This window comes from Pseudomonas sp. LB3P31, assembly GCF_054897945.1.
In genome coordinates this window covers 3,148,958-3,205,831 of record NZ_CM142710.1, presented here as the reverse complement: position 1 = coordinate 3,205,831, position 56,874 = coordinate 3,148,958, and the positions used below count along the sequence as shown (strand labels likewise).

The following is a 56,874-nucleotide window of genomic DNA, read 5'->3' as shown; positions in this document are numbered from 1 at the left end:
CACCAGCAGGGAGCTGAACAGCTGTTCGCGTTCGCTCAGCCGCGCAACTTCGCCCTGGGCACGCATCAGCGCCATCAGGGTCTGGGCGGCTTCTGGCCATTGTGGCAGGGATGAGTCCGGTAGTTTCTTATCGACCATCGACACAAATCTCAAGGAGAGTGCCGCGAGTTCGACAGCGGCTGCAACGAAGACCGCCAGGGTGGCGAAGTGCTGTTGAGATAGGGGATTTGAAACTAAGTTCCCGGGTGTCCGGGAGAGGGGCGGTACTCCCGCCGGGCGGTAAGCACATGGTCGCAGAGCACCCCGGGTGAGGTGCTCTGCGCAGGATCAGGCGTTGGCGGGACGCAAGGAGTAGGTTTTAAGCTGATCGGCGAAGTCGCGCAGGGAGTGAATCCCGCTGGCTTCGGCTTCGTGGATCCAGTCCTTGATGGCCGCCAGCATATCGTGACCATTGGAGCTGGTCTTGACCCAGATCTGCTGCAACGCCAGGCGCTTCTCGTAGATCACCTTCAGTGCCTGACTGTGTTCGAGCATGGTCTGGATGCGCATATGGTGCTTTTCATCCAGCAAGCTGGTTTCCCGCGACAGCAAGCGCTTGGCGCGGTGGAACTGGTGGCGGACCGAATGATCGACCTTCTCCAGCTCTTGCTTGACCAGCGGCGCGATCACCAATTTGCGGTACTGGGCCATGATCTGGAAGCGATTGTTGAGGATCGCCATGGCGGTATCCATGTCCAGATTGCCTTTGCCTTCAACCCGATGGGCGATCGGCGCGACCCGCTGAACCTTGGCCAGGCGCAGGAAGCTGAACACTTGAATCCACGCCCAGCCCAGGTCGAATTCCCACTTCTTCACTGACAGTTTTGCCGAGTTTGGGTAGGTGTGATGGTTGTTGTGCAACTCTTCGCCGCCAATCAGGATGCCCCATGGCACCAGGTTGGTGGCCGCGTCACGGCATTCGAAGTTGCGATAGCCGATGGCATGGCCCAGGCCATTGACCACGCCCGCAGCCCACACTGGGATCCACATCATCTGGATGGCCCAGATGGTGATGCCGATGGTGCCGAACAGCAGCAAATCGATCACGCCCATGATCGCCACGCCCAGCAGCGGGAAGCGGCTGTACAGGTTGCGCTCGATCCAGTCTTCCGGGCAGTTCTTGCCGTAGATACGCAGGGTCTCCGGGTTTTCCGCTTCGGCGCGATACAGTTCGGCGCCTTTGCGTAAAACGGTGGACAGCCCTTTGACGACCGGGCTGTGCGGGTCATCGACGGTTTCGCATTTGGCGTGATGCTTGCGGTGGATAGCAGTCCACTCACGGGTGTTCTGCGCCGTGGTCAACCACAGCCAGAAGCGGAAGAAATGTTTCAGGCCGGCATTGAGCTCAAGGGAGCGATGGGCTGAATAACGATGCAGATAGACTGTGACGCCGATGATTGTGACGTGGGTCATCAGCAGGGTGACTGCCACCAGTGACCAGGGCGACAAGCCAAGAAAACCTTCGTACCACATAGGCTGTAGGGCCCTCGATAAAGAAAAAAATAGCCCTCGCATTATCACCAAGCGCGCAGATAAAACCAGTCACCCTTTCAGATAAGAGTGGCTGGATGTTTCTTTCCTCTATAATTCCAGCCCTTTTGTGGGACATGGACGGCCGAATGTCTGCCACCTATCGCGATGCCTTGCGTGCAGCGCTGCTTTACCTGCTGCTCTCCGTTGTCTGGCTGACGTTCAGCGGCTACGTATTGAACAGTTTCTTCGATGACTCCGCCGAGGCGTTGCGTTGGCAACTGATCAACGGTTATGCCTGGGTTGTGTTGAGCGCGGTGATTATTTTCATCGCTCGCACTCGATTGTTCCGCTGCCTCGGCATCGGCGCCCAGTTACGTGAGCGCTCCGCCGACCGCGAGCGCCTGCGCCAGGCCGCCGCAGTGTTCGACTGTACCCGTGAGGGCGTGTTGGTCACCAATGCCAAGGGCTCAATCGTTCACGTGAACCGCGCGTTCATCCAGATCACCGGCTATCAGCGCGACGAAGTGATCGGCCAGCAACCGAGCCTGTTCAAATCCGGCCACCATCCGCCGAGTTTCTACCAGGCGATGTTTGCCACGCTCAGCGGCACTGAGGAGTGGAGCGGGGAAATCTGGAATCGGCGCAAAAGTGGCGAGATTTACCCGCAATGGCAGACGATCCGTATCGTTCGCGACGATGACGGCCACGTCAGCCAGTACGTGGCGGTATTTTCCGACATCAGTGCGATCAAGAACTCCGAGCATGAGCTGACTCACCTGGCTCATCACGACCCCCTGACCGACCTGCCCAATCGCCTGCTGTTCACGGACCGCGCCGAACAGGCTGTGGCATCGGCCCAGGTGCACAAGCGGGGCTGCGCGTTGCTGGTAATCGATCTGGATCACTTCAAGATGATCAACGACAGTCTCGGTCACACTATCGGCGATCAGTTGCTCAAGGCCGTGGCCGAGCGCCTGAAAGCAATGTTCGGGCCGGGCATTACCCTCTCGCGCCTGGGCGGCGATGAGTTTGCCGTGCTCGCCGAGGCATGCCCGCAATTGGTCCAGGCTGCGGCGCTCGCCCAGCGGATCATCGATGGTTTCAGGGAGCCGTTCCATCTCGACGGCAACCAGCTGTTCATCAATGCCAGCGTCGGTATCAGCCTGTTCCCCAGTGACGCGCTGACCGCTGAGCAGCTGCTGCGTAATGCCGACTCGGCGCTGTCCAAGGCCAAGAGCGCTGGGCGCAACAGCTACGCCCTGTACACCGAAGAGCTGACTGCCCAGGCCCAGCAGCGCGTCGAGACCGCGTTCGAGTTGCGTCGGGCTCTGGAGCAGCAGGAGCTGCGAGTGCATTACCAGCCGGTTCACGACCTGAAGACCAGTCGCCTGATCGGTGTCGAAGCGCTGGTGCGTTGGGAGCATCCGCTGCGTGGGCTGGTCTCGCCGGCGGAATTCATTCCCATCGCCGAGCGCACCGGCCTGATCGCGGAAATCGATGCCTGGGTCATGCAGCAGGCGTGTCAGCAGATGTGCCAGTGGCAGCGGGCCGGCGTGCTGTTGTCGTTTGTCGCGGTGAATGTGTCGTCGCGCCTGTTTGCCCGCCGTGAGTTGTATCAACAGGTGGCCCAGGTGCTGCGCGACAGCGGATTGCAGCCCGGGTATCTGGAGCTGGAAGTGACCGAGAGCGCGGTCATGGATGAGCCCGAGGTGGCGCTGGAACAGATGCATCGCCTGCGCGAATTGGGCGTGCGCCTGGCCATCGATGATTTTGGTACCGGATACTCATCATTGCTGCGGCTCAAGCGGTTGCCGGTGCAGAAGCTCAAGATCGACCAGGGTTTTGTTGCGGGGTTGCCTTGGGATGAGGATGACGTGGCGATCGTGCGGGTCATTATTGCGCTGGCCAAGAGCATGGGCATGCAGGTGCATGCCGAAGGGATCGAACAGGTCGAGCAGGCGGTTTTGCTGCTCGAGCATGATTGCGATCTCGGCCAGGGTTACTGGTTCGCCCGGCCCATGCCGGCGGCGGAGCTTGATTGGGGGCGGGCGCCGCATATCGGTTAGTCCCGCTGAAAAGATCGCAGCCTCGTTTCACTCGACAGCTCCTACGGAGTGAGAGAACGCTGCGCCCACCAATAATCACTTCTGGTTATATAAACATTCTTAAATAGTCTTTTTAAGAATATCCGCACCTATCTACTATTGGCCTTACGCCGCAAGCAGTGCCGCCACTGCCAGGCAACCTCTCAGTCGAAGGAGCACCACCATGAGCGCATCCCTGCGTAGCGTTGACGGCCAGGACGAAGCAACCATCTTGCGCGAGATCCAGAGCGCACTGCGTGACCTGCGTTTCGGGGCAGTGGAAATCACTGTGCACAACGCTCAGGTCGTGCAGATCGAACGCAAGGAAAAATTCCGTTTGCAGCAGCCGGGTAACAAGCCGAGCTAAGCAGCGATTTTTGCGGGCACCGCGATTCCAAAAAAATCAAACAAAGCCAAAACAATCAGAATTCCAGGAGCTTTCACCATGTCGTCGATTCGTCATTTCGCTTTGGCCGCCCTGGCCAGTGCCCTTTTTGCTGGTTCCGCGGTTGCCAAGGATTACGAGCTGCTAAACGTGTCGTACGACCCGACTCGCGAGCTGTATCAGGATTACAACGCTGAATTCGTCAAGTTCTGGCAGAAGGATCACGCTGGCGACTCGGTGAAAATCCAGCAGTCCCACGGTGGTTCGGGCAAACAGGGCCGTGCGGTGATCGACGGCCTGCGTGCCGACGTCGTGACCCTGGCCCTGGCCGGCGACATTGACGAAATCGCCAAGCTCGGCAAGACCCTCCCAGCGGACTGGCAGAAGCGTCTGCCGGAAGCGAGCACGCCTTACACGTCGACCATCGTGTTCCTGGTGCGTAAAGGCAACCCGAAAGGCATCAAAGACTGGGGCGACCTGGTCAAGAATGACGTGTCGGTGATCACTCCGAATCCAAAAACTTCTGGCGGCGCACGCTGGAACTTCCTCGCGGCCTGGGCCTATGGCCTGAAAGCCAACGGCGGTGACGAAGCCAAGGCCAAGGAATATGTACAGACCCTGTTCAAGCACGTGCCAGTACTGGATACCGGCGCTCGCGGTTCGACCATCACCTTCGTCAACAACGGTCAGGGCGACGTGCTGCTGGCCTGGGAAAACGAAGCCTTCCTGGCACTGAAAGAAGATGGCGGCGCCGACAAATTCGAAATTGTCGTGCCTTCGCTGTCGATCCTCGCCGAGCCGCCAGTGGCTGTGGTGGACAAGAACGCCGAGAAAAAGGGCAACGAGCAGATCGCCGAAGCCTATCTCAAGCACCTGTACAGCCCGGCTGGCCAGGAAATCGCGGCAAAGAACTTCTACCGTCCACGTGACAAGGAAGTTGCTGCCAAGTACGCCCAGCAGTTCCCGAAACTGGACCTGGTGACCATCGACAAAGACTTCGGCGGCTGGAAGACTGCCCAACCGAAATTCTTTAATGACGGTGGTGTGTTCGACCAGATTTACTCGGCGCAGTAACCTGACTCAAGCCACACCACGAGCCTCATGCCATGTGGGAGCGGGCTTGCTCGCGAAGGCGGTGTATCAGGCGACTTGATAGTTGTCAGACACGCCGCCTTCGCGAGCAAGCCCGCTCCCACATTCATGCGTTTAGCGGATAGCTTTTTAACCAAGGACTTTTATGTCGCGTCGTATCTCCCCCGTCATACCCGGCTTCGGGCTGACGCTGGGCTACACCTTGGTGTACCTCAGCCTGATTGTGCTCATTCCACTGGCGGCGATGTTCGTGCACGCCTCTCAGCTCACCTGGGATCAGTTCTGGGCAATCATCTCCGCACCCCGAGTGCTGGCGGCGTTGAAACTGAGCTTCGGTACTGCGTTCTATGCCGCGATCATCAACGGCATTATCGGCACGCTGCTCGCCTGGGTGCTGGTGCGCTATACCTTCCCGGGTCGCAAGATCATCGATGCGATGATCGATTTGCCCTTCGCCTTGCCTACGGCTGTGGCGGGCATCGCCCTGACGGCGCTGTACGCACCCAATGGCTGGGTTGGCCAGCTGGCGGCGGATCTGGGCTTCAAGATCGCCTATACCCCATTGGGCATCACCCTCGCATTGACCTTCGTTACACTTCCATTCGTGGTACGTACGGTACAGCCAGTACTGGCTGATATCCCTCGCGAAGTGGAAGAGGCGGCGGCATGCCTGGGTGCCAAACCTCTCCAGGTGTTCCGCCATATCCTGGTGCCGGCACTGTTACCAGCCTGGCTGACCGGCTTTGCCCTGGCCTTTGCCCGCGGGGTGGGCGAATACGGCTCGGTGATTTTCATCGCCGGTAACATGCCGATGAAGACTGAAATTCTGCCGCTCCTGATCATGGTCAAGCTCGACCAGTACGATTACACCGGCGCCACGTCCATCGGTGTGTTGATGCTGGTGGTTTCCTTCGTCCTGTTGCTGCTGATCAATTTGCTGCAACGCCGTATCGAAACCCCATAAGGAGGCGCACACATGTCCCAATCGTCTATTGCTGCTGCTTCCTCAAACGCTGCCCGCCGTGGCAGTGCCAGCTCACGCAGGATCCTGATCGGCCTCGGCTGGCTGGTGTTCGCGCTGTTCCTGTTGCTGCCGCTGATCATCGTGGTGTCCCAGGGCTTGAAGCTGGGTCTCGGTGCGTTCTTCGCCGCGATCTTCGAACCCGACGCGCTCTCGGCGCTGAAACTGACCCTGATTGCCGTGTTCATCTCGGTGCCACTGAACGTAGTGTTTGGCGTGAGTGCCGCTTGGTGCGTGAGCAAGTACTCATTCCGCGGCAAGAGTATGTTGGTGACCCTGATCGACCTGCCGTTCTCGGTTTCGCCGGTGATCGCCGGCCTGGTCTACGTGCTGATGTTTGGCGCCCAGGGCCTGTTCGGGCCATGGCTGCAGGATCACGACATCCAGATCGTCTTTGCCCTGCCGGGCATCGTGCTGGCGACGATCTTCGTGACCGTGCCATTCGTGGCGCGCGAGTTGATCCCGCTGATGCAGGAACAAGGTACTCAGGAAGAAGAAGCCGCGCGGCTGCTGGGGGCCAATGGCTGGCAGATGTTCTGGCACGTCACCGTACCCAATATCAAATGGGGCCTGATCTATGGCGTGGTGCTGTGTACGGCGCGGGCCATGGGTGAGTTTGGTGCGGTGTCGGTGGTTTCCGGGCACATTCGCGGGGTGACCAACACCTTGCCGTTGCACGTCGAGATCCTCTACAACGAATACAACCACGTGGCCGCGTTCGCGGTAGCGAGCCTGTTGCTGATCATGGCGCTCTTCATCCTGCTGCTCAAGCAGTGGAGCGAAAACCGTATTAACCGCCTGCGCGCCAGCGCCGCGGAGGAATAACTCATGTCGATCGAAGTGCGTAACGTCAGCAAGAATTTCAACGCGTTCAAGGCGCTGGACAACATCAGCCTGGACATTCAGAGCGGCGAACTCGTGGCGCTGCTTGGCCCGTCCGGTTGCGGCAAGACCACGCTGCTGCGGATCATCGCCGGCCTGGAAACCCCGGATCAGGGCAACATCGTGTTCCACGGTGAAGACGTTTCCGGCCATGACGTGCGTGATCGCAACGTCGGTTTTGTGTTCCAGCATTACGCCCTGTTCCGTCACATGACGGTGTTCGACAACGTTGCGTTCGGCCTGCGCATGAAACCGAAAAACCAGCGCCCGAGCGAAAGCCAGATCGCGGTGAAGGTTCACGAACTGCTGAACATGGTGCAGTTGGATTGGTTGTCGGACCGTTATCCGGAGCAACTCTCCGGTGGGCAGCGCCAGCGTATCGCCCTGGCCCGCGCCTTGGCGGTGGAGCCTAAGGTCTTGTTGCTCGACGAACCCTTCGGTGCCCTCGACGCCAAGGTCCGCAAGGAGCTGCGTCGCTGGTTGGCGCGCCTGCACGAAGACATCAACCTGACCTCGGTGTTCGTGACCCACGACCAGGAAGAGGCCATGGAAGTCGCCGACCGCATCGTGGTGATGAACAAGGGCGTGATCGAGCAGATCGGCTCGCCGGGCGACGTCTACGAGAACCCGGCCAGCGATTTCGTTTACCACTTCCTGGGGGATTCGAACCGGTTGCACCTGGGCGAAGATAACCATGTGCTGTTCCGTCCCCACGAAGTGTCGCTGTCGCGCCATGAACTGGAAGATCACCACGCCGCTGAAGTGCGGGATATCCGTCCATTGGGCGCAACGACCCGGGTGACGTTGAAGGTTGAAGGCCAGAGCGAGTTGATCGAGGCCGAAGTTGTGAAGGACCACGACAGCCTGACCGGCTTGGCGAAGGGCGAGACGTTGTTCTTCAAGCCGAAGGTTTGGCAGAAGCTCGCGAACATTTAAGATCAAAAGATCGCAGCCTTCGGCAGCTCCTACGAGTGATTTGTGGCGTTCACAAACCCCCTGTAGGAGCTGCCGCAGGCTGCGATCTTTTAAAGCGGCCTAAGCCGCCGCATTTTTCGGATTAACCCGCACCCCACCTGCCCGCGCCTCTATCTGCTCCTGCAACTCCCGCCGCATCCCCAGCAAAAACGCCAACTCCGCCACCACAAACAACGGCCCGACGATCAACCCCGTCACATCATCGACGAACGCCGGCTTGCGGCCTTCATAGTGGTGCCCGACGAACTGGATCGCCCAGCCCACCACAAACATGCCAATGCCGCTCGCCAGCCACACCAGGGTGCTCTGCTGCGCCAGCACATGCCCGGCCCATACGCACAAACCGAGCAATACGGTCATCAGCGCCCCGAGGCGCAATTCCAGGCGCAGGTAGAACCAGGCCGACGCCAGCGATACCAGCACCGCCGGTGAAAGCGAGCCTGCGGCCCATTGCGGGCGGGACAGCAGCACGGCCACGGCCACCACAATCAGCGGAATACCAATGAAGTGAGTGGCGATATTGCGCGGGTCACGGTGGTAGGTGGCGTATTGACCGAGATGATCAACCAGGCTTTTTTTCATTGTTATTCCTCCTGTAGGGTGAGTGATCATCCACCGGGTTGATCTTTTGCTCTGTCAGCCAGACGACAATCTCTAGGAGTTTTCATGGACATGCAGGTCTGGCGTGCGCGCCTGATGAGCGGCCAGTGGTTCAGTCATCTGCCTGCGCCCTTACAGGATAGTCTGCTGGCAGCGGCCAGGTTGCGGCGCCTGTCGCCGGGGCAACGGTTGTTCAAGCGTGGCGATCCGCCCTGTGGTCTGTATGCCGTGCTCGAAGGCGCGGTGCGTATTGGCGCGGTCAACGAGCAGGGCAAGGAAGCCATTCTGAGCCTGGTGGAGCAGCCGCACTGGTTTGGTGAAATCTGCCTGTTTGACGGCCAGGCGCGCACCCATGACGCGTTCGGCCTGGGCCAGTGCACGCTGCTGCATATCCCGCAGAATGTCCTGTTGGCGATGCTCGACGAGCAGCCACTGTATTGGCGGCAACTGGCATTGTTGATGAGCCAGAAACTGCGCCTGACCTTCATCAACCTCGAACAGTTGAGCCTGCTGCCGGCGCCGGCGCGTCTGGCGCACCGTTTGCTGATGATTGCCGATAGCTACGGCGAAATCGATCCGCCGCGTCGCTTGCTGCAGCTGCCCCAGGAGCAGCTTGCTTCGATGTTGTCGTTGTCACGGCAGACAACCAATCAGTTGCTCAAGGAGCTGGAGGGGCAAGGAGTGGTCAGTTTGAGGTACGGCGAGATCGAAATTCTCGACGCTGAGCGGTTGCGCGCGTTGGCGCTGATTTAAGGCAAATCGTTAAAGAGTGGGCTTTGTCCTCGAAGGCGCTTAGCCTGTACCAACTTAAATGAGGTGTGCCATGCGTGTGCTGTTAGTAGAAGACGAGCCGGAGATCGCCAAACTCCTGGCCAACGGGCTGGGCGAAGCCGGTTATAGCGTCGATGTGGCGCTGAACGGGATGGACGGCCGCCGTTTCATCGAGACCGGCGAGTACGAGCTGGTCATCCTCGACGTCATGCTCCCCGGCCTCAACGGCTGGCAGTTGCAGCAACAGGTCCGCAAGCTTGGCGAGACTCCGGTACTGTTCCTCACCACCAAGGACGGCATCGAAGACCGTCTGCGTGGGTTGGAACTGCATGAGGAGGATTATCTGCTCAAGCCGTTCAGCGAGAAAGAGCTGGTGGCACGGGTGCGCAAGTTGTTGCGGCGCGATCGTGGACGCTAGTTTGTAAACTGGTTAAAAATTGAGCTGGACTTCATTGCTAAACTGCATTAAATACAATGCATATCCACGATTAGGGTGAAATTTGCACGGTATACGATGCAGGTAGCTTATGGAAAATCTCGGTGAACTCATTCGGTCTCTGCGTAAAGACCGAAAACTTTCTCAGCAGGCGCTCGCAGAACAGTACGGGATGAGCCGCTCAACCATTTCAGGTATCGAGAACAATACGATCTCTGAAATCGGCTTGCGCAAGGTTGAAGCCATCCTGAACGGTTTCGGGTATGAACTTGCCGCCGTCCCACGCAAGTCCAATCGTCCAACGCTGGAGTCCCTGAAGAAGGTCAACTTCCATGGTTGAGCAATGGGGGAACGACCGGCTGCACATTAGTGTTGCTGAATCCACCGTAGGCACTTTGTGTCGAGGGCAGACTCGCAGCGATTCTGTATTTTCTTACGCGCAGAACGCGCAGGAAGAGAATGCTATTTCGTTGACCATGCCGACTCGTCTCGAGAGTTATACGTGGGAGCACGGAGTACCGCCTATTTTCGAAATGAATCTGCCGGAGGGCGCTCTGCGCGATGAGCTTGTTCGTCGTTTCAGCAAGGCGGTGAGGGGCTTTGATGATTTTTCGCTGTTGGCAATTGTCGGCCCTCACCAGCTAGGTCGGATGGGAATCGCTGACACACAAAACGCAATGCGCAGATTCAACTTGCTCCGGCTTACGACATTGTCTCGACTTCGGTCTACATCAAATCGGACAGCATGGCGTTGCTGTTGGGCGGCTCGAAAGCGTGGCCCAAATACAAAATGCTCATGCGCTTTGGTCGCTCGGCCTGCAACCTGACCGAGGGTCGGTGCAATGAGCTCTTGCAGCAGGCCGCGCACGGGATGGATGTGGCGATGAGCGAGATGACTGCTTACATGCGTGAGAACGGGGCATTCGTCGATGTTGGAGATGCGATGCTGGAGCAATGGGCAGCGGGGATGGCGCGGAGTCTGGTTAAGGCGTAAATGCCATCACCGCAACCCATCACGAAACTGCCCCGGTGTCATCCCGGTCCAGCGCTTGAATGCACGGCTGAAGCTGCTGGTGTCGGCGAACCCGAGCAGGTAGCTGATCTCGCTTAACGAGCACAGTGGATCACGCAGGTGCAACAGCGCCAGGTTCTCGCGGCTTTCGTTGAGTAGAGTGTCGAACCGGCAACCCTCGTCCGCAAGATGCCGCTGCAGGCTGCGCAAGCTCAGGTGCAGGGTGTGGGCGATGTGCTCGGCGCTGGGTTCGCCTTCTGGCAGTTGCTCTTCAATGGCGTCGCGGACCTTGCGTTCCCAGGTCAGCGGTTTGAGTTGCGCCAGGGTGCGTTTCAGTACGGTTTCGTTGTGCTCGGCGAGTTCCGGGTTGGCGTCATCCAGATGGCTGTCGAAGTCGATCAGGGAAAACTCCAGGCGGTCTTCTTCGGCGCCGAAGTACACCGGCGAGCGGAATACCTTGTGCCACTGGTGAGCATCGGCTGGTTCCGGACGGCGCAAGTACACCGCCAGTGGCGCGTATTCGCGTCCCAGGCGATTGCGGCAGGTGCGCACATAGATCGCGGTGAAGGCATCGATGGCTTCATGGGCCGGGGCCGGATTACCGGGCGGAATTTTCAGGCGGAAGCAATACCGGTCTTTGGTACGGGTCAATTCCAGCTCGAGGGCGTCGCTGACTACCTGGTGATAACGCACGATGCGCTCGAACACTTCGCGCAGACTGCCGCTCGCCACCAGCGCGTAGCCAAGCGCATGAAAAGTGGTGGGGCTGACGAAACGCGAAACCCGCAGGCCGAGCGCCGGGTCGCCGCTGACCTGCACCGCGATTTCCCACAGGCGCGTGGTGCCGGACAACGGATAACGGGCGTTAGGGTCGTCCATCAGTAGCGGATCGAGCCCCGCCTGGTGACACAAGGCGGTGCTGTCGAGGCCCAATGCGTCGAGTTGCTTGCGCAGGGCACGGGTCCAGCTGGCGAGGGAGGTCGGTTCAGTCATGCTGATTGGCGCTTCCGGTCAACAGGTTGGCGTCCACGGCTACCGCCTTGCGCGGGTTCACAGGGCAGGATGCGGACATCAATAACCAGAGGATGGAAGCATGGACCGTACTTCTGCAAGTCCCCAGCGACTGAATGCAGCCCAACGATCAGCACATATTCGCGAAGTGGTGCTGGCCAAGGGCGTCGAATTGCGTCAGCGCTACCCTGTTCTCAACCATCAGGATGCCCTGGGCGTGGGCATCCTGGCGTTCGCCCTGGCCGGCATGATCGGCTCGGCGGCGCTCTATATCACGGGGTACATGGCTTGGTGGGTGTGCCTGTTGCTCAACGGGTTTTTTGCTTCGCTGACCCATGAGCTCGAACACGACCTGATCCACAGCATGTACTTTCGCAAAAAGCGCGTCCCGCACAACCTGATGATGGGCCTGGTCTGGCTGGCGCGCCCGAGCACGATCAACCCGTGGATCCGCCGTCATCTGCACCTCAACCACCACAAGGTCTCCGGCACGGAAACCGACATGGAGGAACGGGCGATCACCAACGGTGAGCCCTGGGGGATCGCGCGCCTGTTGATGGTTGGCGACAATGTGATGTCGGCGTTCATTCGCATGCTGCGGGCGAAAACCTGGGCGCATAAGTTCAGCATCATCAAGCGGACGCTGAAGGTCTATGCGCCGCTGGCACTGGTGCATTGGGGCGCCTGGTATGTGTTTCTCGGATTCCACATGACCAATGGAATCGCCTATCTGCTGGGTTCGCCTGTCGAATGGTCGGCGACCACGCTTGCAGTGATGCAGGTAATTGATATCGCCGCCGTGGTGATCATCGGCCCGAATGTATTGCGCACGTTCTGTCTGCACTTCATCAGCTCCAACATGCATTACTACGGCGACGTGGAACCGGGGAACGTGATCCAGCAGACCCAGGTGTTGAACCCGTGGTGGATGTGGCCGTTGCAGGCGTTCTGCTTCAACTTCGGCAGCAGCCACGGGATTCATCACTTTGTGGTGAAGGAGCCGTTCTACATTCGCCAGATGACGGTGCCGGTGGCGCATAAGGTGATGCGCGAGATGGGGGTGAGGTTTAACGATTTCGGGACGTTTGGGCGGGCGAATCGGTTTGTGCGTAAGGATGAGGTTGTTGGGCAGGCTGTGGAGGGGGTGCGAGTCTGAGGGCCTCATCGCGAGCAGGCTCACTCCTACAGTGGATCGACGGTGGACATTAACCTGTAGGAGTGAGCCTGCTCGCGATAGCGGTATCTCAGGCAACCTCAATCCGGCTGAAACGGCGACTCACTCAATATCACCCCGGTCTCATCCACATACTGCTGCCAGTGCTCAATCAAGGTAGTCAGCTTCTGCGGCTGAAGCAGCGCCAGATCATGGATCTCCCCAGGATCACTGCCAAGGTCATACAGCTGCCAGGTCGCCGGCCCTACCGGCGCCGGGATGTACACCGCCTTCCATTGTCCCTGGCGAATCGCGCGCCGTCCAAACAGCTCCCAACCGGTCACCGTGTGCTCGTCGTGCACCTGTGCGGTCTCGCCGGAGAGAAACCCCAGCCACGATTTGCCACGAATCTCTGCCACTTGTTTGCCACGCCATTGCTTGCCCGGATGGCGCACCCCGGCGAGGTCAAGGATGGTCGGCGTGATGTCCATCACCGTGCCAAAACCATGGCTGATCCGGCCCTTCAGCGCCAGCTGCGGATAGTGCACCAGCGCCGGCACCCGAATGCCGCCCTCAGTGGTGAACGCCTTGAACAGGCGCGAGGGGGCGGTGGCGGTCTGGGCCCAGTTCGGCCCGTACCAGACGTAGGAGTTGGCGCGGCCGATGTTGTCCAGGCTGTTGTCGTAATGCTGGTTGAGATAGGTCAGCAGCTCTGGCCCGAATTTCGGAAAGGCTTCCAGTAGCGCGCCTTCAGCTCCATTGTCGGACATGAACAGGATGAAGGTATTGTCCAGTTGCCCTTGCTGGCGCAGGTAGTCGACGACACGCCCGATGTTCCAGTCCATGCGCTCGACCATCGCCGCGTAGACCTCCATGGCGCGCGCGGAAATCTGCCGTTGCTCATCGTTCAGCGCGTCCCATTGTGCGCTCAGCTGGATCAGCGGATGCGGCTCGACGTCGGCATCAATCAATCCCAGAGCCTTGAGTTTTTCCAGGCGCTCCAGGCGCAGTACTTCGGGGCCCGCGTCATAGCGGCCACGGTATTTGTCGACCACGTCCGCCGGGGCCTGCAGCGGCCAGTGCGGTGCTGAAAACGGCAGGTAGGCAAAAAACGGCCGGCTCTGATCACGCTCTTTCAGGTACTGCAGAAGCTTGTCGCCGAAGGCATCGGAGGAATAAAAATCCTTCGGCAGTTCGTCGACAAAAGTGTCGTCCTCGATGTACAGCGCCGGGGTGGATTTCAGCAAGCCAGGCGTCTGTTCGTCATAGGTGGGCTCGAACCCGTAGTGGTTGGCGGCGCCAGGCAGCAGCGAAAACGAGCGCTCGAAACCCCGGGCGTGGGGCGCCAGTTCCGCCGTCAGGCCCAGGTGCCATTTGCCGCTCATCAAGGTCTGGTAACCCGCTTCGCGCAGCAGCTCTGGCAATGCTACGACCCGGTCATTCAGATAGCCTTCGTAGCCCGGTTTGCCGATCAGCTCCGGCGTCAGCGCTTCAGCCATGGTGCCGATGCCGGCGATGTGATGGTCGGTGCCGGTGAGCAGCATCGAGCGAGTCGGCGAGCAGGTGGGCGCGGTGTGGAAGTCGGTCAGGCGCAGGCCGTTGTTGGCCAGGGCGTCGAGGTTCGGCGTGTTGATTTCGCCGCCGAATGCGCCGATGTCGGAGAAACCCAAATCATCGGCCAGGATCACTAGAAAGTTGGGACGTTGCGGCATCAAAAATCTCCTGTTCAGCAGGCAATGAAGGACAGCGGCAGATCGCGAACCTGCACTTGTACGGGCGGTTGGTAGTGGTCGTCGCTGGTGAGCTCGTGCAGCAGTTCTTCGCGCAGCTGGTGGAAGTCGAAACTGCTGCGCTGGCGCGGATGGGGCAAGGCGATGTCGACCACTTGCTTGATGCGCCCGGGACGCGGCTCCATCACCACCACGCGGTCGGCGAGGAAGATCGCTTCCTCGACGTCGTGGGTGACCAGGATAGTGGTGATCTTCGCCCGCGCGCGGATCGCCAGCAGCTCGTCCTGCATCTGCTGGCGGGTCAGCGCATCCAGGGCACCGAACGGCTCATCCAGCAGCAGGATTCGTGGGCTGGCCACCAGCCCCCGGGCAATGGCGACGCGTTGCGCCATGCCGCCGGACAGCTGATGCGGATAGGCGCGGGTGAAGTCGCTGAGGCCCACCAGTTCGATGAATTCATTTACGCGCTTGTGCTTCTGCTCGGCACTCAGGGGCTCGTTGACCAGGCCCAGGCCGATGTTGTCGGCCACCGTCAGCCACGGGAACAGCCGGTGCTCCTGAAAGACGATGCCGCGCTCGCCGCCGATGCCGGTCACGGCCTTGCCGTCGACGCTGATCTGCCCGCGAAACTCGGTGTCGAGTCCGATCAGCAGCCTGAGCAGAGTGGACTTGCCGCAACCACTGGAACCGACAATGGCGACGAATTCACCCTCGGCAATGTCCAGGTTGAATTCGCGAATGGCCTCCAGTGCAAATCCATCGACGTCGAAGGTTTTGCCCACGTGGTTGAAGCTGACAATGGGTGCGTTCATGCGTGTCTCCAGCGAGTGACGCGAATTTCGAGGCGTTGGCCAATCAGGTTGAGCAGGGCGCCGGTAAGGCCTACCAGCAGCATGCCGGCCATGATCAGGTCCATCTTCAGCAGTTGCTGGGCGCCAATCATCTGGCTGCCGATGCCGCCGTTGGACGGCATGAAATATTCGGCGCCAATGGTCCCAAGCCAGGCGTAGATCAGGCTCAACCGCAGGCCGGCAAAGATCCCGGGAGCAGCGCCAGGCAGTACCAGTCGGCGCAAGCGTTGCGGCAGATTCAACCGCAGTACTTGGGAGGCTTCACTGAGTTGCGGGGAGAGGTTGGCGACGCTGCGCTGGGTGGCGATGAACAGCGGGAAAAATGCCGCGAGCGCCACGAACACCCACTTGGCCAACTCCCCCAGGCCGAACCACGCGGTGAGCAGCGGCACCCAGGCGAAGATCGCGATCTGGCGGACGGCCGCCAGGGTTGGTCCGAGGACTCGTTCGCTGGTTCGCGACAGGCCCAGGAGCAGACCGAGTGCAAAGCCCAGGCTGCCGCCCAGTACTAGGCCACCCAGAGTTCGACCCAGGCTCAGGGCCATGCCGCTGACCAGGGTGCCGTCGAGCAGGCCGTGCCAGGTGGTTGCCAGGACTGCCAATGGGCTGACCAGAATGTTCGCGTCGACCCACTGCTGATCCGTGGTCAATTGCCAGAGCGCCAACAGTGCCAGCGGCAGTACCCAAGGCTGCAGACGCTGCCAGCCCTGATGCCGGGGGCCGCGGCGAATCTCTGCGGTCGCCGGGTGTGGCCAATGCACCAGTTTCCTGTCCAGCCAGCCGATGCCGCGATCCATGATCACGCCAATCACCCCGATGACGACGATGCATACGAACACGATGTCGAGCATGAATAACTGCCGCGCCCAGACCATCAGGTAGCCGATGCCTTCGCTGGACGCCAGCAATTCGACTGCCAGCAGTGAAGTCCAGCCAGCGGCCAGTGCCAGGCGTACGCCGGCCATGAATGACGGGAGTGCGGCGGGCAGTACCAGGCGGCGGATCAGCAGCCGCGGTGGCAGGAGCAACACGGCGGCGGCTTCACGTAATTTGGGCTGGGCGTCTCGCACCCCCACCAGCGTGTGCAGTGTCACTGGCACCACAATGGCCTTGATCAGCACTACCAACTTGAGCACTTCGCCGATGCCGAAGAACACCATGAACAGAGGAATCCAGGCCAGGGTCGGAACTTGTGCCAGGCCAGTAAACGTCGGGAACACCAGGCGTTCCAGGCGTGGACTAAAACCCAGCGCCGCACCGAGGGCAGCACCGACGCTGATGCCGGCCAGCAAGCCCCAGAACAGGCGTTGCAGGCTGATCCACAAATGGCCCCACAGTTCGCCCTGAGACAGCTCGACGGCGCTGCTCCAGACCAGCGAGGGGGAGGGGAGAATTTGCTCGCTCATCCAGTGGTTGCGGCTGGCGAGCCACCACAGGGCAAACAGCGTGATCGGTAACAACCAGGGCAACAGTCGGTGGGTCAGGCTTGGCCAGTGTCGGCGATCCAGCGGAGCGGACAATGGGAGGCTGAGAAGGGAAACACGGGCCATCGGTGACCTCCGTTGTCGGTTATTGGGGTCGTTGATCAAGATCAAAAGTTCGCAGCCTTCGGCAGCTCCTACAGGGATCGACGTACCCCGTAGGAGCTGCCGAAGGCTGCGATCTTGGCGATTTAACATTAAATATTAATGGTTATATAAAAATGCTTTTAAATTCTATTGAGAGATAAGCAAGCCCATTTAAGTCTTCTAGACCCGCACGCATCCAATGCATTCGAAGAATATTTTCAATGCTTGTTATGCATATCGAGCCACAACCCCCCGTATTTGCTTGCTTAGCTCAAAATGATCTAAAAATGTGAATTTATAGTATTTAAGTGCAGGTCTCGATTCGGCCTATTTTCAGCTCATCAATGCCGTCGCAATCAGGAGCCGCACCCATGAATACTCCCTTCAAACGTGTCTTCAGCCTCTTCGCCGCCCCGGCTCTGGCGGGGTTGCTGGCGTTCTCCGTCAACGCTGACGAGCTCAAGGAAATACGCATTGCTGTGCCCGATCTCAGTGCAGGTACCCAGCACAGTGGCGGCGGAGTGGTGGACGTACTGCGCAGCCAGCAGATCTACGAAAAGGCCTTCGCCGAGCAGGGCATCAAGATCCAGTGGAATTTCTTCAAGGGCGCCGGTCCGGTGATCAACGAGGCTTTTGCCAACGGTCAGGTCGACCTGGCGTACCTCGGGGACCTGGCGGCAATCATCGGCAAATCCAACGGCCTCGACACTCGGCTGTTGAGCGCCTCGGCGCGTGGCGTGAAGCAATACCTGGGCGTGGTTCCGGGCTCTGGGATCAAGACGCTGCAAGATCTCAAGGGCAAACGCGTGGCGATCTTCAAGGGCACCGCCACCCAACTGTCATTTGATGCCGCACTGGCGAGCCAGGGGTTGAGTGAGAAGGACCTGAAGGTCATCAACCTGGACTTCAACGGCGCCGTTGCAGCGCTGGCGGCAAAACAGATTGATGCCTCCTGGGGCAGTTCCGGCTTGACCTCTTTGCAAGCAAAAGGTCTGGCCGAGTTGCCGCTGAACACCAAGGACCTGGATGACGCGGGCAGTATCCAGAGTGTGTTGGTGGGTACCGGCAAGTTTGTCGACGAGCATCCCGAGGCGGTTGCCAAGCTGCTCAAGGCCCAGCAACAAGCCGTAGAGTGGCTAACCCAGGACAGCAACAAGGAGGCTTACATCCAGCTGGTGTCGGGCCTGGCAAGTTACCCTGCAGTGATTCTCACCCAGGACCTGAGCGATCAGAAGTTGAGCGAGGTTTTCCCATCGACGCTGGATCCGGTGTTCCTGGGCAAATTGCAGGATGCGGTGGACCTGGCTTCGCAGCAGAGGCTGATTCGCAAGCCGTTCAAGGTGAGTGAGTGGGTGGCGCCGGAGTTGGCGGCGGCCAAGCTCTGAATCTGTAGCACCAGCGGCTGGCCCCATCGCGGGCAAGCCTTGCTCCCACAGAAGAATTGCGGAGATCACAAAATTTGTGGCCGACGCGAGACCCTGTGGGAGCAAGGCTTGCCCGCGATGGGGCCCTATACGGCAACAGTAATTTCCTGCTTATCCACCGCCACCAACACCTCAATCATCGCCCGCGCCGCCGGCGATAACCGGTACCCCGTGCGACTGACAATCCCGCACCGCGCATTCAGTATTTCAATGTTCTGCGGCAAATTGCGCCAGTGCAGCAACACCAAGGATCCCATGGCGATGTCCTCGACAAATGCCTCCTGGGTTCCCACGCCAATCGCATTCGACTGCAGTACGATTTTCACCAGCGCCGGGAAATGCTCGGTCTCGATATTCGGCGAGAAATCCATCCGTCCACTCAGGTTTGCCAGCAATTTTCGAATGCCCGGCGGGATCAGCGTGGTCGCCAGTGGGTAGTCGAACATGTCATTGGTCGACAGGCTCTCCTTGGCCAGCAGCGGGTGCCCCGGCCTGCAGAAAAACACCCCGCGCTTGGGCGTCAGCGCCTGAGTCTGAAAGTTGGGGTCGGCCTCGAAATGACGGATGTCGGCGATGAAGAATTCGATCTCTTCGCGGCTCAGGGCGCGGCTGAGTTTTTCCCAGTTATCCACCTGAAAACAGGTGCGCACTTTCGGGTGCGCATTGATGAATTGCGCCACCGCGTTCGGCACCAGTTTCACCGCCGGCGCAGGGCCGCAGCCGAAGCGCAATTCGCCGGCGTCGAGCTTGGTCATCTGCGTCACTTCGGCGCTCAGCATCGCCGCGCCCTGCACCAGCGTCAGCGCGTGTTGCAGTACCACCTGGCCCTCGGGCGTGGGGCGCAGATCCTTGTTGCCGCGGTCCACCAGCACGCAGCCGAACTCCTGTTCCAGGCCCTGGATACTGCGGCTGAATGCCGGCTGGGTGATGCCCATGGCGTCGGCCGCGCGAACAAAACTGCGGTGTTCGTTAAGGGCGATGAAGTAACGCAACTGGCGAAGATCCATATGCTTTTGCGGCATCCTAAAAATAGCTCGAAGGCATTTGCGACGAAGGTTGCTTGAGGTTTTAAATGCAAGCTCTTATTCCGTCAACGAAGCATTTGAATATTTATTAGATCTAAATTGAATATAGATAGAGCGTTGCTTCGCTGCCGCTCAACCGTAAGCAGTCCGATGAGGGTCAAACCATGAGCAATGCCGCTTTAGCCGTACAACCCGCTGTTGACGCCCTGGAAATCCTTCCGGTGGCCGGTCGCATCGGTGCCGAGATCCGTGGCGTGCAACTCTCTGGCGAACTGGACGCCAGCACCGTCGAAGCCATTCAACAGGCGTTGGTGCAGTACAAGGTGATCTTTTTCCGCGACCAGGCTCATCTCGACGACCAGACTCAGGAAGCCTTTGCCCATCTGCTCGGCGAGCCGGTGGCGCACCCGACCGTGCCGGTGCGCGATGGCACCCGCTACCTGCTGGAACTGGACGGCGCCCAAGGCCAGCGCGCGAATTCCTGGCACACCGACGTGACCTTCGTAGATGCCTACCCGAAAGCGTCGATCCTGCGTTCTGTGGTAGCGCCGGCCTTTGGTGGCGACACGGTGTGGGCCAACACTGCAACGGCATACAACGAACTGGCGCCAGAGCTGCGCGAGCTGGCGGACAAGTTGGTGGCGGTGCACAGCAACGAGTACGACTACGCGGGTGCCAAGCCCGACGTGTCGGCGGAGAAGCTGGAACAGTACCGCAAGATCTTCACTTCGACGGTCTACGAGACCGAGCACCCGGTAGTTCGCGTGCACCCGATCAGCGGCGAGAAGAGCTTGTTGCTGGGGCATTTCGTCAAGCGCATCAAGGGTTACTCACAGGCGGATTCGGCGCACCTGTTCGGGTTGCTGCAGAGCCATGTGATCCGCCAGGAAAACACCGTGCGCTGGCGCTGGACGGCGGGCGATGTGGCGATCTGGGACAACCGCTCTACCCAGCATTATGCGGTGGATGATTACGGGACCCAGGAGCGTGTGGTACGGCGTGTGACCTTGAAAGGCGAGGTGCCGGTGGGTGTGGCGGGGCAGCGTAGCCAGACTATCAAGGGGGCTTGAGACACAAATCCTGTAGGAGTGAGCCTGCTCGCGATAGCGGCGCATCGGTCGAGATTTGTACCGGCTGACACGCCGCTATCGCGAGCAGGCTCACTCCTACACGGGATTGGTTTACCAAACTCCGACCTGCACCATCTTCTCGGTTTGCGGTTCGCCATAACGAAACCGCTGCCCGCGCAAATCGATTTCCTGATGGCTGATGGTCGTCCGGCGCTTCAACCCTCGCGCCCACTCGAACAGATACCCCGCATGCTCCTCACGCACCGCAGCGAACGCCGGGTCCGCACCCAGGTCGCGCAGTTCCTGTGGGTCATTCAGCAAGTCAAACAGTTGCGGCCGGTAGCCGTCATACGCCAGGTATTTCCAGCGCTCACTGCGGACCATGGTCATGCGGCAGCGGTCGATAGGTTGCTGCAATCGCTCCCGCGCCGGAGCCTGGAAGGCATAGTCGTACTCGCTGATAGCGTAGTTTCGCCAGATCGTTTCAACGCCGTGCAACAACGGGATCAATGAGCGGCCTTCGAGCCGGTGCTCGGCGCCAGGTAAACCCAGCGCTTCGAGAAAACTTGGCAGTGCGTCGATGGTTTCCACCAGTCTGTCGTCCACCGAACCGCGGGTGATATCCGCCGTCTGGCGCGGGTCTCGAACGATCAGTGGAACGCCCACTGCGGGCTCCAGCAGAAACTCTTTCTCCCCCAGATAGTGGTCGCCCAGGAAGTCGCCATGATCGCTGGTAAATACAATCAGCGTGTCGTCCCAGCGGCCGTTGCTTTGCAGGAAATCGAACAGCCGGCCAAGCTGATCATCGACCTGTTTGATCAATCCCATGTACGTCGGGATAACGTTCAGGCGCACCTCGTCACGGGAGAAATTCAGGCTCTCTTCATGCTGGCGAAAGGCGCTGTATACCGGATGATCGCTGCCTTCGCCTGGTGCCGCGCGCACCGCTGCCAACACGTGCTGTGCGCCGTACAGCGCGTGGTAGGGCGCCGGTGCGATGTAGGGCCAGTGCGGTTTGATGTAGGACAGGTGCAGGCACCAGGGCTGCTCGCCTTGCTCGCCGATAAAGTCGATGGCGCGGTCGGTAGTGTAGACCGTCTCGGAGTGCTGTTCGGGGATACGCGCCGGCAAATGAGCGTTGCGCATCTTCCAGCCGCTGAGAATTTCGCCGTCTGCACTCTGGGCTGCGTTGGCCCAGTCGTGCCATGGGTTGCGCCCCTCGAAACCCTGCTCGCGCAGGTAATGGGTGTAGGGCGCAGACTCGCGTTTGTCATCGAACAGCGGTTCGTCCGGGAAAATTCCGTCGTGGCGAAACCAGGGTTCGAAGCCGACTTCGTTCAACGCGCTGGCTTGCTCGCCATCAGGGTCGATCGCCAGGCGCTGCAAGGCATCGAAATTGGGCGTGGCGTGGGTCTTGCCGACCAGCGCGGTGCGGATGCCGTGAGGGCGCAGGTAGTCGCCGATGGTCAATTCTTCCAGGGGCAATGGCACGGCGTTCCAGGCCACCTGGTGACTGCTGACATAACGCCCGGTGTACGCCGACATCCGCGATGGTCCGCAGATAGTGCCCTGGGTATAGGCCCGGCTGAAGCGCACGCCAGCGGCGGCGAGACGGTCGATATTGGGCGTGTGCAGATGGGGGTGACCGTAGCAGGACAGGTAGTCGCGGCGCAGCTGGTCGCACATGATGTAGAGCACGTTGCGCAGGGGTTTTGGGGGAGTGGGCATGGGTTCACCGAGCGGAAGACAGGTGAGGGTTTTCGCCGCTGGGGTGGGGTTGTGGCAAGTGCATTTGGAGAATGGTGGGCATGCAGTGGGTGCATGGATGTCCGCAGTGACGCCATCGCGGGCAAGCCTTGCTCCCACAGGTGATTTTGGCGCTCAACAGATAACTGCGGGAGCAAAGCTGTGGGAGCAAAGCTTGCTCGCGATTGCGGTAGTTTAGACAGCCAGATTCTCCAGCGAACACACCCCCTCATCCTGCAAATCTATCGCCTTGATCTGCGCAATCATCGCCTCGGCCAACGGTGACAACCGATACCCCGCGCGGCTGACAATTCCATAGCGCGTGTACAGCTCTTCCAGATCATCAGCCAGCCCGTCGATCTTCAAACACACCAGTTCACCCTTGGCGTTATGCAGGGCGTCGGAATAGGCGCCAACGATGCCGATCGCATCGGAGCGTAGCACCACACTCAACAGGCTGGAGCTGTTTTCGCACTCCACATTCGGCGTGAAATCCGGGCGTCCGCTGAGGTCGACGATGACCTTGCGCAGGTTCGGCGGACGAATGCTCACCGCCATCGGATAGCTCATCAACTCTTCTGCACTGATGCTCTCGCGGTCGGCCAACGGGTGCCCGGCCCGACAACAGAAATGCCATTTACGCGGACGCAGACGTTGGGTCAGGTAATCCGGATCGGCCTCGAACTGGCGCGTGTCGGCGACAAAAAATTCGAACTCTTCGCTCAGCAGGCGCTTGCTCAAGCTCTGCCAGTCATCCACCTGGAACTGCACCCGCGCTTTTGGATACCGGCCGATGAAGCTGCCGATGGCCCGCGGGATCAGTCCCGCTGCCGGCGCGGGGCCGCAACCGAAGCGCAGCTCGCCGGCCTCCAGACCATTGAACTGGCTGATCTCGTTGGCCATCTGCTGCGCGCCGCTCACCAGCCGGCGCGCGTGTTCGAGCAACACCTGGCCCTGCTTGGTCGGCGCCAGGTCCTTGCGGCCGCGATCGACCAGCTGACAGCCGACGCTATGTTCCAGCGCCTGGATGCTGCGGCTGAATGCCGATTGCGAAAGGTTCACCGCCGTGGCGCCCGCGACAAAACTGCGCTGGTCGGCGAGGGCGATGAAGTGACGAAGCTGGCGCAAATCGATATGCATTTTTCACATAAAAAATATCGGGGAAATGCATTGGATATGCATTAGGTCGACTCCTTATAAAGGCTATCTCTTATGCAGTAAAAGTTTGTAAAAACATAAATAAATAACTTTAAAGAATATGCAGTGTGGATTAGTCACTGCGTGTTTTGATCAGGAGCCGCTTTATGAGTCCGTTGAACCTTGCTTCGCCCCTTGCACCCCGACGGCTCAAGCGCCTCCCACTCGCCCTGTTACTGGCGGGGAGTGCCAGCTGGACCCAGGGTTATGCCGCCGAAACCAGCGTTGCCGAGCCGGTCCCCAGCCACAAGCCAACTGCCGATGGTTCGCAGTTGGAGACCGTGACCGTTACCACCCGACGCCGCGAGGAAAGCTCCCAGGACGTGCCCACGCCGATGAGTGTTGTCAGCGGCCAGGCTCTGGAAACGCAGAGGGTCTACCGGATTCAGGATCTGCAGCAACTGGTGCCCAGCGTCAACGTCGCCTACATGCATGCGCGCCAGTCCAGCGTGTCGATCCGCGGCCTGGGCAACAACCCGGCCAGTGATGGCCTGGAAGGCAGTGTCGGCCTGTACATCGACAACGTCTACCTCGGGCGCCCGGGCATGGCGGTGTTCGACCTGATGGACATCGAACAGCTCGAAGTTTTGCGCGGTCCTCAAGGCACGCTATTCGGCAAGAACACCACCGCCGGGGTGATCAACATCAGCACCCGCGCGCCGACTTTCACTCCGGAACGCAGCATCGAAACGTCGGTGGGCGAGGATGGCTATTTCCAGACCAAGGGCACCCTCTCCGGCCCGTTGAACGACGAGCTTGCCGGGCGTTTTTCCGCCTACCGCACCCGTAGCGATGGCGATATCAAAAACGAATTCGATGGCCATGACCTCAACGGTGGCTCTCGCGAAGGCTTCCGTGGCCAGCTGCTGTTCAAGCCCAACGAGTCGTTCAACCTGCGCTGGATCGGCGATTACAACGAAGAAGATTCCAGCGCCGGCACCCGGGTGCTCTACAACACCGGGCCAACCATCAACGGCGTCAACGTCTATCAGGCTCGGGCCAATGCAGCGGGCGCGACGCTGGTCAACGGATCCCATCGCAAGGTCAATCTCGACAACGACCAGCACGTGACGGTGCACCAGGGCGGCACGTCGGTGGAAGCCAACTGGACGCTGCCAAGCGATTTCACCCTGACGTCCATCAGTTCCTACCGCTGGTGGAATTTCACTCCGCGCAATGACGATGGCCTGAACGTGGCTGCGGCCTACAACGCCGGGGTTTCCGTGGAGGATAAGCAGTATTCCCAGGAATTTCGCCTGGCCTCGCCCAAGGGCGAGTTCTTCGACTACGTGCTCGGTGCCTATTACTTCGGCAACGACCTGGACAACAAATCCTTCGCCAATTACGGCCCGCAAGCGGACATCTGGAACGGCACGCCAGCGGGTGCCCTGGCCAACGTCAATAGCATCGGCAATGGCCATATCAAGACCGACAGTTTTGCGCTGTTCGCCCAGGGTACCTGGCACCTGACCGAACGCCTGGACTTCACCGCCGGTGTGCGCGGTACCTATGAAGAGAAAAACGCCTGGGTCACCCGCGATGCGCCACAAGGTGGCGCGGCAGTGGCAGGTGCGGCCGCCACGGCAAGGCGTGGACGCACCGGGGCTTATGATTCCGGTGATCTGAACCAGTACAGCTCCAGCCCCTCGGGTTTGTTGAACCTGAGCTATCGCTTCAACGACGACTTGCTCGGTTACGCCACCGTGTCCCACGGCGAGAAATCCGGCGGTGTGAACCTCGCGGTAGGCTCGGCGCCAACGGCAGGCGCCGACTCGTTGCTGATCGGCACCGAGCGCGCCAACAATGCCGAACTCGGTTTCAAAAGCACCCTGTGGGACCGTCGTCTGCAACTCAATGCGAACGTGTTCTGGACCCAGGTAAACGCCTACCAGACTAACGCCTACGACGCCGATAACCGCGTTCAGTACCTGACCAACGCCGGCTCCGTGCGCTCACGCGGAGTGGAGTTCGAAAGCACACTGATCCCGTTGCGCGGCCTGACTTTAAATATCAACGGGTCTTACAACGACGTCAGTTATCTCTCCTACAAAGATGCGCCGTGCCCACCGGAAGTCAGCCTTGCGCCTGGCGCTCCGGCCTCCTGCGACCTCACGGGGCATCAGGTGGTCGGCGCATCGAAATGGATCGGCAACGCCAACGGCGAATACAAGTGGAACCTGAGCAACGGCTTCGAAGAATACGTAACCGCCAGTTACGCCTTCCGCTCCAAAGCCGTGGGCACGGTGGAGGATTCGGACTACGGGCAGATCCCGAGTTATGCGCTGGTCAACCTCTCCACCGGCCTGCGCGGTGATTACAAACAGGGGCAGTGGGACGTCTCGCTGTGGCTGAAAAACGCCTTCGACAAAACCTACTACACCACCCTCTGGACCGGCGGCAACGGCGGTTACGAAGGCCTGCTCGGCACGCCTCGCACATTGGGCGTGACCGGTCGCTACGACTTTTGAACAGGGTCGTGAACCGCACTTTTCCATGCCTGCCGGGAATATTTTCCATGCCGGCAAGGCATGCGGTCGGGGCGACTTGGGTGGACCCCTTGAAGATCAGGGGCTGCAGAGGAAGAGTGGTTTCTTATATGCGATTTAGATCTATCTATAACTTCAAAGATTACTTTCAGAGATAAGCGTCTAGCTCAATGATCTGTCCGTCGATACGTCGCACGGGGGAAGTCAGGTCCGGCCTATCGGGTTATTCGCAAAGAGACCGCAGGAGTTAATCAATGGGTAATGTCCAGACTGCCGCCAGTGCGCACGAGGTGCTGTGGCGCCAGGGGCCAGGTGGCGAGTTGGTCGATCTCGGCCGGGTGCATCGCGTGCCGTTGGGGCAGTTGCGTTTGCAGCGTGCACCCAAGGGCATTCTCAGCCGCCGGGAAACGATTCTGCTCGGGGTGCTGGCGTTGCTGGTGCACGGCGCGTTGATCTATTGGGTCAACCAGCAGCCGGCTGCCGTACTGCCAGTGGTGCCCCCGGAAATTCCGCCGATGACTATCGAGTTTTCACAGCCAGCGCCACCTGTCGTCGAACCGCCACCGCCGCCGCCGCCGCCGCCGCCCGTTCAGCCGGTAGTCGAGCCACCGCCGCCGGTGGAGGACGAGTTGGCGGTCAAGCCGCCGCCACCGCCCAAGCCGATACCCAAGCCGAAACCGGTCGCCAAACCCGTTGCAAAACCGGCGCCCAAGGCCGTTGAGCAGCCACCTGCACCGCCGAAACCGGCAGCGCCTGTGGCGGCCCCCGCACCACCGGCTCCGCCAGCACCCGCGCCGGTAACGCCGGCCTCGGCCAATGCCGGGTACCTGAAGAACCCGGCGCCGGAATACCCGTCGTTGGCCCAGCGTCGCGGTTGGGAAGGCACGGTGTTGTTAAGGGTGCATGTGCTCGCCAATGGCAAGCCCGGCGAGATCCAGATTCAGAAAAGCAGTGGTCGCGATGCCCTGGACGATGCGGCGCTGAGCGCCGTGAAGCGCTGGAGTTTTGTTCCGGCCAAGCAGGGTGATGTCGCCCAGGACGGCTGGGTCAGCGTGCCAATCGATTTCAAGATTCATTAAACCGAAACCTATTTCACGCAAAACGTTTACACGAGGAATTCATCATGACGTTATTGGCATCTCCACTTGAGTCCATCGAAAGCGCGGTGATCTGGCTGCTGGTGGTTTTTTCCGTTGCCACCTGGGGCCTGGCTTTGCTCAAGGGCGTGCAGTTCGGTCGTCTGAAAGCTCAGGATCGCAAGTTCCACAAGCAGTTCTGGGCGGCATCAAGTCTTGATTCGGCCGCAGAGCTGGCCGAAACCCAACCAGGTGCTGCGGCGCGAGTGGCCCAGGCCGGTTATGCGGCGATCCAGGTGGGTGAAGCGCCACACGCAGCGGATCTGAGCCAGGCGATCAATCATCAGGATCGCCTGGAACGGGCCTTGCGCCAGCAGATCGTGCGCGAGCGCCGTTCGCTGGAAACCGGTTTGGCAGTGGTTGCAAGTATTGGCAGTACGTCGCCGTTCATTGGTTTGTTCGGCACGGTGTGGGGAATCATGGAAGCGTTGAAAGGAATCAGCGCTGCAGGCTCGGCCAGCCTCGAAACAGTGGCAGGACCGATTGGGGCGGCACTGGTCGCGACCGGTGTGGGTATCGCGGTCGCGGTACCCGCAGTGCTGGTTTACAACTACTTCCTGCGTCGCCTGAAACTGACTGCGGCAGACCTGGATGACTTCGCCCATGACTTCTACAGCCTGGCGCAGAAGAGTTCGTTCCGGGTGCTGGTCCATCCTTCGGCGCACAAAGTTGCAGCCCAGGGTGGTACGCAGAAAGTGAAGGAGGCGTCCTGATATGGCCTTCTCCACGCAAGACAGCGATGAGGTGCTGAGCGAGATCAACGTGACACCGCTGGTGGACGTGATGCTGGTGCTGCTGGTGGTGTTTATCGTCACCGCGCCCCTGCTGACCAACGCGATCCCGATCAACCTGCCCAAGACCGAAGCCGTGGCGCCGGTTGAGCAGAAGGATCCGCTGGTGGTGAGCATCGATGGTGCCGGCAAATTGTTTATCAACAAGGATGAAATCCAGCCGGATCTGCTGGAGTTCAACCTCAAGTCGGCCAAGGCCAAGGACCCGGAAGTGCGCGTGCAATTGCAGGCAGATGACGGGGTGAATTACGGCGAAGTGGCGCGGGCCATGGCATCGATTGAACGGGCAGGGATCACCAAGCTGTCGGTGATCACCGCGCGATAACAGTTTTAAGTTTTTCCGGGGCCGTCTCCTTGGCAGGGTGCGGCCCTTTTTTTTGCCTGAAATAACGACCCCTGTAGGAGCTGCCGCAGGCTGCGATCTTTTGATCTTTTTAAAAGCAAGATCAAAAGATCGCAGCCTCCGGCAGCTCCTACGGTGTTATTCGATATAGGTATTAATAAATAGCTTCTTATTCCTTAACGAATATAACTCCACTCCCTATACTAGATCAGGAACAGACACGCAGCAGGAGAGTTCCCCCATGCGCAACGAATCAATTCGCTACCTGATTGTGCCGGGCTGGCAAGGATCGCCAGATGATCATTGGCAAAGCCACTGGCAGAACAGTTTGCCGAACAGCGCACGGGTGGAGCAGGCCGACTGGCTCACGCCGCGTCGTGAAGACTGGGTTGCCGCGCTGGCCGAGGCAATTGCGGCAGACAGCACGCCGGTCATCCTGATCGCTCATAGCCTGGGCTGCATCACGGTTGCGCATTGGGCGGCGGCTGCACCTGTGCAGTTTCTGCGGCAGGTGCGCGGCGCGTTGCTGGTCGCCCCGGCAGACGTCGAGCGTCCGGCCTGCGCGCCGGCCTTGCGCAACTTCGCGCCGATCCCGACCGACCTGCTGCCGTTCCCGAGCCAGGTCGTCAGCTCTGACAACGACAGCGCCGTCAGTGCCCCGCGGGCCTTGGAATTGGCGCGCAACTGGGGTGCCGAGGCGGGGATTCTGGCGGGGGCAGGGCACATCAATGTGAAGTCCGGCCACCAGCGCTGGGAGCAGGGTTTTGCTTATCTGTACCGCCTGCAGAACCGCATGGAACATCACGCCCTGCGTCGCGCCTGATTTTTTCTTTTTCAAACGCCCCCGTCCTCCGGCGGTTTTGGGCGGGAGTCTGCCATGAGTTTTGAAACCTTCGGCCAGCCGCTGCTGACCTTTCCCGACGCAGAAAAAAGCCCGCTGAGCATTCGCGCCAAGGCACTGGTGTTTGTCGACCCGCGTTCGCGGCAATTGCGCCAGGAGCTCGAGCAATTGGCGCCGCGCGCGATCTCTGTGCTGATTCGTGGCGAAACTGGCAGCGGCAAGGAGCTGCTGGCACGGCATATCCATCGTGCCAGTGATCGGGGCGGGCTGTTTGTGTCAGTCAACTGCGGCGCGATCAGCCCGACTTACGCCGATGCTGAATTGTTCGGTTATGCAGCCGGCAGCTACACCGGTGCAGCGAGCAGCCGGGCTGGCTGGTTTGGCTCGGCCAACGGCGGCACCCTGTACCTGGACGAGATCGGCGACCTGCCGTTGCCGATTCAGACCAAGTTGCTGGCGGCCCTGGAAAATCATGAAGTCACCCGCGTTGGCGCTCATCAGCCAAGCCCGGTAGATGTGCGGCTGGTGGCGGCGACCAGCATCGACCTGGCGCAAGCGGTGGCTGCGGGCAAATTCCACGAGCGGCTTTATCACTACCTGAGCGAAGGCCAGCTCGAACTGCCGGCGTTGCGCGAGCGGGTGGGCGACATCCTGTCGCTTTCTGAATACTTCCTCGGCATCTACAGCCAGCGCCTGGACCTTCCGGTGCCGCTGATCAGCGAGGCGGCGCAGCAAGTGCTGGAGCAGCACAGTTGGCCGGGCAATACCCGGGAGCTGGAGAACGTCATTCACTTTGCGTTGCTGGTGAGCACGGGCGACGAGATTCTGCCGGAGCATTTGAATCTGCCGACGGTGCCAAGTGCACTTGAGCTGATTGAACAGCGGGTTAAACACGTTCTGACAAAGGGCTCAGTTGCCGAAAAGGCAGCCCTTGGCCAACTGCTCAAGCAAGGCGGGCTGTTGTAGGAGCTGCCGAAGGCTGCGATCTTTTGATCTTGATTGTTCGGAGTTCTGATATCGCCACAATCAAAAGATCGCAGCCTCCGGCAGCTCCTACGATGATCGCGACCCGTATGAACAAAATGGAATATCAAAGTGAATAAAAGATATTACTCGGGAATAAAAAATCCCGGTATTGTCCGCGTCACGCCAGAGATAGCACTTCACTGGCACTCGTACTCTTAGCCGTCGTCGATGACGACCGCGATTTTCGATAAGGACACTGCATGAAAAAGGTTCTGTTGTTCACCGCATTGGCGGCTGCCCTGACCGCAAGCCTGGCCCAGGCTGGCGAAAAACTGGTAGTGGCGGCGACTCCGGTTCCACACGCCGAGATTCTTGAGCTGATCAAGCCAGCCCTCGCCAAAGAAGGCGTGGACCTGGAAATCAAAGTCTTCACCGACTACGTTCAGCCCAACGTACAGGTCGATCAGAAGCGTCTGGACGCCAACTACTTCCAGACCCTGCCGTACCTCGATAGCTTCAACAAAGGTAAAGGCACCAACCTGGTCACCGTGATCGGCGTGCACGTCGAACCTTTCGGCGGCTACTCGAAGAAAGTCAAAAGCTTGGCCGAACTGAAAGATGGCGCGACCATCGCTATCCCGAACGAAGGCAGCAACAGCGGCCGTGCCCTGATCCTGCTGCAGAAGGCTGGCCTGATCGAGTTGAAAGACCCGAAAAACGCTTTGGCCACCCCGAAAGACATCGCCAAGAACCCGCACAACTTCAAGTTCAAGGAACTCGAGTCGGCCATGCTGCCGCGGGTGCTGGATCAGGTCGATCTGGACATGATCAACACTAACTACGCGCTGGAAGCTGGCTTGAACCCGGCTAAAGACGCACTGGTTATCGAAGGTGCCGATTCGCCTTACGTGAACTTCCTGGTGGCGCGTCCGGACAACAAGGACAGCGCAGCCATCCAGAAGCTGGCCAAAGCGTTGACCAGCCCTGAAGTGAAGGCTTTCATCGAGAAGAAATACAGCGGCGCGGTACTGCCTGCGTTCTGATTGATCGTTCTACGGTTGCTAACGCCGACGGCTTGTAAAGTGTCGGCGTTTTTTTGTACCTAGCATTTGTGATAGGTGCCAGCGTTTGGATTTGGGCGCAAGCTCAGCAGCCGGCCAGGATTACTTATGACGAATTCTCAGCACGTGGTTTGTCGGTATCGCTATGACGCCCTGGATGTGCTGGTCGGACTCGAGACCGGGCAAACCGCATTGCAGCGGTTTTATCGTCACCGTCATCTGGTGACGGAGCTGCGAGACCAGGCTAGCCAATGCGTGTTCCAGCAGGACGATCAGCTATTGGCTGTCCAATCGCACACGGGCAGTAACCTCGTCAGCCGATTACTGGTCACCGACCATCAGCGTTCGGTTTTGCAACTGAGCGATCCCGCAGGGCTTTTGTCTCTGGTCTACTCGGCCTACGGTCATTGTCCGGCCGATAGTGGTTTCAACAGCCTGCTGAACTTCAATGGTGAGCGGCCAGACCCGTTGACCGGACATTATCTGCTGGGCAACGGACATCGGGCTTTCAACCCGGCGCTGATGCGTTTTAATAGCCCAGATCGTTTGAGCCCGTTTGGCCGAGGTGGGCTGAATGCCTATGCATACTGCCTCGGGGATCCGGTCAATTTCAGAGATCCGACGGGGCAGTTTGTTGATATCGCTAAAATCCTTACCAGTGTTGGCGGGCTTTTTAACTCGGTCATCAGCCTGAGGCCGGGCATTGCCTTTCAAGTAGCTATGGACGCCCTGGCCAATGGCGCGGTGTTTCGATTGCCCCTGAGGCCTGTACTCGGTGCCGTGGCGTCCGTCACTGCGGGAGTGACGGGGGTTGGCGGCGCTGCGTTAGGCGTTGCAAGCACGGTTGTTTCCGCCATCAATCCTGCCTCGTCCTTGCTTGAACCGGCAGCCAAAACTGCTCTGGGACTGATGGCGGGGTCAGTTGCAGGAAGATTTGTTTCCTGGTGGGCGGCACGTAATCCGCAAGTAGTCCCGGCCTTGACTCGTCTGGCAAGGGGATCACCGGTTACTGGCAGACCGACGACACGCGCCTCAGGATCGAGACGTCAGGACGTCGTGATTGAGATGGGCTCCGTCACCCCTTCAGCACCTCCTCCTGTCTCGCCAACTACGCCGAGGCCTTCCGCGCCACTTCAGACACCAGGGACAATTGGATTTGAAGGCTTCAGTTTCGAGCAGAGCAGCGGACTGCCTGACGTTTCGGTAAGTGCCACCAACATCCGCCGTCGCAACAGCCGTTAAAATGGCGACGGGGATCAATGCGTTATGGTTTATTTGACGTCCATCAGAGTCACCCTCGGAACCCTGTCCTAAGCTCACAGTCGTATCGACAATCGCACGCCCGTACAACGCAAAGGAGTCTGCATGGCTGGTCCCGGATTGAAAGTGGTGGTTGGGCTGAGCCTCCTGGCTTTGCTGACCGCTTGCGGCGACAAAGAACCGGTTGAGAAGGACCGTCCGCGGGTGTTCGTGCAGGAGGTCAAACTGGCGGATTATGCGGCTTCGGTGACGCTGACTGGCGATGTCCAGGCGCGGGTGCAGACCGAGCTGTCGTTCCGCGTGGGTGGCAAGATCATCCAGCGCATGGTCGATGTCGGTGACCGCGTATCGGCAAAGCAGGTCCTGGCCAAGCTGGACCCCAAGGACCTGCAGACCAACGTCGATTCGGCGCAAGCCCAGGTTACCGCCGAACAGGCGCGGGTCAAGCAAACCGCTGCGGCGTTCGTGCGCCAGCAAAAGCTCCTGCCCAAGGGCTACACCAGCCAGAGCGAATTCGATTCCGCCCAGGCCGCCTTGCGCAGCAGCCAGAGTGCACTGACGGCGGCACAGGCGCAGCTGGCAAACGCCCGCGAACAATTGAGCTACACCTCGCTGATTGCCGATGCACCGGGTGTGATTACTGCTCGCCAGGCCGAAGTCGGCCAGGTGGTACAAGCCACGGTGCCGATTTTCAGCCTGGCCCGGGATGGCGAACGTGATGCGGTGTTCAACATCTACGAGTCGCTGCTGACCGAAGCCCCGGACGACAAGACAGTGGTGGTTAGCCTGCTCGATAATCCCGCGATCAAGACCACCGGCACCGTCCGCGAAATCACCCCGGCCGTTTCCGCGCAGACCGGCACCGTGCAGGTAAAAGTTACCCTTCATGGTTTGCCAGAGGGCATGCAGCTCGGTTCAGTGGTAAGCGCCACAGCCAAGACTCCCGGCAAATCCGCCGTGGTCCTGCCATGGTCGGCGCTGACCAAAAACATCAGCGAACCCGCAGTGTGGCGAGTGGACAGCGAAGGCAAGGTGGAGCTGCATACGGTCACCGTCGGTCGTTACCTGACCGGCAAAGTCATCATCAGCGACGGCCTGAATGCTGGCGACAAAGTGGTCATCGCCGGCGGTCAATTACTGCACCCTGGCGTCAAAGTTGAAATCGCCGAAAACACCTATAAGGATCTTGAAGTGGGGAACCAGCCATGAAGCGCCTGTTGCTGGTTTTAGCCGGGGTCATGCTGGCTGCCTGCTCGAAAAAAGAACCGCCACCAGAGCCCGTACGTCCGGTGCTGTCGATCAAGGTGCTGGCGCTCAACGAGGAAACCCTCGGGCGCTTCGCCGGCAGTATCCAGGCGCGTTATGAAAGCAACGTCGGGTTCCGTGTGCCGGGGCGCATCGCCAGCCGCAATGTCGATGTGGGCGCCGAAGTCGAGAAAGGCGCGTTGCTCGCCACACTCGACCCCACGGATCAGCAGAACCAGTTACGCGCAGCCCAGGGCGACCTGGCGAAGATCCAGGCGCAACTGATCAACGCCCAGGCCAATGCCCGCCGCCAGCAGGAACTGTTCAATCGCGGCGTGGGTGCCCAGGCACAACTGGATATTGCCCAGACCGACCTGAAAACTACCCAGGCCTCTCTTGATCAAGCCAGGGCGGCGGTCAATCAGGCCAAGGATCAACTCGGCTACGTCGAGCTGCGCACCGATCACAAGGCGATCGTCACGGCGTGGAATGCCGAGGCCGGGCAGGTCGTCACGGCGGGTCAGCAAGTAGTGACTCTGGCGCAGCCGGACATCAAGGAAGCGGTGATCGACCTGCCGGACACCCTGGTCGATCAATTGCCTGCGGACGTGGTGTTCCAGGTCGCCGCGCAACTGGACCCGAGCATCACCACCACCGCCATCGTTCGTGAAATCGAGCCCCAGGCACAAAGCGCGACCCGTACCCGACGTGCGCGTCTGACGCTGACTGATCCGCCGCCGGGCTTTCGCCTCGGCACAGCCATCAGCGTGACGCTCAGCTCGGCGATCAAGCCGCGCATCGAGTTGCCTGTTACCGCGCTGCAGGAGGTGGATGGCAAGTCGCGCATCTGGGTAATCGACGCACAAACCCAAACCGTTTCCCCGCGAGACGTCAGCCTGGTCAGCCGCACCGACACCAGCGTCGTTCTGGCCGAAGGCGTTAAATCTGGCGAGCGTGTGGTCAGCGCCGGCGTGAACAGCCTGAAACCCGGGCAGAAAGTCAAAATCGACGAGGAAAGCCCACAATGAAAGGGAGTTTCAATTTATCCGAATGGGCCCTCAAACATCAGTCATTTGTCTGGTATTTGATGTTCGTCGCGTTGCTGATGGGCGTGTTCTCGTACATGAACCTGGGTCGCGAGGAAGACCCCTCGTTCACCATCAAGACCATGGTCATCCAGACCCGCTGGCCGGGCGCGACTCAGGAAGAAACGCTCAAGCAGGTCACTGATCGCATTGAGAAAAAACTCGAGGAACTTGACTCCCTCGATTACGTGAAAAGCTATACGCGACCCGGCGAATCCACGGTGTTCGTGTACCTGCGCGACACCACCAGTGCCGAGGACATCCCGCAAATCTGGTACCAGGTGCGCAAGAAGATCAACGACATTCGCGGTGACTTCCCCAAAGGCCTGCAAGGACCGGGGTTCAACGACGAATTCGGTGATGTGTACGGCTCGGTCTACGCCTTCACCGCTGATGGCTTGTCGTTGCGTCAGCTGCGTGACTACGTCGAACAGGTCCGTGCGCAGATCCGCGATGTGCCAGGGCTGGGCAAGGTCGAGATGATCGGCGAGCAGGACGAAGTGCTCTACCTGAACTTCTCCACCCGTAAACTCGCGGCGCTCGGCATCGACCAGCGCCAGGTGGTGCAGAGCCTGCAATCACAGAACGCGGTGACTCCCGCCGGTGTGATCGAGGCAGGGCCTGAGCGGATCTCGGTACGCACTTCCGGCCAGTTCGCCTCGGAAAAAGACCTGGCTGACGTCAATCTCAAGCTCAACGATCGCTTCTATCGCTTGGCCGACATCGCGGAAATCAGCCGCGGCTATGTCGACCCGGCAACCCCGGAATTCCGGTTCAACGGCCAGACCGCCATCGGCCTGGCGATCGCCATGAAGAAGGGTGGCAACATCCAGGAATTCGGCAAGGCCCTGCACCAACGCATGGAGGAGCTGACCGCCGACCTGCCGGTGGGTGTCGGCGTGCACAGCGTTTCCGACCAGGCCGAAGTGGTGGAAAAAGCTGTTGGCGGTTTCACCAGCGCGTTGTTCGAAGCAGTGGTGATCGTGCTGATCGTCAGCTTCATCAGCCTCGGCGTGCGTGCCGGGCTGGTGGTGGCATGCTCGATTCCGCTGGTGCTGGCGATGGTTTTCGTGTTCATGGAGTACAGCGGCATCACCATGCAGCGGATCTCCCTGGGCGCCTTGATCATCGCCCTCGGCCTGCTGGTGGACGACGCGATGATCACGGTGGAGATGATGGTTACGCGCCTGGAGATGGGCGAGACCAAGGAGCAGGCGGCGACGTTCGCCTACACCTCGACGGCCTTCCCAATGCTCACCGGTACGCTGGTGACCGTCGCCGGTTTTGTGCCGATCGGCCTCAACGCCAGCTCGGCGGGCGAGTACACCTTCACCCTGTTTGCGGTGATCGCGGTGGCGATGCTGGTGTCGTGGGTGGTCGCGGTGCTGTTCGCCCCGGTGATTGGCGTGCACATCCTCAGCGCCAACGTGAAGCCGCACAATGCCGAACCCGGGCGTGTTGGTCGGGCGTTCAACGGTGGCATGCTGTGGGCGATGCGCAATCGCTGGTGGGCAATCGGCATCACCATTGCGCTGTTCGTGGCTTCGGTGTTCTCCATGCAATTTGTGCAGAACCAGTTCTTCCCGTCTTCAGACCGTCCGGAAATTCTCGTCGACCTTAACCTGCCGCAGAACGCTTCCATCGCCGAAACGCGCAAGGCGGTGAACAAGCTTGAAGAAACGCTCAAGGGCGATCCGGACATCGTGCGCTGGAGCACCTACATCGGCGAAGGGGCGATCCGTTTCTACCTGCCCCTCGACCAGCAATTGCAGAACCCGTACTACGCGCAATTGATCATCGTCAGCAAAGGCCTGGAATCGCGTGAAGCGCTGAGCCAGCGCTTGCGCGAACGTCTGCGCAAGGATTTCGTCGGCATTGGCAGCTACGTCCAGGCCCTGGAAATGGGCCCGCCGGTGGGGCGTCCGATCCAGTACCGGGTCAGCGGCAAGGACATCGACCAAGTGCGCAAGCACGCGATCGCCCTGGCCACCGAGTTGGACAAAAACTCGCACATTGGCGAGATCATCTACGACTGGAACGAGCCGGGTAAGGTCCTGCGCATCGATATCGCCCAGGACAAGGCGCGGCAACTGGGGCTGTCTTCGGAAGACGTGGCCAACCTGATGAACAGCATCGTGGTAGGTGCGCCGGTGACCCAGGTGGATGACGATATCTACCTGATCAACGTCGTGGGCCGTGCGGTGGACGCTGAACGCGGCACGCCGGAAACTCTACAGAATCTGCAGATCGTCACGCCGGGTGGCACTTCGATTCCGCTGTTGTCGTTTGCGACGGTGCGCTATGAATTGGAGCAGCCATTGGTGTGGCGGCGTGATCGCAAGCCGACCATTACCATCAAGGCGGCGGTGCGCGACGAAATTCAGCCGACGGACCTGGTCAAGCAACTCAAACCGGCCATCGACCAGTTCGCGTCGAGCCTGCCGGTGGGATACAAGGTTGCCACGGGCGGTACGGTCGAGGAGAGCGGCAAGGCCCAGGGGCCGATCGCCAAGGTTGTGCCGCTGATGCTATTCCTGATGGCGACGTTCCTGATGATCCAGTTGCACAGCGTGCAGAAGCTGTTCCTGGTAGCCAGTGTCGCGCCGCTCGGGTTGATCGGCGTGGTGCTGGCGCTGATCCCGACGGGTACGCCGATGGGCTTCGTGGCGATCCTGGGGATTCTCGCGCTGATCGGCATCATCATCCGCAACTCGGTAATCCTGGTGACGCAGATCGAGGCGTTCGAGAAGGACGGCTATTCACCCTGGGATTCAGTGGTGCAAGCCACCGAACACCGGCGCCGGCCGATTCTGCTGACGGCGGCGGCCGCGAGCCTGGGGATGATCCCGATTGCCCGGGAAGTGTTCTGGGGGCCGATGGCCTACGCGATGATCGGCGGCATCATCATCGCCACGTTGCTGACGCTGCTGTTTTTGCCGGCGCTGTATGTGGCCTGGTACAAGATCCGCGAGCCGAAACCAGAGGCGCAATAAAGCGAGCGCTTCGCGCTCATCGCGAGCAGGCTCACTCCTACAGTTGACCGAGTTGTCCCGGCGGACGCGGTCTCCTGTGGGAGCGGGCTTGCTCTCGAAGGCGTCCTAACATTTGGCCAGGTTTTCCAAGCCGAACGCGGTCTCCTGTAGGAGTGAGCCTGCTCCGGGCGGCGTTCCGACGATGGCGTCCTGTCAGACTACCCCGGCTTACGCCAGACACTCGCCAACCAAGGCTGCTGCTCCCGCGGCAGCCCCTCCGGCCGGTAGTAATGCTCCAACTCTACAAATCCCGCATCGGTCAGCAATTGCTGCCACGCCTGCAAGTCGTGATACGCCCCATACCGCGGCCCGTTCCAGCCCTCCTGGTTCTGCCCACGCGGATTTGAACTGAACAACACCCCACCCGCCTTCAGCGCCCCACGCAATTGCTGCAACACCCGAGGCAATTCCTGCCGCGGAATGTGAAACAACACCGCATTGGCAAAAATCCCGTCGAAGCATTCATCGGGCAAGTCCAGCTTCAGGAAGTCCTGCTGCCAGACCTCACAGCCACTGTCCTCGCGGGCCATCTGTGCCAGTTTTTCCGAGCCATCCAGGCCCACGGCCGTGTGCCCCATACGCGTGAACGTCTGCAAATCACGACCCGGCCCACAGCCAAAATCAAGAATGTCGAACGGCGCGGTACCCTGGATATGCCGCAGCAGCGCGTCGATGTTCTGGCTGACATCATGGTCGCGAGTGCCCTCGCGAAAGCCCTCGGCCACTGAGTTGTAATGGTCCAGGGTGGTAGCGGTAATTTTTTGCAGGTCGTCGGGGGACTGTTTCATGGTGGGCTGCGCGGAGAATGGGGATGTGCCGAATATACGCCATCAAGCAGAGGGCTGCTGCGCAGCCCATTCGCGAGCAAGGGTCTGCGACATACCCGCTCACGTAGGAGCTGCCGCAGGCTGCGATCTTTTGATCTTGATTCAACGCTTGTTCAACCCCCGAGCCAACCGATCTCCGCCCAACTGAATCACCGCCACCAACACCACCAGCAAGACAATCACCGTCAGCATGATCTGACTATCAAACCGCTGATAGCCGTATCGATACGCAATGTCCCCCAACCCACCCGCTCCAATCGCACCAGCCATGGCCGAAGAGTTGATCATGGTGACCAGGGTGATAGTGAACCCACCGACAATCCCCGGCAGCGCTTCGGGCAACAACACGTGCCAGACAATGTGCCAACGCCGGCAACCCATCGCTTGTGCCGCTTCGATCAGCCCATGGTCAACCTCGCGCAGGCTGACCTCGGCAATCCGCGCAAAGAACGGCGTAGCGGCAATCGTCAGTGGCACCACGGCCGCCCAGACGCCGTAGGTAGTGCCGACGATCAGCCGGGTGAACGGAATCAGCGCCACCATCAAAATCAAAAACGGAATCGAGCGGAACAGGTTCACGAACGCGCCTAATGCGCGGTTGAGCGCCGGAGCCTCGTAGATGCCGCCCCTGGAACTGGTGACCAGGATTACCGCCAGCGGAATACCCGCCAGCAGCGCGATCAACGACGACACGCCCACCATCAGGAAGGTGTCGATGAAGCCTTGCAGCAAGCGATCAAACCACATAGCCCAGCACCTCTACCTGTTGCGCCCATTGCCCGGCACGTTGACGCAGTTCCTGTGCATTCAGAGACGAGCCGGCTACCGCCAGCAGCAGTTGCCCGAGGGCATGCCCCTGAATGCGTTCCACACCGCCTTGCAGCAGGCGCACGCGGCCGCCGAGGGCGCTGAACAAAGCGGCCAGGTCCGGCTCGTCGTTGGCGCTGCCAGTGAATTGCAAGCGCAGCACCACCGCCGCCGCCTCTGACTGGGGCTGCGCCTGCAAGCGGCTTTGCAGCTCTTGCGGCAGGGCGTGTTGCAGCGGCGCGAGCAAGCTCTTGCTGACTTCGTGTTGCGGGTCGCCAAACACTTCCCAGACCGGCCCCTGTTCGACGACCCGGCCGTGCTCCAGCACCACGACGCGGTCGCAGATATCGCGGATCACGGCCATCTCATGGGTGATCAGGACGATGGTCAGGCCCAGGCGCTGATTGATCTCGCGCAACAGGCCGAGGATCGATTGCGTGGTCTCCGGGTCAAGTGCCGAAGTCGCTTCGTCGCACAGCAGAATCGCCGGCTCGTGCACCAGTGCCCTGGCAATGCCGACTCGTTGTTTCTGCCCGCCGGACAGCTGCGCCGGGTAGGACTTGTGCTTGCCTTCCAGGCCCACCAGTTCCAGCAGTTCGCGGACCTTCTGCTCGCGTTTTTCCTTGGGCACCCCGGCCACTTTCAGCGGCAGTTCGACGTTCTGCCACACGGTCTTGGCCGACATCAGGTTGAAGTGCTGGAAGATCATGCCGATGCGCCGCCGCAGCGCCACCAGACGGTCTTCATCAAACTCGCCGATGTCGACCTGATCGATCAGCACCCGGCCACTGCTCGGTTGTTCGAGGCGGTTGATGGTGCGGATCAGCGAGGACTTGCCGGCGCCGCTGCGACCGATGATGCCGAACACTTCGCCGCGCTGGATCGCCAGGTCGATGCCCTGCAGGGCCGCTACCGGACCCTGCTTGCCGTCGTAGGTCTTACCCAGGCCGATGAAGCGCACGTGGGCACGGTTGAGGTCCGGGTGCAGCTCGGCTTGTTGCGCATTACGTTGCTCTGGAATATCCAGTCGCAGTTGCGTGGCAGCGGTCATTCTCAGCTTTCCCAGCCAGCTTGATAGAGCTTGCCGTGGGCTTTATCCAGGGCTGCGCGAACGGCTGGGGAGTGCTGGTAGATGTCGACGAACTTGATCAGGCGCGGGTCGGTCTTGCTCTTTGGCTGGATCACGAACTGGATTACGTATTCCTTGTGATCGAGGCCGTCGAACAGCAGGGCAGAGCCGGCATCGAAGGTCTTGGACAGGCGGATGTAGGCCGGGTAGCCCTGCACCAGGTCGGCGTCATCGTAGGCGCGTACCAGTTGCACGGCTTCGACCTGGAGGATCTTGATTTTCTTCGGATTGGCGACGATGTCTTCTTCGGTGGCTTTGTAGCCGACGCCCGGTTTGAGAGTGATCAGACCGGCCTTGGCCAGCAGCTGCAAGCCACGGCCGCTGTTGATCGGGTCATTGGCGATGGCAACGGTGGCGCCTTCTGGCAGCTCGTCGAAGCTTGTGTATTTTTTCGAGTAGAGACCGACGTTGTTGATGATTCCCGGTGCGAACGGCACCAGATCAAAACCGGCAGCGGTCTTGGCGTTCTCCAGAAACGGGATGTGCTGGAAGTAGTTCACGTCGATGTCACCGGCGGCGAGGCTGACGTTGGGAGCGATCCAGTCGCTGAACTCGACGAGTTCGACCTTCAGTCCTTGCTTGTTGGCTTCCTCGACGGCGGCTTCCAGGGGGATGGCGAAGGCAGCGGTGGTGCCGACTTTCAACGGTGCGTCGGCGGCGAAGGACACTGAGCTGAAGAGGCCGAGGGCCAGGGCCAGTGCTTTGACTGGGTGAGAGAGGTGTTTTTTGGTCATGATGGTTTTTCCAGTCAGTGCATGAATTTGGGTTGTCAGGTAGGGCCTCATCGCGAGCAGGCTCACTCCTACAGGGATCGTGTGAACACCGGAAATCCACTGTAGGAGTGAGCCTGCTCGCGATGCTTTTAGCGGCGAAACGCGGAGCCAGTGTGTTGCTCAGGCAAATGCGCCCCTGCATGAAACAGCTTCTCCCGCAAACTGCCGTCGTCATACGCGGTCTTGTACGACCCACGACGCTGCAGCTCCGGGATCACCAGTTCGATGAAGTCCACATAACTTTCCGGGGTGACGATGCGCGTCAGGTTGAAGCCATCGAGTCCGGTTTCGGCGATCCAGGACTCCAGCTCATCCGCGACTTGCGCAGGCGAACCCACGATCGTGATATAGCGGCCACCCAACGCGTGTTGCTCAAGCAATTTGCGTCGGGTCCAGTCATTGTTCTGCAGGTTTTTGGTCGCCGACTGGATGGCGTTGCTCTTCACATACTGAATCGGTTCATCGATCTCGTATTCGGAAAAATCGATCCCGGTGGAGGCCGAAAAGTGCGCAACGCCGGCTTCGGCGCTGGCATAACTCAGATACTCGGCGTGCTTGGCCCACGCTAGTTCGGCCGTCTCGCCGACGATCACATTCAGACCCATGAACACCTTGATGTCCTCGGGATTACGCCCGGCCTCGACGGCACTGGCGCGCACCTTGTCCACTTGAACCCTGGTCGACGGTTTGTTCTGGCCGCTGATGAACACGCATTCGGCGTGACGCCCGGCGAACAGCAAACCGCGATCCGAACTACCGGCCTGGAACAGCACCGGCGTGCGTTGCGGAGACGGTTCGCAGAGGTGATAGCCCTCGACCTGATAAAACTCCCCCTGGTGCTCGACCTTGTGCACCTTGTCCGGGTGCGCATAGACCCTTTGCGCGGGGTCGTTGACTACCGCGCCATTCTCCCAGCTGCCTTCCCAGAGCTTGTAGAGCACTTGCAGATACTCATCGGCCTGATCGTAGCGCCGGTCATGTTCGACCTGTTCGCTCAGGCCCATGGCCTTGGCGGCGCTGTCGAGATAACCGGTGACGATGTTCCAGCCGACCCGGCCACGACTCAGATGGTCGAGCGTGGACATGCGACGGGCGAACAGATACGGCGGCTCGTAAGTGAGGTTCGCGGTCAGGCCGAAGCCGAGGTTGCGGGTAACGGCGGCCATGGCCGAAACCAGCAGCAGCGGGTCGTTGACCGGTAACTGAATCGATTCCTTGAGCGGTACGTCTACCGAATTCTGGTAGACGTCGTACACGCCGACGATGTCCGCAATAAACAGCCCGTCGAACAGCCCGCGCTCGAGCAGTTGCGCCAGTTCAGTCCAGTACTCGATGGTTTTGTATTGGGTGGAGTTGTCCCGAGGATGAGTCCACAGGCCATGGTTGATGTGCCCGATGCAGTTCATGTTGAACGCGTTGAGCAGGATTTTCTTTTTCGCGGCGGCCATCAGATGGTCCCCCGCAGTGGCGGGTTTGCATCGTTGAGGTAGTAGTTGCCGACGGCGTGGTACTTCCAGCGCACCGGGTCGTGCAACGTGTGCACCCGCGCGTTGCGCCAGTGGCGATCCAGGCCATGTTCGATCAGGGTCGCCTGGCTGCCTGCCAATTCGAACAGCGTGCTGCTGGCGGCCAGAGAAATTTCAGTACTGATGGCGCGGGCCTCGGCGACGGCGATCGAGGCCGCCGCGACGGACTCGGCGTTAGTGTCAGCCTGGGCTCTATCGAGGTATTCGCCAGCGCGTTCCAACAGTGCTTCGGTAGCGTGCAGGCGAATGCTCAAGTGGCCGAAGCTCTTGATGGTCAGCGGGTCGTCAGTGGCTTTTTCATGGGTGGCGTCGATCCACGGGCGGGTCTTGGTGCGCACGAAGTGCAGTGCATCTTCATAGGCCGCGCGGGCTATTCCGGTGTCAATCGCGGCGTGGAGAATCTGCGCCAGCGGCCCGACCGGTGTTGGCCGTTCGAAAGCGCTTTGAAACGGGATCACGTCCGCGGCTGCGACAAACACATCTTCGAACACCACCGAACCGCTGCCAGTCGTGCGCTGGCCGAAGCCGCTCCAGTCGTCGATGACCGTCAGGCCCTTGCTATCACGCGGCACGAATGCTAGTTGCTGCACGCCGTGCTCATCCACCACCGAGGTGGGGATGCGCTGGGCATAGATGGCGCCAGTGGCGTAGAACTTGCGGCCGTTGATGCGATAGCCGTCGCCCTCTCTGGTCAGACGGGTGACGCGGTCGTGGGCAGTTTTGGTACCGAGTTCGGCGAGTGCATTGCCGAAGCGCTGGCCGGCCAACACTTCCGCGTACAGGCGTTTTTTCTGTTCGGCGCTGCCATTTACCCGCAGCACTTCGAGGGCGTAGAAATGGTTTTGCGGAATTTGTCCGAGGGAGCCGTCGGCCTGGGCGATCAGTGCGATGACCTTGGCCAGGGTGACGTTGGATACGCCTGCGCCGCCGTACTCTTTCGGCACGCTGATGCCCCACAGGCCCGAGCGGGAAAACACTTCAAGTTCCGGGTGGGGCAAGCGGCGCTCGCGGTCGCGCAGGGCGCTGTCGCGCTTGAAGTCATCGGCCAGGTCACTGGCAACGACCAACGCTTGCTCGTCGCTGGTTATGACCGCGACGTGGTGGGAAATAGGCATGTGTTTCTCCAGGGATCTGGTCAAAAATGTTCTGGTGGGTCAAATCCAGGAGTGACGAGCTGGCAAGGTGCCGTTCAGGTGGTAAGTGCCCACGGCGTGGTATTTCCAGCGCACCGGATCGTGCAGCGTGTGCACCCGCGCATTGCGCCAGTGACGGTCGAGATTGAATTCGGCGAGGGTGGCGCGGCTGCCGGCCAGTTCGAACAGTTTCTCGCTGGCCTGCAGCGAAATTTCCGTGGTCAGCACTTTGGCTTCGGCCACGGCAATCGAGGCATGGGCCGCAGACTCCGCGGTGAGAGGGGCGGCGCTGACCTGGTCGAGGACTTTGCCGGCCTTGCGCAACAGCGCTTCGGCAGCATGCAGTTCGATTTTCAGTTTGCCGATGTCCGCGATGACATACAGGTCGTCGCTGGCTCGCTCAACCTGTGCGTCGATCCATGGGCGGGCGCGGGTTTTCACGAACTCGATGGCGTCGTCGATGGCGCCTCGAGCGATACCGGCGTCAATCGCTGCCTGAATCAGCTGCGAGACGGCGCCCTGGATATTCGGCTTGTCGTTGATCTTCCAGTTATCCACCACCAGTTCGGCTTCGACCTGCACGTTGTTGAGCAAAATAGTGCCGCTGGCGGTGGTGCGCTGGCCGAACCCCGACCAGTCATCAACGATGCGCAAACCCGGCGTGCCGCGACGGACGAAGGCCAGCACTTGTTTGCCGTCGTCGTTCAGCGCTTTGACGGCCACCCAATGCGCGAACAGCGCGCCAGTGGAATAAAACTTCTGGCCGTTGATCACGAAATCTTCGCCACTGGGGGTGATTCGCGCTTTGAGTTCCAGGGTGTTTTTGGTGCCGCGCTCAGGACCGGCGTTACCGATCCGCCAGCCCTCAAGCACGCTTCTGAACAGCTGTTTTTTTTGCGCTTCGGTGGCGCTGCCGAGCAACAGGTGAAGGATGCCGAACTGGTTCTGCGGGATCTGCCCCAGTGCCGGGTCAGCTGCAGAAATGATCGCGAACACCTCGGCCAGGGTCACGAAGGAAACCTGTGGGCCGCCGTACTCGCGGGGAATGGAAATACTGCCCAGGCCACTGCGGGTGAACTGTTCTATTTCCGACCAGGGCAACTTGCGTTGCTGGTCGCGTCTGGCCGCTTGCAGTCGCGCTACCTGCGCGAGTTCGTGGGCGGCCTTGATGGCTTGCGCATCGTTGCGCAAGACTTGCGCGGGCAATACCAAGGGGGCGATGTCCAGATCACTCTGGACAAGTGCATCTGCCAGACTGGACATCAGCGCCACTCCTTGGCTGCACGCAATGCCCTGGCGTTCTGCACTGGGGTGATTGTGTTCCGGACCATACCTACCTCACATCTTCATGGAACGCCGCAGGAAAAGGCAGCGACTGAATTCAAGAATGTCCGGTGGTCCGGTGTATATACCGTAAACGTGTATAAATAATAAATAAACTAACTTTTAGGAATATGCATAGAAGGGATGCCGTGGCCCTGCCTATTGGAGACAGGCTTTGGGTTTGAGCTTGATGCAGGTTTTACCGCACCCGATTTTCAGCCTGCGCACCGGCGCCCAGCGCGAGTTGTTGCCCACGCGATCGAGCACGCAATACGTAACCTCCAGGCGCAGGTCTTCGCCGGCTTCCAGGATGATCGCCGGTGGCACCCAGACCTGGATACACCGACCGATATCGTTAGCGGCAAGCCTGGGCAGGTCCATGCGCACATCACCCCAGCGCAGGGTGATTTCGTCGTCGATGGCCATGTTCAGGTACGGGGCGATGGTCAGCGGAACGCCGCGTTTCATCTGACTGGCGTTAACCCCTTTTCGGCAAATGGCTTCGGGGATGTGCACCGGCACCAGATTCTGATTTTCATCGCCGCACAGTGACGGGGGTTGCCCTCCCGGGCAATCAAGCTTGACCTGCAGGTGCTCGACGGGCGACAGCTGCGGTTCCACGCCAATTTGCATGAGGCGGTAGTGCACGTCCGAAGTGCCATTGGCGATAAAACTCTCGGGTACCCGCAGGCTTACCGGCTCACCAACGTCATCAGGGGTCAGGGCCTTGGAGGCCACGTAGCAGTCATCCCAATACAACTCGATCAGGTCGCCGTCGCTCATGCCGGGGTAGGGCGCGATGTCGATTAGCAGATGAGCCGCCGAGTTGATGTTGATGCCGCCCTTGTGCGGTTGAGCCAGTGTCGGCATCGCCAGTGCGGTGATGTTCGAGATGCTTTTCATGGGTTCTCCTTGGGGTTTTGCAGCGAAATCCGTTTCTGAAACATAAAGAACTCGAATGTTCGAACAGCAAAACCGTTCATTAATCTGGATTAGAACTAATGACTGAACGTGATATGTGCCGTCGATCGAGCGCTAGATAAAAGTGCGGCTGCTTAGCTGTCAATAGAGCCGACTGGCCAATTGCAAGATCAACTGCTATTCAGAAATATCCTACGTCCAGCGGGCATTAAGCGCTGTCGGATGGTCGTACATCACTACACTAAGCATACGAGGCGACGGGACCTGCGCTGTGCTGCTTTGCCCAGCAGGACTGGGGCGATGAGAAGGTTACAGGCGTAGAATTAATTGCCTAAGCACATAGATATGTACCGCGCACGCGCACAAACCAAATGCTCGCGAAATGGCGGACATCAAATGATTTATTTATTACTGGAGGGATACTTCCGTCCTTGGAAGTTAAATCATGTTGCGAGGAAGTTTAAGCGTGGGCGTTGTTGAGGAACTTGCTGAGGAACTGCCGGGTGCGTTCTTCCTTGGGGTTGGCGAACAATGCTTTTGCTTCACCTTGCTCGACAATCACGCCTTTATCGAAGAACACCACACGGTTGGCAACATCCCGGGCGAAACCCATTTCGTGAGTGACGATGACCATGGTGCGTTTCTCTTCGGCCAGACCGCGAATGGTCGCCAGCACTTCGCCCACCAGTTCCGGGTCGAGCGCCGAGGTCGGTTCGTCGAACAGGATCACTTCCGGCTCCATCGCCAGCGCCCGGGCAATCGCCACGCGCTGTTGCTGGCCGCCGGAAAGACGTCTGGGATAGGCGTCTTCCTTGCCTGCCAGGCCAACCTTGGCCAGGAGTTTCCTGCCCAGGGCAACCGCCTCGGCGTGGGGGATTTTCTTAACGACGATCGGCCCTTCGATAACGTTTTCCAGGGCAGTGCGATGGGGGAACAGGTTGAAGTTCTGGAACACGAAGCCCACGTGCTGGCGCAAGCGGCGCACCAGTCCCTGCTGCTGATTCAACGGACGGCTGCCATCGATTTCAATGTCGCCGACCTTGATCCGGCCGCTGGTGGGTTCTTCGAGGAAGTTCAGGCACCGCAGGAAGGTGGTCTTGCCCGAACCGCTAGGTCCGATGATTGCCACTACCTCGCCGGCCTTCACTTCCAGGTCGATGCCATTGAGCACCACCTGACCCTTGAACTGCTTTGTCAGTTTTTCCACGACAATCATTGGGTCAAGACTCCTGGTCGTGCCGATTGACCCGCTCTTCCAACTTGTTCTGCAGGTGCGAGAGCGCCGTGGCCAGAACCCAGTAGATCAGTGCGGCGGCAAGATACATGGTGAAAATTTCGAAGGTGCGAGCGGTGATCAGCTGCGCCTGGCGGAACAGTTCCGGCACCTGGATGGTGGCGGCCAGTGCAGTGTCCTTGACCAGCGAAATGAAGCTGTTGCCCAGCGGTGGCAGGGCCGTGCGCATCGCTTGCGGCAGAATGGCCCGGCGCAAGGTCTGCGCGCGGGTCATGCCGATACTCGCGGCGGCTTCCCACTGGCCACGCTCGATGGAACTGATCGCGGCACGCAGGATTTCGCAGGCATAGGCGGCCATGTTCAGCGAGAAGCCGATCAGGGCTGCCGGCAGCGGATCAAGTTCGATGCCCAGTTGCGGCAGGCCGTAATAGATCACGAACAATTGCACCAGCAACGGCGTGCCGCGAAAGAACGACACGTAGATGCGGGCGATCCAGCTCACCAGTTTGAAGCGCGACAGGCGCATCAATGCCAGGCCGAAGCCCATCAGCAGGCCGAAAAACATGCCGCCCAGGCTCAGGATAACCGTGTAGTACGCGCCCTTCAGCAGGAAGGGCGCGGAATCCAGCGCGAGTTGGAAAGCCTCTTCCATTATTTAGTGACGTCAGCGTTGAAATATTTTTCCGAAAGCTTGGTCAGCGTACCGTCGGCACGCAGCTTGTCGATCGCCTTGTTCACTGCAGCCAGCAGTTCCGGCTCGCCTTTGCGCAGGGCGATCCCGGCTTCCTGACGGGAGAACGCTTCGCCGGCGGCGGTAGTGTCCTTGGCCTTCTTGGCGTATTCCAGCGCGGCGAGACGGTCGATCAGGATGGCGTCGATACGGCCGACGCGCAGGTCCTGGAACTTGGTCGGATCGTCTTCGTAGGTGCGCACGTCAGCGGTCGGGACATTGGCTTTGACCCATTGCTCGTAGTTAGTGCCCAGACCCACGCCGACTTTTTTACCACCCAGGTCGGCTGCGGACTTGATGTTCAGCTCGGCGGCTTTCTTGGTCAGCACCAGTGCCTGAATCCCGGAGACGGTGTACGGCTCGGAGAAGTCATACTTCTTCTTGCGCTCATCGGAGATGGTCACCTGGTTGACCACAGCGTCGAGACGCTTGGATTCCAGGGCCGCGAGGATACCGTCCCATTTGGTCGGCTGCAGCTTGACCTTGACGCCCAGCTCTTTGGCCAGAGCTTCGGAGAATTCAACTTCGAAACCGGCCAGTTTGCCGTCGGCATCGACGAAACTGAACGGTGGGTAGGTGCCTTCCAGGCCGATGTTGATGACGCCAGCGTCCTTGATTTTTTGCAGCTGCTCACCGGCGACGGCCTGGCTGATCAGACCGGCGCTCAGCGCCAGGCCCAGCGAACCTACCAGCAGATTTCGACGTAGTGCGGAAAAATTCATGACAAGCCCCTGTGTTTTCTTATGGGAAGACGCTTTAGGAAAGTTGGCAAATTCGGGATTGGAACGGCTGCAAGATGCTGCCCTGAAGCAGCATATGCGTTTTGCCACAAATTCGCCTGCGGCGCGACTATATGATGACCGGTATAGATAATAAAATAATAAATATCGATTTTGTTATGCGATTACTGAATATGTGATGTGTCCCTGTAGGAGCTGCCGAAGGCTCGGGCCGCGATCGGACGATCTTTTGATCTTCAATCAATTACAGGAAATCTTTATAGGCAAACAACGCCGGCGCCCCACCGGTGTGCAGGAATATGATCGGCCCCTCATCAAAACGCTGGCGCCCGATCCCGTCGAGCATGCCAGCCATCGCCTTGCCGGTATAAACCGGGTCAAGCAACAGACCCTCCTGACTCGCCAACAGTTTCACCGCCGACAGCGTTCCGGCATTGGGCTCGCCGTAACGCGGGCCGAAATATTCATCCCACAATTGCACCTTGAAAGCTGCCGGCAGGCTGACACCCAGAAGCTCGGCCGTGCGCTCGGCCAGGCCCTGCACCTTCGGGCGCTGATCTTCATCGCTGCGTGACACGGTAACCCCGATCACTGGCAAATCCGGCAGTGCTTCGCTCAGGGCCAGCGCCAGGCCGCTATGCGTTCCGGCGCTTCCGGAGGCAAGCACCACGGCAGCAAAGTTCAGCCCGGTGTCCTTGATCTGTTCGGCCAACTCGAGACCTGCACGCACATAACCCAGCGCCCCCAGAGCATTCGAACCGCCAATCGGCACTACATACGGGTTCTTGCCGTTGTTACGCAGCCGATCGGCCAAGGCCTGCAATTGCTCATCGGCGTTGTCGAGGTTTTCCACCAACTCAACGTTGGTATCGAACAGGTCGAGCAGCAGGCGGTTGCCATTACCGAGGTAATTGCTGTCATCGGTACCGAGCGGGTTTTCCAGCAACGCCACACAACCCAGGCCCAATTTGGCCGCCAGCGCTGCCGTCTGCCGCACGTGATTGGATTGCAGTGCGCCGGCGGTAATCAATGTGTCAGCGCCTTGAGCCAGGGCGTCGGCTGCCAGGTATTCGAGCTTGCGCAGCTTGTTGCCGCCCATTGCCAGCGGCGTCAGGTCATCACGCTTGACGTACACATCACGGCCCAGCCAGGTCGAGAGGCGTTCGAGTTTTTCCAGGGGAGTCGGATGGCTGAGCAGGTCGAGGCGGTCGAAACGGGCGAGCTGTTGTTTGATCATGGTTCCGTACTGGCGGAGGAAGATGTCAGGACTATAGGCACGCCAAAATCCTTGGGCAACCGCCAATCGCATATAGCCAAAAGTGCTTAACACAGCACAATCGGTTCTTAATTCGGCCTCCGGACCTTGCCGTAGAGTATTCGCCGTTGAGGCGACCAGACAGTCCGGCTGCCCGAGAGGAGTTTCTACCGTGAGCGAGCGTTCCAGCCATTGGCAATTGCAGTCCATCGTCAGCCAACTGCGTACCGCACGTGATCAGTGGCGCGCCCAGAACGGCCGTGTCAGCGGCGAGCAGGGCGGTCGCGAATTGCCTTCCCGTGCGGCGATGGCGGAGATTCTCGAAGCGCTCTGCGGTGCGCTGTTCCCGATGCGCCTGGGGCCGGTGGACCTGCGCGAGGAAAGCGAAGACTTCTATGTCGGCCACACGCTGGACGTGGCCCTGAATGCGTTGCTCGCCCAGGCGCGACTCGAACTGCGCTACGCCGCGCGTCACAGCACCCAGGCCGATACCGAGGTCGAAGCCCGGACCATCCAGATCATCCAGGATTTCGCCCTCGCGCTGCCGGGGTTGCGCAGCTTGCTCGACACCGACGTGCTGGCGGCTTACCACGGCGACCCGGCGGCGCGTAGCGTCGATGAAGTGCTGCTGTGCTATCCGGGGATCCTGGCGGTCATTCACCATCGCCTGGCGCACCATCTGTATCGCGCGGGGCTGCCACTGCTGGCGCGGATCAGCGCGGAAATCGCGCACTCGGCCACGGGCATCGATATTCACCCAGGGGCGCAGATTGGCCGCAGCTTCTTTATCGATCATGGGACGGGCGTAGTGATCGGCGAGACGGCCATCATCGGCGAACGCGTGCGGATTTATCAGGCGGTGACCCTGGGTGCCAAGCGCTTTCCGGCGGATGAGGATGGCCAGTTGCAGAAAGGGCATGCGCGGCATCCGATTGTCGAAGATGACGTGGTGATCTATGCCGGTGCGACCATTTTGGGGCGGATCACTATCGGTAAGGGCTCGACGATTGGCGGCAATGTCTGGCTGACCCGGAGTGTCCCGGCGGGGTGCAACCTGACGCAGGCGAATTTGCAGCATGATGATGGGACGCAGAAGTAGGTTTCGGGATTTGCGCTGACTGATCTGGCCTCATCGCGAGCAGGCTCACTCCTACAGGGGTTAGATGTTGAACCAGAGATTTGTGGGCGACATTTCTCACTGTAGGAGTGAGCCTGCTCGCGATGCTCTTCAAGCCCTCCACAGATAATGGCATTTAGCTAATTCTGCACTGAACGAATCCTTCAAACCCCGCGTCATACCCATCCTTGAGCTAGCGTACAAACAGTACCGCCGAGCCTTGCGATTAGTCCTTAGCGCCCTATCCATGTTTAACTTGAACGCTCATTCAAGTTAAACCTTGGTTCGCTGCCCGCTCACAACAGGAGGCTTGCCTTTGCTGAGTCCGATTTTCACCGCCACATCCGCAACCTTTGAGGTGCACGTTTCATGAGTGCATCGTCCCTCCCTCCAAGCGGCCAGGTCCGCATGAATCCGCCGGTGTTCTATTTCTCGGCGACGTTCATTCTGCTGTTTGGCATCGTGGTCATCGCCATGCCCGAACAGGCCGGTGCCTGGCTCCTGGAAGCGCAAAACTGGGCGGCCAATACGGTCGGCTGGTACTACATGCTCGCGATGACCCTGTACCTGGTCTTCGTGGTGGTCACCGCCTTGTCCGGCTACGGCAAGATCAAGCTCGGTGCCGACCACGACGAACCCGAATTCAGTTACCTGTCCTGGGCCGGCATGCTGTTCGCCGCCGGGATCAGCATCACGCTGTTTTTCTTCTGTGTCTCCGAACCGCTCACCCACTTGGCGCAACCGCCGCAAGGCGAAGCCGGCACCGCAGACGCGGCGCGTCAGGCAATGCAGATTCTGTTTTTGCACTGGGGCCTGCATGGTTGGGGGGTGTTCGCCTTCGTCGGCATGGCACTGGCGTACTTCGCCTACCGGCATAACCTGCCGCTAGCCTTGCGTTCGGCGCTTTACCCGCTGATCGGCAAGCGCATCAACGGCCCGATCGGCTACGCGGTGGACGGCTTCGGCATCATCGCCACAGTCTTCGGCCTCGGTGCCGACATGGGCTTTGGTGTGTTGCACCTCAACTCAGGTCTCGACTATCTGTTCGGCATCGCGCATACCCAATGGATTCAGGTGGGCCTGATCACCCTGATGATGGGCGCGGCGATCATCGTTGCGGTGTCCGGCGTCGATAAAGGCGTGCGGGTGATGTCCGACATCAACATGCTGCTGGCCTGTGCGCTGCTGCTGTTCGTGTTATTTGCCGGACCGACCCAGCACCTGCTCAACACCTTGATCCAGAATATCGGCGACTACCTCGGCGCCTTGCCGATGAAGAGTTTTGACCTTTATGCCTACGACAAGCCCAACGACTGGCTGGGTGGCTGGACGGTGTTTTACTGGGCCTGGTGGATTGCATGGTCGCCGTTCGTGGGCCTGTTCATCGCGCGGATTTCCCGCGGCCGGACCATTCGCGAATTCGTCTTTGGCGTGTTGCTGATCCCGCTCGGTTTCACCCTGGCGTGGATGTCGATCTTCGGCAATAGCGCCATCGATCAAGTGCTCAACCACGGCATGAGTGCGCTGGGAATGTCGGCGATCGACAACCCGTCGATGACCCTCTACCTGCTGCTGGAAACCTACCCGTGGAGCAAGACGGTGATCGCCGTCACGGTGTTCATCAGCTTCGTGTTCTTCGTTACCTCCGCCGATTCCGGCACGGTGGTGCTGTCGACGCTGTCCGCCAAGGGCGGCAATCCTGACGAAGACGGGCCGAAATGGCTACGAGTGTTCTGGGGGGCTATGACCGCGCTGGTGACCAGTGCGCTGTTGTTCTCGGGCAGTATCGACGCGCTCAAATCAGCGGTGGTGCTTACTTCGTTGCCGTTCTCGATGATCCTGCTGTTGATGATGTGGGGGCTGCACAAGGCGTTCTATCTGGAGTCGCAGAAACAGATCGCGCAGATGCACTCCCTGGCACCGGTATCCGGTTCACGGCGTGGCGGCTGGCGTCAGCGCTTGAGTCAGGCGGTGCATTTTCCGTCGAGGGATGAGGTTTACCGCTTCCTCGAAACCACGGTGCGTCCGGCGATTGAAGAAGTGACGGCGGTGTTTGTCGAGAAGGGCTTGAACGTGGTCACCCAGCCGGATCCGTCCAATGACAGCGTCAGCCTGGAAATCGGTCATGGCGAGCAGCATCCGTTCATCTACCAGGTGCAGATGCGCGGTTACTTCACGCCGTCCTTCGCCCGTGGTGGCATGGGTTCCAAGCAGCTCAACAACCGCCGTTACTACCGCGCCGAGGTGCATCTGAGCGAGGGCAGTCAGGATTACGATCTGGTCGGCTATACCAAGGAACAGATCATCAACGACATACTTGATCAGTACGAGCGGCATATGCAGTTTTTGCATCTGGTGCGTTGATCGAGTGCGGCAAGCTACACCCCCTGGATGTAGCTTGCCCGCGATGGCGTCCAACCTGCCTGCACACCCGCTTAAGCCATCCCACTATTAGCCTGCATAATTGACATATCTCTACATGGGAACGAGTGTCTTGCATCGATCAGGGAAACCCTTTGTGCCGCTGGTCCAAGGCGAATGCTGGGCTGTCCCCAGTGCGCTAACATTTGTCATAGTGTGTATGGTGTGTATTGCGGTCCGATGCCTTCGGGTAATGTGCGCGGCGGTTGCTGCCCACGAGGACGAAGGTGATGCGAAGTCGGGAAATGATCAGGATGATCGAGGCAGATGGTTGGTATCTGGTAGCGGTGAAAGGCAGCCATCATCAGTACAAGCATTTGCTTAAATCAGGGCGCGTGACAATCAAACATCCAGACTCGGATCTTCCCAAGGGGACGATAAACAGCATATTGAAACAAGCGGGTCTGAAATGAGGCCTGCTATCGGAAACGAAAATCCCACTGGGGATATTTCACAGGAAGGATTCATCAACATGAAATTTCCGGTCGTTCTGCACAAGGATGCCGACTCAGACTACGGAGTGACTATCCCGGACGTTCCGGGTTGTTACTCGGCAGGCGGTACAGTTGCCGAAGCTTTTGAAAATATTCAGGAAGCGCTGGCACTGCACTATGAAGGGCTGGTTGCGGATGGCGAGTCAATACCGCAGATTCGAGAGATTGATGCACATCTCGATAATCCGGATTACGCCGGTGGCGTGTGGGGCGTAGTCGATTTTGATATCACACCGTATTTCGGCAAAGCGGTGCGCTTCAACGCGACGTTGCCTGAGCAGTTGCTGGAGCGAATTGATCAAACGGTCCGGCGCGACCAGCGATACCGCTCAAGATCAGGTTTCCTGGCGGCAGCAGCGCTGCGCGAGCTTTCCGCCTGATTTGTGCCTTTGAGTCAGGTGCTCTCGCGCTCGATGACCTGGCACTGCAGCAGATTCAACCGCTGAACCTCGTCAGTGGGTAATACGCCGAGGCTTTCCAGTACGCGGGTTGCCGCCAGTACGCCGATCTCCAGCGCCGGTGGTTTGATGGTGCTTAGACTCGGCAACAGCATTTGCGCGAACGGGTAGTCGCCGAAGCCGATGACGGCACAGTCTTCGGGGATTTTAAGGCCGGCGCGTTGCCCGGCGAGCAGGCCGCCGGCAGCGAGGTTGTCGTTGGCGAATATGATTGCGTCGGGACGTGGAGAGCTGTTCATCAAGGCTTCCATGGCTTGCTTGCCGGCCTCGAATGGCGCGCGATCTGCGTCCGGCGCGAATACCCATGGCTGCATGCCGAGCTCGCGCACGGTGGCGGTGTAGCCGTCGCGGCGCTCCAGTGCACTGAAGTCACCGGGTGCACTGTTCTGCACGAAAGCGATGCGCCGGTAGCCTTTGTCATACAGGTATCTGGCAGCGCTGACTCCCACTTCGAAGTGAGAAAAACCGATCTGCATCGGCTCGCGCTCGGGCTGGTAATCCCAGGTTTCAATCACCGGAATATCCGCTTCCGCGAGCATTTTTTCAGTGCCTGCACTGTGGAAATGACTGGTGAGTACCAGCGCTGCCGGTGACCAGCCGAGAAACGCGCGCACCGCGTTTTCTTCCTGCTCGGCGCTGAAATAACTCGAGGCCAACAGCAGTTGATAGCCATGTCGGCTGAGGGTGTCGCTGAAACCCTGGATGGTGTTGGCGAAGATCGGCCCGGAGATATTCGGGATGACCATGCCAACGATCTTCCCCCGCGCTGATGCCAGGCCACCGGCCACCAGGTTCGGTACGTAGCCCAATTCGGCGACTACTGCAGCGATACGATCGCGGCGTTCAGGCGAGACCTGTTCCGGCTGGTTGAAGTAACGCGACACGGTAATCGCCGACACTCCGGCCTGCCGCGCCACGGTATTCAGGGTTACGCGGCCGGCTCCGCGGCGCTTGCGGGGCTTTTCATCGCTCAACGGATGATCCTTCTTAAAAACCAAAAGGCATATAAAACTAATTTTTCAGTATTGGACGGTCTATGGGTCCGCTGCTGATACTGTCGATGTTAGCGCTAACAAAGCGTTCTGTCTGCTACTCGCTCGAGCGAATGCCCAAGACACTTTTTCAGGCGTTGCCGTCGTAGAACGGCAGCGGTTCAGGGCACACTTTCGAGCGGGCAGACCATGCAAAAATTTCCTGGTGCAACACAAAAACTGGCGCAGTCAGTTCGCGCTGCGGGCTGGCTACTTTCCGGGCTGGCCGCGTTGCCGCTACCCACTGCGTTCGCCGCCGACAGCGCCGACCAGGAGCCCACGCTCAAATCCGTGACGGTCACCGCGACCCGGCGTGAAGAATCGTTGCAGAAAGTACCGGTTGCGGTTTCGGTGATTGATGGTGAGCAACTCGAACGCGACAACCGCAACGGGGTGGCGAGCATCGTCCAGCAAGTGCCCTCGCTGAATTTCCGCACCGGCGCGTCGAACAAGGACACTTCGCTGTTCGTTCGCGGCGTCGGCACCATTTCCACGTCCCCTGGCGTCGAGCCGACCGTGGCCACGGTGATCGATGGCGTGGTCTATGCCCGGCCGGGTCAGTCGACCCTGGACCTGCTGGATCTGGAGCGCGTCGAAGTGCTGCGCGGCCCGCAAGGCACGCTGTTCGGCAAGAATGCTTCGGCCGGGGTGCTCAATATCACCAGCAGGGCACCGACCGCCGAAACCCATGGCTACATCGACCAGTCCTATTACAGCGGCAACGAGAGCCGCACCCGTTTTGGCCTGGGCGGCAGCCTGATTCCCGATACATTGAAAGGTTCGATCACGACGCTGTTCGGCAGCTACGACGGCAATGTCGACAATGAGCACAACGGTCAGGAGGTCAACGGCTACAACCACAAGGGGGCGCGTGGCAAGCTGGAGTTCACCCCCACCGATGACCTCAAGTTCACCTTCATCGCCGACTATATGCAGTCCCACGACGACGCACCGAACGGGGTGGTTAGCCAGTCGCTGACGCCGGCATTCGCCAACGCGTTGAATCCGGTGCGCGGCACCAGCGACAATCGCAAGATCAACACCGACACCCGCAGCCACGTCGAAGACATCAACAAAGGCCTTTCTGGCCAGCTCGACTGGAGCCTGGGCGATTACACTCTGACGTCGATCACCGCCTGGCGCGGCTGGGACAACACCCAGTAT

51 protein-coding genes and 1 pseudogene (2 of these 52 only partly in view) are annotated in these 56,874 nt (G+C 59.8%); 29 read left to right on the top strand and 23 right to left on the bottom strand.

The window, feature by feature from the left end; all coding sequences use genetic code 11:
* A protein-coding gene (locus tag ACYZTK_RS14510; RefSeq protein WP_462010527.1) for a GGDEF domain-containing protein crosses the window boundary here: on the bottom strand, positions 1-138 show its start. It extends 852 nt beyond the left edge of the window; the window shows 138 of its 990 coding nt (coding positions 1-138); its start codon is at positions 136-138; its stop codon lies beyond the left edge, outside the window.
* A 189-nt stretch (positions 139-327) separates the two neighbouring features.
* Positions 328-1,512, bottom strand: coding sequence for a delta-9 fatty acid desaturase DesA (gene desA / locus ACYZTK_RS14505; protein ID WP_462010526.1), 1,185 nt, complete (start codon positions 1,510-1,512; stop codon positions 328-330).
* Between the two features lie 146 nt (positions 1,513-1,658).
* On the opposite strand from desA, the gene dibA reads away from it, so the two are divergent.
* The 6 genes from dibA (at position 1,659) to ACYZTK_RS14475 (ending at position 7,912) form a co-directional block, all read left to right on the top strand.
* Positions 1,659-3,578 carry a phosphodiesterase DibA gene (dibA, locus tag ACYZTK_RS14500; protein WP_462010525.1) on the top strand — a complete coding sequence of 640 codons (1,920 nt, stop codon included), beginning with the start codon at positions 1,659-1,661 and terminating at the stop codon, positions 3,576-3,578.
* A 202-nt stretch (positions 3,579-3,780) separates the two neighbouring features.
* Positions 3,781-3,963, top strand: a complete 183-nt coding sequence (oscA, locus tag ACYZTK_RS14495; RefSeq protein ID WP_022643503.1) for a sulfur starvation response protein OscA — start codon at positions 3,781-3,783, stop codon at positions 3,961-3,963.
* Between the two features lie 78 nt (positions 3,964-4,041).
* Complete coding sequence (locus tag ACYZTK_RS14490; protein WP_462010524.1) at positions 4,042-5,055, top strand: sulfate ABC transporter substrate-binding protein; 1,014 nt, start codon at positions 4,042-4,044, stop codon at positions 5,053-5,055.
* A gap of 163 nt (positions 5,056-5,218) precedes the next feature.
* The gene (gene cysT, locus ACYZTK_RS14485; RefSeq protein ID WP_462010523.1) at positions 5,219-6,037 is read left to right on the top strand and encodes a sulfate ABC transporter permease subunit CysT; all 819 of its coding nucleotides are present in this window, start codon (positions 5,219-5,221) and stop codon (positions 6,035-6,037) included.
* A gap of 12 nt (positions 6,038-6,049) precedes the next feature.
* A complete protein-coding gene (gene cysW, locus ACYZTK_RS14480; RefSeq protein ID WP_462010522.1) occupies positions 6,050-6,919 on the top strand; it encodes a sulfate ABC transporter permease subunit CysW in 870 nt (289 codons plus the stop codon).
* A 3-nt stretch (positions 6,920-6,922) separates the two neighbouring features.
* Positions 6,923-7,912: a sulfate/molybdate ABC transporter ATP-binding protein gene (locus ACYZTK_RS14475; RefSeq protein WP_045059469.1), complete on the top strand. Its 990-nt coding sequence runs from the start codon at positions 6,923-6,925 to the stop codon at positions 7,910-7,912.
* 99 nt (positions 7,913-8,011) lie between these two features.
* On the opposite strand, the gene ACYZTK_RS14470 is transcribed toward ACYZTK_RS14475, so the two are convergent.
* Positions 8,012-8,533: an Mpo1 family 2-hydroxy fatty acid dioxygenase gene (locus tag ACYZTK_RS14470; RefSeq protein ID WP_462010521.1), complete on the bottom strand. Its 522-nt coding sequence runs from the start codon at positions 8,531-8,533 to the stop codon at positions 8,012-8,014.
* 84 nt (positions 8,534-8,617) lie between these two features.
* Here ACYZTK_RS14470 and ACYZTK_RS14465 point away from each other — a divergent pair, with 84 nt between their 5' ends.
* The 4 genes and pseudogenes from ACYZTK_RS14465 to ACYZTK_RS14450 all read left to right on the top strand — a co-directional run bounded on the left by ACYZTK_RS14465 (position 8,618) and on the right by ACYZTK_RS14450 (position 10,752).
* Positions 8,618-9,304 (top strand): Crp/Fnr family transcriptional regulator, encoded by a 687-nt coding sequence (locus ACYZTK_RS14465; RefSeq protein WP_462010520.1) that lies wholly within the window; start codon positions 8,618-8,620, stop codon positions 9,302-9,304.
* Between the two features lie 70 nt (positions 9,305-9,374).
* Complete coding sequence (locus tag ACYZTK_RS14460) at positions 9,375-9,740, top strand: response regulator (RefSeq protein ID WP_462010519.1); 366 nt, start codon at positions 9,375-9,377, stop codon at positions 9,738-9,740.
* A 109-nt stretch (positions 9,741-9,849) separates the two neighbouring features.
* Complete coding sequence (locus tag ACYZTK_RS14455) at positions 9,850-10,098, top strand: helix-turn-helix domain-containing protein (RefSeq protein ID WP_462010518.1); 249 nt, start codon at positions 9,850-9,852, stop codon at positions 10,096-10,098.
* A pseudogene (locus ACYZTK_RS14450) lies at positions 10,091-10,752 on the top strand (HipA N-terminal domain-containing protein). Before ACYZTK_RS14455 ends, ACYZTK_RS14450 begins: the two are co-directional and overlap by 8 nt.
* Before the next feature lie 6 nt (positions 10,753-10,758).
* On the opposite strand, the gene ACYZTK_RS14445 reads toward ACYZTK_RS14450, so the two are convergent.
* Positions 10,759-11,763 carry an AraC family transcriptional regulator gene (locus ACYZTK_RS14445; RefSeq protein WP_462010517.1) on the bottom strand — a complete coding sequence of 335 codons (1,005 nt, stop codon included), beginning with the start codon at positions 11,761-11,763 and terminating at the stop codon, positions 10,759-10,761.
* Between the two features lie 100 nt (positions 11,764-11,863).
* Here ACYZTK_RS14445 and ACYZTK_RS14440 point away from each other — a divergent pair, with 100 nt between their 5' ends.
* Positions 11,864-12,937, top strand: coding sequence for a fatty acid desaturase (locus ACYZTK_RS14440; RefSeq protein ID WP_462010516.1), 1,074 nt, complete (start codon positions 11,864-11,866; stop codon positions 12,935-12,937).
* 98 nt (positions 12,938-13,035) lie between these two features.
* Here the strand turns inward: ACYZTK_RS14440 and ACYZTK_RS14435 are convergent, their stop codons facing one another.
* Genes ACYZTK_RS14435 through ACYZTK_RS14425 form a run of 3 tightly spaced genes read right to left on the bottom strand, consistent with a single transcriptional unit; the run spans position 13,036 to position 17,065 of the window.
* Entirely contained in the window at positions 13,036-14,646 is a 1,611-nt protein-coding gene (locus ACYZTK_RS14435; RefSeq protein ID WP_462010515.1) for an arylsulfatase, read from the bottom strand.
* A 14-nt stretch (positions 14,647-14,660) separates the two neighbouring features.
* Positions 14,661-15,476, bottom strand: a complete 816-nt coding sequence (locus tag ACYZTK_RS14430) for an ABC transporter ATP-binding protein (protein ID WP_462010514.1) — start codon at positions 15,474-15,476, stop codon at positions 14,661-14,663.
* Positions 15,473-17,065 (bottom strand): ABC transporter permease, encoded by a 1,593-nt coding sequence (locus ACYZTK_RS14425; protein ID WP_462010513.1) that lies wholly within the window; start codon positions 17,063-17,065, stop codon positions 15,473-15,475. The genes ACYZTK_RS14430 and ACYZTK_RS14425 overlap by 4 nt, the downstream gene beginning before the upstream one ends.
* A 389-nt stretch (positions 17,066-17,454) precedes the next feature.
* Here ACYZTK_RS14425 and ACYZTK_RS14420 point away from each other — a divergent pair, with 389 nt between their 5' ends.
* On the top strand, positions 17,455-18,468 hold the full coding sequence (locus tag ACYZTK_RS14420; protein WP_462010512.1) for an ABC transporter substrate-binding protein: 1,014 nt from the start codon (positions 17,455-17,457) through the stop codon (positions 18,466-18,468).
* A gap of 125 nt (positions 18,469-18,593) precedes the next feature.
* Here ACYZTK_RS14420 and ACYZTK_RS14415 read toward each other — a convergent pair whose 3' ends face one another.
* Positions 18,594-19,514, bottom strand: coding sequence for a LysR family transcriptional regulator (locus ACYZTK_RS14415; RefSeq protein ID WP_462010511.1), 921 nt, complete (start codon positions 19,512-19,514; stop codon positions 18,594-18,596).
* A gap of 182 nt (positions 19,515-19,696) precedes the next feature.
* Between ACYZTK_RS14415 and ACYZTK_RS14410 the strand changes: the two genes are divergently transcribed.
* Positions 19,697-20,602 (top strand): TauD/TfdA dioxygenase family protein, encoded by a 906-nt coding sequence (locus tag ACYZTK_RS14410; RefSeq protein ID WP_462010510.1) that lies wholly within the window; start codon positions 19,697-19,699, stop codon positions 20,600-20,602.
* A 111-nt stretch (positions 20,603-20,713) separates the two neighbouring features.
* On the opposite strand, the gene ACYZTK_RS14405 is transcribed toward ACYZTK_RS14410, so the two are convergent.
* A complete protein-coding gene (locus ACYZTK_RS14405; protein ID WP_462010509.1) occupies positions 20,714-22,330 on the bottom strand; it encodes an alkaline phosphatase family protein in 1,617 nt (538 codons plus the stop codon).
* 213 nt (positions 22,331-22,543) lie between these two features.
* A complete protein-coding gene (locus ACYZTK_RS14400; RefSeq protein WP_462010508.1) occupies positions 22,544-23,488 on the bottom strand; it encodes a LysR family transcriptional regulator in 945 nt (314 codons plus the stop codon).
* A 164-nt stretch (positions 23,489-23,652) separates the two neighbouring features.
* On the opposite strand from ACYZTK_RS14400, the gene ACYZTK_RS14395 reads away from it, so the two are divergent.
* The 11 genes from ACYZTK_RS14395 to ACYZTK_RS14345 all read left to right on the top strand — a co-directional run bounded on the left by ACYZTK_RS14395 (position 23,653) and on the right by ACYZTK_RS14345 (position 37,752).
* Positions 23,653-26,013: a TonB-dependent receptor gene (locus ACYZTK_RS14395; RefSeq protein ID WP_462010507.1), complete on the top strand. Its 2,361-nt coding sequence runs from the start codon at positions 23,653-23,655 to the stop codon at positions 26,011-26,013.
* Between the two features lie 272 nt (positions 26,014-26,285).
* Positions 26,286-27,110, top strand: a complete 825-nt coding sequence (locus tag ACYZTK_RS14390) for an energy transducer TonB (RefSeq protein WP_462010506.1) — start codon at positions 26,286-26,288, stop codon at positions 27,108-27,110.
* Between the two features lie 44 nt (positions 27,111-27,154).
* A complete protein-coding gene (locus tag ACYZTK_RS14385; protein ID WP_462010505.1) occupies positions 27,155-27,880 on the top strand; it encodes a MotA/TolQ/ExbB proton channel family protein in 726 nt (241 codons plus the stop codon).
* Position 27,881: 1 nt separating this feature from the next.
* Entirely contained in the window at positions 27,882-28,283 is a 402-nt protein-coding gene (locus ACYZTK_RS14380; RefSeq protein WP_003220570.1) for an ExbD/TolR family protein, read from the top strand.
* A 259-nt stretch (positions 28,284-28,542) separates the two neighbouring features.
* Positions 28,543-29,124: an alpha/beta hydrolase gene (locus ACYZTK_RS14375; RefSeq protein WP_053160698.1), complete on the top strand. Its 582-nt coding sequence runs from the start codon at positions 28,543-28,545 to the stop codon at positions 29,122-29,124.
* 54 nt (positions 29,125-29,178) lie between these two features.
* Positions 29,179-30,108, top strand: a complete 930-nt coding sequence (locus ACYZTK_RS14370; protein WP_462010504.1) for a sigma 54-interacting transcriptional regulator — start codon at positions 29,179-29,181, stop codon at positions 30,106-30,108.
* A 260-nt stretch (positions 30,109-30,368) separates the two neighbouring features.
* Positions 30,369-31,151, top strand: a complete 783-nt coding sequence (locus ACYZTK_RS14365) for a MetQ/NlpA family ABC transporter substrate-binding protein (RefSeq protein WP_462010503.1) — start codon at positions 30,369-30,371, stop codon at positions 31,149-31,151.
* 126 nt (positions 31,152-31,277) lie between these two features.
* Positions 31,278-32,411: an RHS repeat-associated core domain-containing protein gene (locus ACYZTK_RS14360; protein WP_462010502.1), complete on the top strand. Its 1,134-nt coding sequence runs from the start codon at positions 31,278-31,280 to the stop codon at positions 32,409-32,411.
* Positions 32,412-32,534: 123 nt separating this feature from the next.
* On the top strand, positions 32,535-33,638 hold the full coding sequence (locus ACYZTK_RS14355) for an efflux RND transporter periplasmic adaptor subunit (RefSeq protein WP_462010501.1): 1,104 nt from the start codon (positions 32,535-32,537) through the stop codon (positions 33,636-33,638).
* Positions 33,635-34,702: an efflux RND transporter periplasmic adaptor subunit gene (locus ACYZTK_RS14350; RefSeq protein WP_462010500.1), complete on the top strand. Its 1,068-nt coding sequence runs from the start codon at positions 33,635-33,637 to the stop codon at positions 34,700-34,702. Before ACYZTK_RS14355 ends, ACYZTK_RS14350 begins: the two co-directional genes overlap by 4 nt.
* Complete coding sequence (locus tag ACYZTK_RS14345; protein ID WP_462010499.1) at positions 34,699-37,752, top strand: efflux RND transporter permease subunit; 3,054 nt, start codon at positions 34,699-34,701, stop codon at positions 37,750-37,752. The genes ACYZTK_RS14350 and ACYZTK_RS14345 overlap by 4 nt, the downstream gene beginning before the upstream one ends.
* Positions 37,753-37,949: 197 nt before the next feature.
* Here the strand turns inward: ACYZTK_RS14345 and ACYZTK_RS14340 are convergent, their stop codons facing one another.
* From ACYZTK_RS14340 to ACYZTK_RS14285, 12 genes are all read right to left on the bottom strand, one after another.
* Complete coding sequence (locus tag ACYZTK_RS14340; RefSeq protein WP_462010498.1) at positions 37,950-38,579, bottom strand: class I SAM-dependent methyltransferase; 630 nt, start codon at positions 38,577-38,579, stop codon at positions 37,950-37,952.
* Positions 38,580-38,720: 141 nt separating this feature from the next.
* Complete coding sequence (locus tag ACYZTK_RS14335) at positions 38,721-39,365, bottom strand: methionine ABC transporter permease (RefSeq protein ID WP_218429572.1); 645 nt, start codon at positions 39,363-39,365, stop codon at positions 38,721-38,723.
* The gene (locus tag ACYZTK_RS14330; RefSeq protein ID WP_462010497.1) at positions 39,355-40,476 is read right to left on the bottom strand and encodes a methionine ABC transporter ATP-binding protein; all 1,122 of its coding nucleotides are present in this window, start codon (positions 40,474-40,476) and stop codon (positions 39,355-39,357) included. Before ACYZTK_RS14330 ends, ACYZTK_RS14335 begins: the two co-directional genes overlap by 11 nt.
* A gap of 2 nt (positions 40,477-40,478) precedes the next feature.
* Entirely contained in the window at positions 40,479-41,288 is an 810-nt protein-coding gene (locus tag ACYZTK_RS14325) for a MetQ/NlpA family ABC transporter substrate-binding protein (RefSeq protein ID WP_462010496.1), read from the bottom strand.
* A gap of 128 nt (positions 41,289-41,416) precedes the next feature.
* Entirely contained in the window at positions 41,417-42,775 is a 1,359-nt protein-coding gene (locus tag ACYZTK_RS14320) for an LLM class flavin-dependent oxidoreductase (protein WP_462010495.1), read from the bottom strand.
* Positions 42,775-43,968, bottom strand: coding sequence for an SfnB family sulfur acquisition oxidoreductase (locus ACYZTK_RS14315; protein ID WP_462010494.1), 1,194 nt, complete (start codon positions 43,966-43,968; stop codon positions 42,775-42,777). Before ACYZTK_RS14315 ends, ACYZTK_RS14320 begins: the two co-directional genes overlap by 1 nt.
* Positions 43,969-44,007: 39 nt before the next feature.
* Positions 44,008-45,249 carry an SfnB family sulfur acquisition oxidoreductase gene (locus ACYZTK_RS14310; protein WP_462010493.1) on the bottom strand — a complete coding sequence of 414 codons (1,242 nt, stop codon included), beginning with the start codon at positions 45,247-45,249 and terminating at the stop codon, positions 44,008-44,010.
* 219 nt (positions 45,250-45,468) lie between these two features.
* A complete protein-coding gene (locus ACYZTK_RS14305) occupies positions 45,469-46,212 on the bottom strand; it encodes a hypothetical protein (RefSeq protein WP_462010492.1) in 744 nt (247 codons plus the stop codon).
* 478 nt (positions 46,213-46,690) lie between these two features.
* A complete protein-coding gene (tcyN, locus tag ACYZTK_RS14300; protein ID WP_462010491.1) occupies positions 46,691-47,446 on the bottom strand; it encodes an L-cystine ABC transporter ATP-binding protein TcyN in 756 nt (251 codons plus the stop codon).
* A gap of 4 nt (positions 47,447-47,450) precedes the next feature.
* Positions 47,451-48,116: a cystine ABC transporter permease gene (gene tcyL, locus ACYZTK_RS14295; protein ID WP_462010490.1), complete on the bottom strand. Its 666-nt coding sequence runs from the start codon at positions 48,114-48,116 to the stop codon at positions 47,451-47,453.
* The gene (gene tcyJ / locus ACYZTK_RS14290; RefSeq protein WP_462010489.1) at positions 48,116-48,916 is read right to left on the bottom strand and encodes a cystine ABC transporter substrate-binding protein; all 801 of its coding nucleotides are present in this window, start codon (positions 48,914-48,916) and stop codon (positions 48,116-48,118) included. The genes tcyL and tcyJ overlap by 1 nt, the downstream gene beginning before the upstream one ends.
* Positions 48,917-49,178: 262 nt before the next feature.
* Complete coding sequence (locus tag ACYZTK_RS14285) at positions 49,179-50,171, bottom strand: D-cysteine desulfhydrase (protein ID WP_462010488.1); 993 nt, start codon at positions 50,169-50,171, stop codon at positions 49,179-49,181.
* A gap of 190 nt (positions 50,172-50,361) precedes the next feature.
* On the opposite strand from ACYZTK_RS14285, the gene epsC reads away from it, so the two are divergent.
* The 4 genes from epsC to ACYZTK_RS14265 all read left to right on the top strand — a co-directional run bounded on the left by epsC (position 50,362) and on the right by ACYZTK_RS14265 (position 54,601).
* Positions 50,362-51,288, top strand: a complete 927-nt coding sequence (epsC, locus tag ACYZTK_RS14280) for a serine O-acetyltransferase EpsC (RefSeq protein WP_462010487.1) — start codon at positions 50,362-50,364, stop codon at positions 51,286-51,288.
* A 426-nt stretch (positions 51,289-51,714) separates the two neighbouring features.
* A complete protein-coding gene (gene betT, locus ACYZTK_RS14275) occupies positions 51,715-53,670 on the top strand; it encodes a choline transporter BetT (protein ID WP_462014905.1) in 1,956 nt (651 codons plus the stop codon).
* A 287-nt stretch (positions 53,671-53,957) separates the two neighbouring features.
* On the top strand, positions 53,958-54,140 hold the full coding sequence (locus ACYZTK_RS14270) for a type II toxin-antitoxin system HicA family toxin (protein WP_462010486.1): 183 nt from the start codon (positions 53,958-53,960) through the stop codon (positions 54,138-54,140).
* Positions 54,137-54,601, top strand: coding sequence for a type II toxin-antitoxin system HicB family antitoxin (locus ACYZTK_RS14265; RefSeq protein ID WP_462010485.1), 465 nt, complete (start codon positions 54,137-54,139; stop codon positions 54,599-54,601). Before ACYZTK_RS14270 ends, ACYZTK_RS14265 begins: the two co-directional genes overlap by 4 nt.
* A gap of 14 nt (positions 54,602-54,615) precedes the next feature.
* Here the strand turns inward: ACYZTK_RS14265 and ACYZTK_RS14260 are convergent, their stop codons facing one another.
* Positions 54,616-55,653, bottom strand: coding sequence for a LacI family DNA-binding transcriptional regulator (locus ACYZTK_RS14260; protein WP_462010484.1), 1,038 nt, complete (start codon positions 55,651-55,653; stop codon positions 54,616-54,618).
* A gap of 207 nt (positions 55,654-55,860) precedes the next feature.
* On the opposite strand from ACYZTK_RS14260, the gene ACYZTK_RS14255 reads away from it, so the two are divergent.
* Positions 55,861-56,874 carry the beginning of a TonB-dependent receptor gene (locus ACYZTK_RS14255; protein ID WP_462010483.1) on the top strand. The gene runs 1,212 nt beyond the window's last position, so the window shows 1,014 of its 2,226 coding nt (coding positions 1-1,014); it begins with the start codon at positions 55,861-55,863; its stop codon lies beyond the right edge, outside the window.

Coding starts and splice junctions, on each gene's coding strand:
- ACYZTK_RS14270 (WP_462010486.1), top strand. CDS start 53,958: ATGCGAAGTCGGGAAATGATCAGGATGATCGAGGCAGATGGTTGGTAT.
- ACYZTK_RS14340 (WP_462010498.1), bottom strand. CDS start 38,579: ATGAAACAGTCCCCCGACGACCTGCAAAAAATTACCGCTACCACCCTG.
- ACYZTK_RS14365 (WP_462010503.1), top strand. CDS start 30,369: ATGAAAAAGGTTCTGTTGTTCACCGCATTGGCGGCTGCCCTGACCGCA.
- ACYZTK_RS14370 (WP_462010504.1), top strand. CDS start 29,179: ATGAGTTTTGAAACCTTCGGCCAGCCGCTGCTGACCTTTCCCGACGCA.
- desA (WP_462010526.1), bottom strand. CDS start 1,512: ATGTGGTACGAAGGTTTTCTTGGCTTGTCGCCCTGGTCACTGGTGGCA.
- ACYZTK_RS14415 (WP_462010511.1), bottom strand. CDS start 19,514: ATGGATCTTCGCCAGTTGCGTTACTTCATCGCCCTTAACGAACACCGC.
- ACYZTK_RS14285 (WP_462010488.1), bottom strand. CDS start 50,171: ATGATCAAACAACAGCTCGCCCGTTTCGACCGCCTCGACCTGCTCAGC.
- ACYZTK_RS14455 (WP_462010518.1), top strand. CDS start 9,850: ATGGAAAATCTCGGTGAACTCATTCGGTCTCTGCGTAAAGACCGAAAA.
- tcyN (WP_462010491.1), bottom strand. CDS start 47,446: ATGATTGTCGTGGAAAAACTGACAAAGCAGTTCAAGGGTCAGGTGGTG.
- ACYZTK_RS14430 (WP_462010514.1), bottom strand. CDS start 15,476: ATGAACGCACCCATTGTCAGCTTCAACCACGTGGGCAAAACCTTCGAC.
- ACYZTK_RS14360 (WP_462010502.1), top strand. CDS start 31,278: ATGACGAATTCTCAGCACGTGGTTTGTCGGTATCGCTATGACGCCCTG.
- ACYZTK_RS14410 (WP_462010510.1), top strand. CDS start 19,697: ATGAGCAATGCCGCTTTAGCCGTACAACCCGCTGTTGACGCCCTGGAA.
- ACYZTK_RS14330 (WP_462010497.1), bottom strand. CDS start 40,476: ATGACCGCTGCCACGCAACTGCGACTGGATATTCCAGAGCAACGTAAT.
- ACYZTK_RS14400 (WP_462010508.1), bottom strand. CDS start 23,488: ATGCATATCGATTTGCGCCAGCTTCGTCACTTCATCGCCCTCGCCGAC.
- ACYZTK_RS14375 (WP_053160698.1), top strand. CDS start 28,543: ATGCGCAACGAATCAATTCGCTACCTGATTGTGCCGGGCTGGCAAGGA.
- ACYZTK_RS14355 (WP_462010501.1), top strand. CDS start 32,535: ATGGCTGGTCCCGGATTGAAAGTGGTGGTTGGGCTGAGCCTCCTGGCT.
- ACYZTK_RS14420 (WP_462010512.1), top strand. CDS start 17,455: ATGAATACTCCCTTCAAACGTGTCTTCAGCCTCTTCGCCGCCCCGGCT.
- ACYZTK_RS14385 (WP_462010505.1), top strand. CDS start 27,155: ATGACGTTATTGGCATCTCCACTTGAGTCCATCGAAAGCGCGGTGATC.
- ACYZTK_RS14335 (WP_218429572.1), bottom strand. CDS start 39,365: ATGTGGTTTGATCGCTTGCTGCAAGGCTTCATCGACACCTTCCTGATG.
- ACYZTK_RS14325 (WP_462010496.1), bottom strand. CDS start 41,288: ATGACCAAAAAACACCTCTCTCACCCAGTCAAAGCACTGGCCCTGGCC.
- cysW (WP_462010522.1), top strand. CDS start 6,050: ATGTCCCAATCGTCTATTGCTGCTGCTTCCTCAAACGCTGCCCGCCGT.
- ACYZTK_RS14265 (WP_462010485.1), top strand. CDS start 54,137: ATGAGGCCTGCTATCGGAAACGAAAATCCCACTGGGGATATTTCACAG.
- ACYZTK_RS14425 (WP_462010513.1), bottom strand. CDS start 17,065: ATGGCCCGTGTTTCCCTTCTCAGCCTCCCATTGTCCGCTCCGCTGGAT.
- ACYZTK_RS14490 (WP_462010524.1), top strand. CDS start 4,042: ATGTCGTCGATTCGTCATTTCGCTTTGGCCGCCCTGGCCAGTGCCCTT.
- tcyL (WP_462010490.1), bottom strand. CDS start 48,116: ATGGAAGAGGCTTTCCAACTCGCGCTGGATTCCGCGCCCTTCCTGCTG.
- ACYZTK_RS14440 (WP_462010516.1), top strand. CDS start 11,864: ATGGACCGTACTTCTGCAAGTCCCCAGCGACTGAATGCAGCCCAACGA.
- betT (WP_462014905.1), top strand. CDS start 51,715: ATGAATCCGCCGGTGTTCTATTTCTCGGCGACGTTCATTCTGCTGTTT.
- ACYZTK_RS14310 (WP_462010493.1), bottom strand. CDS start 45,249: ATGTCCAGTCTGGCAGATGCACTTGTCCAGAGTGATCTGGACATCGCC.
- ACYZTK_RS14380 (WP_003220570.1), top strand. CDS start 27,882: ATGGCCTTCTCCACGCAAGACAGCGATGAGGTGCTGAGCGAGATCAAC.
- ACYZTK_RS14395 (WP_462010507.1), top strand. CDS start 23,653: ATGAGTCCGTTGAACCTTGCTTCGCCCCTTGCACCCCGACGGCTCAAG.
- ACYZTK_RS14475 (WP_045059469.1), top strand. CDS start 6,923: ATGTCGATCGAAGTGCGTAACGTCAGCAAGAATTTCAACGCGTTCAAG.
- ACYZTK_RS14435 (WP_462010515.1), bottom strand. CDS start 14,646: ATGCCGCAACGTCCCAACTTTCTAGTGATCCTGGCCGATGATTTGGGT.
- tcyJ (WP_462010489.1), bottom strand. CDS start 48,916: ATGAATTTTTCCGCACTACGTCGAAATCTGCTGGTAGGTTCGCTGGGC.
- ACYZTK_RS14465 (WP_462010520.1), top strand. CDS start 8,618: ATGGACATGCAGGTCTGGCGTGCGCGCCTGATGAGCGGCCAGTGGTTC.
- ACYZTK_RS14390 (WP_462010506.1), top strand. CDS start 26,286: ATGGGTAATGTCCAGACTGCCGCCAGTGCGCACGAGGTGCTGTGGCGC.
- ACYZTK_RS14470 (WP_462010521.1), bottom strand. CDS start 8,533: ATGAAAAAAAGCCTGGTTGATCATCTCGGTCAATACGCCACCTACCAC.
- dibA (WP_462010525.1), top strand. CDS start 1,659: ATGTCTGCCACCTATCGCGATGCCTTGCGTGCAGCGCTGCTTTACCTG.
- ACYZTK_RS14460 (WP_462010519.1), top strand. CDS start 9,375: ATGCGTGTGCTGTTAGTAGAAGACGAGCCGGAGATCGCCAAACTCCTG.
- ACYZTK_RS14345 (WP_462010499.1), top strand. CDS start 34,699: ATGAAAGGGAGTTTCAATTTATCCGAATGGGCCCTCAAACATCAGTCA.
- ACYZTK_RS14405 (WP_462010509.1), bottom strand. CDS start 22,330: ATGCCCACTCCCCCAAAACCCCTGCGCAACGTGCTCTACATCATGTGC.
- ACYZTK_RS14320 (WP_462010495.1), bottom strand. CDS start 42,775: ATGGCCGCCGCGAAAAAGAAAATCCTGCTCAACGCGTTCAACATGAAC.
- oscA (WP_022643503.1), top strand. CDS start 3,781: ATGAGCGCATCCCTGCGTAGCGTTGACGGCCAGGACGAAGCAACCATC.
- ACYZTK_RS14305 (WP_462010492.1), bottom strand. CDS start 46,212: ATGAAAAGCATCTCGAACATCACCGCACTGGCGATGCCGACACTGGCT.
- ACYZTK_RS14315 (WP_462010494.1), bottom strand. CDS start 43,968: ATGCCTATTTCCCACCACGTCGCGGTCATAACCAGCGACGAGCAAGCG.
- cysT (WP_462010523.1), top strand. CDS start 5,219: ATGTCGCGTCGTATCTCCCCCGTCATACCCGGCTTCGGGCTGACGCTG.
- ACYZTK_RS14350 (WP_462010500.1), top strand. CDS start 33,635: ATGAAGCGCCTGTTGCTGGTTTTAGCCGGGGTCATGCTGGCTGCCTGC.
- ACYZTK_RS14445 (WP_462010517.1), bottom strand. CDS start 11,763: ATGACTGAACCGACCTCCCTCGCCAGCTGGACCCGTGCCCTGCGCAAG.